The sequence below is a fragment of the uncultured Maricaulis sp. genome (assembly GCF_963976135.1).
Classification (GTDB): domain Bacteria; phylum Pseudomonadota; class Alphaproteobacteria; order Caulobacterales; family Maricaulaceae; genus Maricaulis.
Map to the genome: position 1 here is coordinate 1 of NZ_CAXBKN010000009.1, position 45723 is coordinate 45723.

Below are 45723 nucleotides of genomic sequence, written 5' to 3' on the forward strand. Positions count from 1 at the left end.
GCTACCGTCCCGGCGGCTCGGCGCCCATTTGCCGTGAGCGGCGTTCGGCGGCCGAGACGGCCTGGCGGACCAGTTCGGGCAGGCCGCCGCCTCCGCCCATCAGGATATCGATGGCGGCCTGGGTGGTTCCGCCCGGAGAGGTCACCAGGCGGCGCAATTCCTGGGGTGTCTTGTCGGATCCGGCCAGCAGGGCGCCGGCGCCGATAATCGTCTGGCGCGCCAGCTTGTCGGCGAGTTCGCGCGGCAGGCCTTCGGCGAAGCCGGCCCCGGCGAGCGCTTCAGCGAGCAGGAAGACATAGGCCGGGCCCGAACCGGAGACCGCGGTGGCGGCACCGATCAGGCGCTCATCGGTGACCCATTCGACCGCACCGCCAACCTTGAGCAATTTCGTCGTCAGTTTTTCCATCGCCGGGCCGGCATCATTGGAGACACAGACACTGATCCCGGCACCGACAGCAGCAGCGGCATTGGGCATGGCACGCACCAGCGGACGGTCGCCGAACATCGTCGCAAGCCGTGTCATGGTAATGCCGGCCATGACCGAAAGAACACCGCATTCGGCGCTGAGCAACGGCACCAGCAGAGGCGCGAGCTTGTCGAGCGCCTGCGGTTTCACCGCCAGAACGATCAGGTCGGCTACACCGGCCAAGTCCAGGCTCGGAGCCAAAACATGGCGGATCTGGTATTGGTCGATCAGGGCCTGAACGGCGTCAGACGGTGCCGGGTCGACAATGATCAAATCCTGTGGCGCGACACCACTACGCTTGGTGCGAAGCCAGCCCGCGACCAGGGCGCCGCCCATATTGCCGGCGCCGATCAGTGCAATCTTGGTCGATGTCGTCATGGTCTGTGTCAGGCCTCACCGGCAGTTTCGAACATCGCTGCCGCGGTTGCTTCCTCGACATTCTTGCCACCCCAGATCAGGAAGTGGAAAGCCGGGTAGAAACGCTCTCCAGCCTCCTGGGCCGCGGCAATCATCGTCGCAGCCTGTGCCGGTGAAACATTTTCGCCGGCCGGCAGGGAGATCGCGTGACGGTATACCACGCTGCCATCCTCGACCCAGACATCAAAATGACCCAGCCACAGCTTTTCGTTCAGTCTTGCCACCAGTTCGCAGACATCGCGGAAACGATTGCTGGTCACTTTCAGGTCGAGGCTGGAGCAGATATGCAGCGCGTCCAGCTCCGGCCGCCAGGCAAACCACATCTGATGATCGCGCCAGGCGCCCGGCACGCTGAGGTGCAGCTCGCCATTCTCTTCGCGGTCATAGGGATATTGCTCGGCGATGACGGCCTGTTCGACGGCATCGAGCGGATCGGATGCCGCCGGGGCGTATTCGTCTGACATCAGGTCCATGGCGTAGTCTCCTTCGTCTGCGCGGCGACTCACACCGCCAGGACGGTATGACCGCGCCGCTGCAGGCGCAATAAAAAGCGCGTTCGCGCGGTAATCAGTCTGTGGATTTGGGCGCCGCGCTCTTTGCGGCGGGCTTGCGCTTGCGGGCCGCAGGCTTGGCTGCCCCGGCCGCCTCGAGCGCCGCGAGCCGCGCATTCAGCGTTTCGATCTCTTCGCGCGCGGCCCCGAGTGCCGCCTTCACCACATCGAATTCCTCGCGGCTGACCAGATCCATATCGGCAATAAAACGGTCCGCCTGGGCACGCATGGCCGTACGCGCTTCGTCGCCGACCGCCTGGGCGGCACCGAAGGCATCCGTCATCAGTTCAGCGAAATCATTCAGAAGCGGGTTGCGCGTTTGCATCAAAGAAAGCCATTAGTGTGTCTCACAGCCGTCTATATGCGTCGTGGGAGGCAAAAGCGCAACGCGTGGATGCCTCCAGTCTGCATCTATTTTCCGGGAACGCCCATGCAATACTGCCCCTCCAGCTTCGATCTGATCGACCCGATCCTGTTCACGATCGGCCCGTTCGATGTGTTCGGCCTCGATCTGCGGTTCGACCTGCGCTGGTACGCGCTGGCCTATATCGCCGGCCTCCTGCTGGGTTGGCGCTATATGACACTGCTGTCGCGGCGTCCGGCGATCTGGCATGCGCCGGGCACAAAGAAGCCGAAAGCGCCCTTCTCCGAGCTCCAGGTCGACGACCTTCTGGTCTGGGCGACGCTGGGCGTCATCGCCGGCGGCCGGCTGGGCTATGTGGTATTTTATGCGTGGGATTATATGGCGACCGGCCTGCGCGGCGGCATGATCACCCCGGACAGCGTCATCGAACGCCTGCTGTGGACCGTGACCGGCATAACCGAGGGCGGCATGGCTTTCCATGGCGGGCTGATCGGTGTGGCGCTGGCGCTCTTCATCTATGCGCGCCGGAACCAGCTCGACCTGCTGCGCATCGGCGACGCAGCGGCGGTCGTAACCCCGATCGGCCTCTTCTTCGGACGCCTTGCCAATTTCATCAATGGCGAGCTGTGGGGCCGCCCGACCGATCTGCCCTGGGCAATGACCTTCGCCAGTGACCGCCTGTGTCTGCCACGCCATCCCAGCCAGCTCTATGAAGCGGCGCTTGAGGGGCTGGTCCTGTTTGCGATCATCAATCTGGCGACCTGGAAATTCCGCGCCCTCGAACGGCCCGGGCTGAATTCCGGTCTCTTCCTGATGTGTTACGGCCTGTTCCGGGCGGTACTCGAGACCGTCCGCGAACCGGATCTGCACATGCCCGAAGCCCTGCGCGGCCATGTCACCATGGGCATGCTGCTCTCCATCCCGATGATCATTGCCGGTGCCTGGCTGGTCCACAGGGCCCTGACCCGCACCGCAACGCCCACCAGCAAGGCCTGATCATGATTGCCGACCGGCTGCGCGAGCGCATCGCACAGGGCGGACCGATATCGGTCGCCGCCTTCATGACCCAGGCCCTGTTCGATCCGAGCGAGGGGTTTTACGCCACCAAGGATCCGATCGGCGCCGGTGCCGATTTCATCACCGCGCCGGAAATCAGCCAGATGTTTGGCGAGCTGATCGGCCTGTGGATCGCCCAGTCCTGGCTCGATATGGGCAAGCCCGATCCGTTGCAACTGGTCGAGCTCGGTCCGGGCCGCGGCACGATGTTGGCCGATGCCCTTCGCGCCTGCCGCGCCGTGCCGGGCCTGTTGCCGGCCATACAGGTGACGCTGATCGAGGCGAGCGCCGCCCTGAAGGCCGTGCAGGCTGCCACGCTCGGCCCCAGCGGCGCCCAGATCCGCTGGATCGACCGGCTCGAAAACGTGCCGCCTGGCCCGTCCATCATTGTCGGCAATGAATTTCTCGACTGCCTCCCCCTGCGCCAGGCCATCCGGCGCGACGGGCGCTGGCATGAACGCCTGATCGGACTCGACAATAGCGATAGCGGTGAATTCGTCTTCGTGCTCGGCCCGCCGCTCGGGCCTGATGAAGCCCTGATCCCGGAGCGGCTGCGCGAGGCGGCCGACAACAGCCTGGTCGAATTGCGCCCCGGTGACCGGCAGATCGTCGATCTCCTGTCGAGCCGTTTCGCCGATCATCCGGGCCGCGCCCTGCTGATCGATTACGGCCCAGCCCAGAGCGAGCCCGGCGACACGTTGCAGGCCATTCGGGCCCATCGCAAGGTTCCACCCTTGGAACAGCCAGGCACCGCCGACCTGACGGCGCGGGTCGATTTCGAATCATTGACCGGCTGTGCCCGTGACGGCGGGCTCACAGCCTACGGACCGGTCGAGCAGGGCCCTTTCCTGCTCGGCCTCGGCATTGAACCGCGCGCCGCCGTACTGTCCCAGTCCAAGCCCGGTCAACGCAGCGTCATCGCCCGTCAGGTCTGGCGTCTGACCGATGAGCAGCAAATGGGAAGCCTGTTCAAACTGGTCTGTTTCGACAGTCCCGGCCTCGCCACCCCGCCCGGATTCTCCGCAGACTGAGTCTTTCGGCTTCAATCCCGGCCCTGCCTCTGTTAATCAGCCTCACGATTGACAAGGGGCTATCCGCCATGAAGTTGCTGTCCGGAACATCCAACCGGCCACTCGCGCGCGCGATCGCCGATTATCTCGACGCGCCGCTGACGGCGAGCGAGATCGAGAGTTTCGCCGATGGTGAAATTTTCGTCCGCATCGACGAGAATGTCCGCGGCGAGGATGTCTTCATCATCCAGTCGACCTCCTGCCCCGCCAATGACCATTTGATGGAATTGCTGATCTGCACCGACGCGCTGGTGCGCGCCAGTGCCCGCCGGATCACCGCCGTCATTCCCTATTTCGGCTATGCCCGCCAGGACCGCAAAACCGGTGGCCGCACACCGATTTCCGCCAAGCTGGTGGCCAATCTGATCGCCAAATCGGGCGCTGACCGCGTGCTGACGATTGATCTGCATGCCGGCCAGATCCAGGGCTTTTTCGATATCCCGACCGACAATCTCTTCGCCACCAAGGTGATCGAGGACGATATCCGCCGCCGCTATGGCCTCGACAATCTTATGATTGTCTCGCCCGATGTCGGCGGCGTGGTGCGCGCCCGGGCTCTGGCGAAACTGCTCGATGCCGAAATCGCCATCGTCGACAAGCGCCGCCCCAAGGCTGGCGTGTCGGAAGTGATGAATATCATTGGCGATGTCGAAGGCCGCCGCTGCATCCTGTTCGACGATATCTGCGATTCGGGCGGCACGCTGTGCAACGCAGCCGACGCGTTGCTGAAATGCGGCGCGACAGAGGTTTCAGCCTATGTGTCCCACGGCGTCATGTCGAATGATGCCCAGGGGCGGATTGCCAAGTCTGCATTGAAGGAAGTGGTGATCACAGACTCCATCACCGAGCTGCCCGGCTCGACGCAGACGAGCAAGGTGCGCCGGCTCTCGGTCGCGCCATTGCTCGGCGAAGCCATCCGCCGGATCGCCAATGACGAATCCGTCTCAAAGCTGTTCGACTGAAGAAACTGCCCGATTGCTGACTCTTCCCGTCCCGCACTGTTGCGCGGCGCGCGGGTATCCGCTATAGCCCGCCGCTCGAAATAACACCGTGGCGCGATGCCAAGAAAAATCGCCGCCCGCTTGGTCTGGCGGCGTTTGTATTTAAGGAAACAGGTCGATGAGCTCCAACATCGTTCTCACCGTTGACGTTCGTGAAGGCACTGGCAAGGGCGCGGCTCGCGCTGCCCGCCGTGAAGACCTGGTTCCAGGCGTCGTCTATGGCGGCTCGCTGGGTCCGGTCTCGATCAATCTGCGTGGCAATGAAATCCGCAAGGCCCTGCTGAGCGGCAATTTCCTCTCGCACATCCTCGAGCTGAACCATGAAGGCAAGAACCAGAAGGTGATTGCCCGCGACATCCAGTTCCACCCGGTCTCTGACAGGGCGATGCATGTCGATCTTTATCGCGTCGAAGCCGGCACCAAGATCCGCGTCAATGTCGCGGTTCGCTTCGAGAATGAAGAAACCTGCCCGGCTCTGAAGCGCGGCGGCGTCCTCAATATCGTGCGTCACGATCTTGAGCTGCTCTGCCCGGCTTCGGACATCCCTGAATTCATCGCTGTCGACCTGACCGGCCTCGAAATCGGCGATTCGATCCACATGTCGGCCATCACCCTGCCAAAGGGCGTCAAGCCAACCATCACCCGCGACTTCACCATCGCGACGCTGCAGGGCTCGCGCGCCGTTCTCACCGAGCTGGATGAGACCGAAGGCGAAGACGCAGCTGAAGTCGAAGAAGAAGGCGGCGAGGAGTAATCCTCGCCGGCCGATCCTGAGGGCGGCCGACGATGATGATCCTGGCAGGGCTCGGCAATCCCGAGCCCAAATACCTGCGCAATCGGCACAATGTCGGCTTCATGGCGATGGATATCATTGCCGCGGCCTGGAGCGCCGGCCCCTGGCGCAAGCGCTTCAAGGGGCTGTGCGCCGAGCTGACGGTATCCACCGCCGCCGGCCCGAAAAAACTGCTCCTGCTCAAGCCGCAGACCTTTTACAATAATTCCGGAAACTGCGTCGCCGAGGCCGCGAATTTCTTCAAGGTCGCGCCGGAGAATGTCGTGGTCTTCCATGACGAGCTTGATCTCGATCCGGGCAAGTTCCGGCTCAAGACCGGCGGCGGTGCGGCCGGCAATAACGGCATCAAATCCATCACCCAGCAGCTCGGCCCCGATTTCCGCCGCGGCCGCATCGGTATCGGCCATCCCGGGGACCGTAACCGCGTCACCGATTATGTCCTGTCTGATTTCGACAAGCATGACGAGGTCTGGCTGATCGACCTGCTTGACGCCATCGCGGATTCGATCGACCTGCTCGCATCCGGCGAGTTTGACGCCTTCCAGACACGCGTGACACACAAGGCTCCGGCCCCGTAAGAGCGGCCTTCGGCCCCGGTATCAAGAGGACAAGCATCATGGGTTTCAAATGCGGTATCGTCGGCCTGCCCAATGTCGGCAAATCGACCCTGTTCAACGCCCTGACGCAAACCGCTTCGGCCCAGGCTGCGAATTATCCCTTCTGCACAATCGAGCCGAATGTCGGCGATGTCGCCGTGCCCGAGCCACGCCTGCTGAAACTGGCGGCGATCGCCGGCTCGAAGGAAATCCTGCCAGCCAAGATGAATTTCGTCGATATTGCCGGCCTGGTCGAAGGCGCCTCGAAGGGTGAAGGCCTGGGGAATAAATTCCTCGCCACCATCCGCGAGACCGATGCGATCGCCTATGTGCTGCGCTGTTTCGATGATGACGACATTACCCATGTGGCCGGCAAGGTCGATCCGCTGGCCGATCTGGAAACCGTCGAGACCGAGCTGATGCTGGCCGATCTGGAGAGCCTGGAGAAGCGCAAGGCGGGTCTCGAGAAGAAGGCCAAGTCCGGCGACAAGGAAGCCAAGGCGCTGATCCCGCTGATCGACCTGGCCCTGGCCGAATTGACCGAAGGCCGCCCGGCCCGCTTCGCCAAGGTCGCCAAGGATGACGAGAAGGCATGGCGCGGGCTGCAATTGCTGACCACCAAGCCCGTCCTCTTCATCGCCAATGTCGGCGAGGATGATGCCGCCACCGGCAATGCCTATTCGGAAGTCGTCACCAGGCGCGCCGCCGAAGAGGGCGCCGAGGCCGTCGTCATCTCCGCCCGTATCGAAGCCGAACTGGCCATGCTCGCCAATGAGGAGCGCGCCGAATATCTCGAGGAGCTCGGCCTGCACGAAGCCGGCCTCGATCGCCTGATTCATACCGGTTACAAATTGCTCGACCTGGTGACCTATTTCACCGTCGGCCCGAAAGAGGCCCGCGCCTGGACCATCCATGAAGGCTGGACCGCACCGCAGGCCGCCGGCGTCATTCATGGCGATTTCGAAAAAGGCTTCATTCGCGCCGAGACCATCGCCTATGAGGATTTCGTGGCCTGTAACGGCGAATCCGGCGCCAAGGAAGCCGGCAAAATGCGCGCCGAGGGCAAGGAATATGTCGTCCAGGACGGCGATGTGATGCATTTCCGGTTTAACGTTTAGTGGCGGATCCGGCCGGGCTCGCACCGAGCCTGGCCCCGCCATTCCAGCCTGCGGAGCCACCCATGTCCGAACTGCCCCCCTGCCCGAAATGCGCCTGCGCCTATTCCTATGAGGACGGTCCCCTGCTGGTCTGTCCGGAGTGTGCGCATGAATGGCCGGCGGCGGCTGCGGCCGAGACCGGGCCGGTCTGGCGCGATGCCAATGGGGCCGAGCTGGCCGACGGCGATACAGTGACGGTGATCAAGGATCTCAAGGTCAAGGGCTCTTCCCTGGTGGTGAAGGTTGGCACCAAGGTCAAGAATATCCGCCTGGTCGAGGGCGATCACGATATTGATTGCCGGATTGACGGCGTCGGCGCGATGCAGCTCAAATCGGAATTCGTCAAGAAGGCCTGACGGGCCGCACCCAGGCTGCCGGACTGTTCAAGTCCGGTTCAAGCCGCTCGTGTCATACAAGGCCCAGGAGGACTGTCATGCTGCGACGCCAATTTATCCTTTCCACCCTTGCCCTGGGCCTGGCCCCGGCGGCCTTCGCCCAAGGCTATGGCCGTTTGAGCCAGGGCGATGCCCGGTCGGGCATTCGCGCCGCGCTCGACACTGCCGCGCGCCTGGCCACGAACCGGCTGGGTCAGACGGACGGGTTCTTTGCCGACCCGGCCGTTCACATTCCCCTGCCCCGCAATATCGCCAGCCTGCAGACGCAGCTGCGGCGCGTCGGCATGTCGGGCCCGGTCGATGATCTGGAATTGCGCATCAACCGCTCGGCCGAAGCCGCGATGCCCGAGGCCGGCCGGATCTTCAATGATGCAATCCAGTCGATCACGGTCGGCGATGCTGTCTCCATTGTCCGCGGCGGCGATACAGCGGCTACCGATTTTCTGCGCGGCCGCAGCGAGCGCCGCCTGACCGGCCTGCTACGCCCCTCGATGGAAAGCGCGCTGACCGGATCGGGCGCCTATCGCGCTGTTGATGCGGTGGAACCGCAAATCTCGGGCGGCCAGAATTTGCTTGGCAGCCTGTTCGGCAATCGCAGCGCCACCGGATCGCTGCGCGACACGGTGACCGATCATGCTGTCAGCCGGGCGATCGATGGCGTCTTCCATTATATTGGCCAGGAAGAGCGCGCCATCCGCCAGGACCCGGTGCGTCGTGGCACCGACATCCTGCGACGGGTGTTTGGTTAGCCATGCCGGACGGAAACGCCCCCATGCCGCGAAACCGCGCCATCGATGCGGCGTTGATTTCCGATCTCGTGGATCGCTTCTACGGCCATATCCGCCTGGAGCCACTGCTGGGGCCGATCTTCGAAGCCGAGATCGGTGATGAAGCGGAATGGGATGCGCACCTGGCGAAGCTGAAAAGCTTCTGGCGCTCGGTCATGCTGCAGGAGGGCAGTTATACCGGACGCCCGATGCCCGCCCACATGAAACTGAAAGGCCTCACCCCCGAGCATTTCCAGCGCTGGCTTGGCCTGTTCCGGCAAACACTCGGCGAGATCGGGGCCGGCGACGCGGCGACCGAGGCCCTGATGGACCGCGCAATGCGGATCGCCCAGAGCTTCCAGCTCAATATTTTCTACAATCCCGCCCGCAGCTGAGCGGCCCGAGCACAGTTGGTGTCTTGCAACCGCCGCCATCCTTGCGCATGTCTGCCGCCTGGGCACGCACATGAGAGGGGCACCAATGTCATCGATAGCCACGCCTGTGCCCGATCCTGCCAGCATGAAGCTGGGCGAGCTGGTGGCCCTGCTGGTCGCGATGACCGCGGTGGTCGCGCTGGCAATCGACATGATGCTGCCGGCGCTGGGCAATATCGCCGCCGATCTGGGCACCGCCCACAGCAATGACCGCCAATATGTCATCACGACCTATCTGCTCGGCTTTGGCGGTGCGCAGCTGGTCTATGGCCCGCTCTCCGATGCCTATGGCCGCAAGCCCGTCATTCTCGGTGCGCTGGGCCTCTTCCTTGTCGCCACCCTGGTCTGCATGCTGTCGCAGAGTTTCGAGATGCTGCTGGTGGCACGCGTATTCCAGGGCGCAGCAGCGGCGGCCTGCCGTGTCATCGCCACGGCGATTGCCCGCGACCTGACCTCGGGCCGGCGCATGGCCGAAGTGATGTCGATGGTGATGACCGTCTTCATGGCCGTGCCGGTACTGGCCCCCAGCCTCGGGCAGCTCATCCTCTTTGTTCTGCCATGGCAGGGTATTTTCGGCTTCCTGCTGATCTTCGCCTTCGGCCTGATGGTCTGGCTGCATTTCCGCATGCCGGAGACCCTGCACCCGGAATTCCGCCAAAAGCTGGGCTTCGGCAATTCCTACCATGCCTTTGCCGAGGCGATGACGACGCGTCTGACCCTGGGCTATACCCTGGCCGGCGCCGCCTTCTTCAGCGGGCTCTATGCCTTTCTCGGGTCATCGGAGCAGATCTTCGCCGAGCATTTCGACCTGGGCGACAAATTTCCCCTCGCCTTTGCCGCCATCGCACTGGGCATGGGCGTGACCAGCTATGCCAATTCCCGGCTGGTGATGCGGCTGGGTCAGCGCCGCCTGTCGCACTGGGCCCTGATCGCCTTCACCGTGATCAGCGCCGCCCATGCCGGCATGTTGATGGCCGGTGTCGACAATCTTCTGGTCTTCATCATCATGCTGGCGGCGGCGATGGCCCTGCTCGGCCTGATCGGTGCCAATTTCAGCGCCCTGGCGATGGAGCCGGTGGGCCATATCGCGGGGACCGCGTCGGCGGCCTATGGCTTCATGACCGGCGTCCTCGCCGCGCTCGCCGGCGCCTATATCGGCCAGCTCTATGACGGCACACCGGTGCCGCTGGTGATGGGTCAGGCGGCGATGGGCGGGCTGACGATCATTGTCGTGCTGGTCACCGAGCGCGGACGCCTGTTCGCCAATAGCGACGAGGATGAAGCGGCGCCGGACACGCCGGCCTGACGCCGGCCCGGCGGGTGGCATCACGCCGCCGCTCTGCTAGCGTGTACCCGCTTGCCAACGGGGATTCGCCGCCATGACCTTCAACACCATCACCTATGCGGTCGAGGACCATGTCGCGACCATCACGCTGAACCGGCCGCACCGGCTCAACGCCTTCACCTATGAGATGGGCGATGAGCTGATCGCCGCCTTCGATGCCAGCGATGGGGATGATGATGTCCGCGCCGTCATCGTCACCGGCGAACCGCCCGCCTTTTGTGCCGGTGCCGACCTGTCGATGGGGGCCGAGACTTTCGATCTGATCGGGCAGTCGCAGGAGAGCGGCGCGTTCGACGCTGCCGATCCGAAATGGCGCGATGCCGGCGGCAAGCTCAACCTGCGCATCTGGGACAGTCTCAAGCCGGTGATCGGCGCCATCAATGGCGCCTCGGTCGGGATCGGGGCGACGATGATCCTGCCCATGGATATCCGCCTGGCCTCGATCGAGGCCAAATTCGCCTACCCCTTCTCCAAGCGTGGCATTGTCTGGGATGGTTGCGCCAGCTGGTTCCTGCCGCGGGTGGTGGGGATTTCGACCGCGATGGATTGGGGCCTGACCGGCCGCACTTTCAGCGCCGCCGAAGCCTTCGAATCCGGTCTGGTGACCCGCGTCGTGCCGGCCGTCGACCTGATGCCCGAAGCGCGCAAGCGGGCGAAGGAGATCGTCGATCGTTGTGCGCCGGTCTCCGTTGCCCTGATGCGGCGCATGGCCTGGCGTATGCTCGGCGCCAGCCATCCGATGGAGGCCCATCGGGTGGAGACGCGTGGCATTCTTCAGGCCGGCATCGGCCCGGATGCGAAGGAAGGCGTGATGTCCTTCCTCGAGAAACGCTCACCGGATTTCCCGCTCAGGGTCTCCACCGACCTGCCCGACTGGCATCCCTGGTGGGACAGTGCCGAGGACGAATACTAGCGCCCCGCGTCGGCAGGGCTCGCCCACACCCTGAGGCTGTGCTAGTCTGGATGCTTCGCAATCGCGTGAGGCCTTGCCATGCCCGGACATGTGTTGCTGATCCATGGCTGGAGTGCGTCCGATAAATCCATGGCCGAGATCGGGCATTTCCTGACCGGACACGGCTATCAGATCGCCGACCTGTTTCTCGGCGGCTACCCGTCCATGTCCGACGATGTCCGGGTCGCAGATTCGGCGCGGCGCATGCAGGCCGTGATTGCCGAAATGCAGGCCGATGGACGCCTGCCAGCCCGCTTTCACCTGATCGTCCACTCCACCGGCGCCCTGGTGGCCCGGCGCTGGCTGGCCGATATCTATCCGGCCGGCGGTGCACCCGTCGATAATCTGCTGATGCTGGCGCCCGCCAATTTCGGCTCGCCGCTGGCGACGCTGGGGCGCTCATTGCTGACGCGGGTGATCAAGGGCTGGAAGCGCGGTTTCCAGACCGGCACGGAATTCCTGCACGCGCTCGAGCTCGGCGCCTGCGCGCAACAGGACATCGCCCTGGTCGACCGGCTTTCGCCCGATGGCGAGACCACCAGCCCCTTCTCGGCCACCGGCACCCGCCCCTTCGTCATCGTCGGCGCCTGCCAGATCCCCGGCACCCAGATCCTCGGTGAGGAGGCCTGGGACGGCACGGTGCGGATCGCCAGCGCCAATATCGACCCGCAGGGCCTGACCGTCGACTTCACCACCGGTTCGCTGACCGAGCCGAAACTGACACAATGGACCCGGCGCGGGCCCGACAAGACGCCCTTCGCCGTCCTGCCCGACCGGCATCACCTCACAATCCTGCGCCCCGCGGCCAAATGGAGCGAATCCGGGGACACGGCGACGGCTGGCCAATTGTCGCAATTGATCCTGGGCGCGCTGTCGGTGAAGACCGCAGCGGCCTATCTCCAGGCTGCGGAGCGGTGGGCCGCCATATGCGACGAGACGCGTAAGCTGGCCCAGGATGGCGCGGAGGCCGACGCCCTGCGTGAGCGCATCCTTGGACGCGCCAGCGCCAATAAGAGCCGCTTCAATGAATTCTACCAGATCGTCGTCGATGCCGTCGACGAAACCGGCCTGCCGGTCACCGATTACCAGCTCTGGCTGACAGCGCCCAAAGTCTCGGGCCGGAACAGCGTCACGAGCGGCAAGCCGATCACCCGGGTTGAGATCGATGCCCACAACAATCTGATCAAGGCCGCCCACCGCAATCGCCGCAATAGCGAACGGCGGGTCCTGCACATTGACCGCCGCGCCCTGCTGCAAAGCGAGGGCTTCCTGCGCAAGACACTGACCCGCGCCTATGAACCGGTCCTGGCCGCCGCGATTACTGCCGCCTCGCCGGGCGACAAGATCGCCTATTTCTCCAAGGATGCGCGCGAGGGCAGCGGACTGATACGCCTGCGCACGCATTCGCCCAGCTCGGCTGCGGGCGGAGACCGCTTCCTTCGCCGCTATGCGACGCATTTCCTGCGGGTGATCATCCCGCGCGTACTCGATAATGATGTGTTTACGGTTCGGCCCCTGGGTTAGCCCGGGCAGATCAGAGCAGCACGCCTTCAGCCACCTTCACGGCCTCGCCGCCGATCATCAGCTCGGTCAGCTTGCCGCCCTCGATGCGCAGCAGCATCCGGATATGGCTCGGCCGGCCCATCTCCAGGCCCTGATAGATACTGACCGAATGATCGCCATCGCCCAGCCCGCCCTGCTCGGCAAGCAGGCCGGCAAAAGCCGCCGCCGCGCTACCGGTCGCCGGATCTTCCATCAGGCCGAGATTGGGCGCGAACATGCGGGCGCGCCAATCGGTGGTGTGCTCGGTCGACGAGGCCTTGGCGACCACGAAGGCCGCCACCGGCTCCGCGCCGCCGCCGAATGCCTCGTCGAAAGCCACCGTGTTGAGACGGATATCGGCCATGCTCTCGGCGAAGCGCACCGGCACGATGGCGTAGGGCACGCCGGCCGACCAGATGCCGCCCTGCACCGGGGTCTGCAGATAATCACCGGCCTTGAGACCAAGCGCCTCGACGATCGCTTCCAGCTCCGGCAATTCGCCGAGATGTTCGGGAAGCCTGGGCGCGAAGAAGCGCGCTGAGCCCTGGACCGGACTGGCATAGCGGGCATCGGTGGTGACATCGCCAACCGTCTCTTCGAGCACATAGCGACGGCGCTTGCCCGGCTCGCCGCCGGCTTGCAGCGCCAGCGCAACAGCGGCGCCGACGGTGGGGTGTCCGGCGAAGGGCAATTCGGTTTTCGGCGTGAAGATGCGCAGGCCGTAATCCGCCTCCTGGCCTTTCGGCTCGGTGATGAAGACGGTTTCCGACAGATTGAACTCGGCGGCAATGACCTGCATCGCGACCTCGTCGAGATCATCCGCCTCGAACACCACGGCGAGCGGATTGCCCGAGAAGGCCTGGTCGGTGAAGACATCGAGAATGAGATAGGGGTGCGGCATGATTGATCTTTCCGAGCTGGCCAGGTCGGGAATTCATAAATGGAATACCGCCTTGTAGCGACCCTTGGTCAGTGAATACATTCTTCCGGCAGGATACCCGGGGGAAAGCCAATGAATTTGCAGTTCGAACAAGTCAATCTGGGACGCCATCGGGAGATACTCACACGCTTCAATGTCGCCTATCTCGACTGGGCTGCTGCGGAGGTGGAAAAACGGTTCGCGCTGTCGCTGGCAGGGCTGCTGGGCACGACCATCCCGGCCTATGTCGATGGCGCGTTGGACAAGCTGTGCGAAGGTACGCCGCCGACCGGCGTCTTCTACCTTGCTCTGGACGGCGATACCGCTATCGGCATGGGAGGGCTGCGCCAGGTGAGCGAAGGCGTGGCTGAGATCAAACGCATCTATGTCTCCGAAACTGTCCGGGGCGGCGGCGTGGGGGCGAAGGTCCTGGACCGGCTCGTGCAGGACGCACGCGCCTTCGGCTACCGGGAGCTGGTGCTGGACACGGGCCCATTCATGACCTCGGCTCATCGCCTGTATGAAGCGGCGGGCTTCGTCGATATCCCGCCCTATCCCGGGGCCGAGGTGCCCGAAGCGCTGCATCATGATTGGCGATTCATGCGCTGCCTGCTGCGCTAGCTGAATAGCGCCAATCGACGAAGCTCGGCCGATTGGCGGGGCGTCCGCGCGAGATCAGTCTGAAACCCAGTCGGGGCGCCGGGAAACTAGTCCTCGTCCGCCTCTTCGACATCTTCTTCGGTCAGGGCGCCATCAAGCCGCCAGCCATAGCCATCGCCCTGGGCGAGGGTTTCGGCGAGCCAGGGCAGCAGAGCGAGGAGTTTCTCCTCCAGCTGCCAGGGCGGATTGATGATGATCACCCCGGCGCCGGCGAGCTTGCCTTCGCTGGCCAGGTCGCGGATCCACAGATCGGCGCGCAAGATTTTTTCCGGCTCGAAACCCTGTTCCGTGATCAGCCATTCGGCGAGGCCATTGTCGAACCGGTCGGCGGCCCAGAGATTCTTCAGCGAGCGCCAGAAAACATAGGTCCCGGTCGGCCATTTCTTCAGGGCCGGCATCACGGCTTCGGCCATATGGGCCAGTTCGTCGCGATCCTCGAAGGGCGGATCGATCAGCACCAGACCGCGCTTCTCCTTCGGCGGCACCAGACCGGTCAGCGCCTTGTAGCCATCGCGATGCTCGACCTTGACGCGGCCATCGCGGGCATAGCGCCGCTCAAGCGTGCGCGCATCGGTCTCGTGCAATTCGCACAGCTGGATCCGGTCGACCGGGCGTGCGATGCGGGCCGAGATCTCCGGCGAGCCGGGATATTCGGTCAGGGCGCCGGGATTCATCGCGGCCAGAAGGTCGAGATAGGGCTTGAGCGCTGCGGCGACATCATCGGGCATGTCGGCACCGAGAATGCGGCCAATCCCCTCGACCCATTCGGGGCTGCGGGCCGCCTCGTCGGACGTCAGGTCATAGGCCCCGATCCCGGCATGGGTGTCGATCACCCGATAGGGCTTGTCCTTGGACCCGAGATGCTCGAGGCAAAGCGCGAGGATGGCGTGCTTGACGACATCGGCGAAATTTCCGGCGTGGAAGGCGTGACGATAATTCATGGTCGGGCTATAGCGCGGACGCAGCGGCAATTCCATCACGCGACGCGGCCCGCATGAGCTGAATCGGCGGTCGATTCGACGGCAGGCTTGCCCTAGGCTGACCGCCTGTTTCAGAAGGGGTGAAGCTGGATGTTCGTGAAACTCTACCGGCAAATGCAGCGTGATGCCGAGTTCAACACCCGGCGCCGCTACAAGATCGGCTGGCTGTTCAAGGAAGAGAAAGCGAGCCTGATCTGGGACGCGCCGCAGCCCGTCAGCTTCGATGTCCCCAAGCCGACCACATCGAAATCGGCGACGGTCTGCCCGGCAGCGATTGAATTCGACCGGCGCCATTTCGCAATCAATTGCCCCATCGATCTGCATCTGCGCATGCAGCAAAACGCCCAGGGCCAGCTTCAAATGACCAATGTCGACGGCCCGATGGCCTCGACCCGTCCGGCCGGGCTGCAATCCATAATGGCCCTGTCGCCGCAAAATGAATGGCGCCATCCGAGCCGGCCCATGCTGCAGATCGCGACGCCCTTCGTCTTCGTCTCGGACGATCCGGTCTATGTGAACCAGTTCCCGCCCTTCCTGCACTACATGCCGGCCCAGCGCCCGGGCGTGATGCTGTGCGGCCGTTTCCCGATCGATGTCTGGCCGCGCCAGCACATGTGGGCGTTTGAATGGCATGACCTGTCGAAGGACCTGATCCTGAAGCGCGGCGACCCGCTCTTCTACGTCCGCTTCGAGACACCCGATCCGTCGGCACCGGTGCGGCTGGTCGAGGCGGAACGCACGCCGGAATTGCTCAGCTTTATTGCCTCGCTCACGGATGTGACCAATTTCGTCAATCAGAGCTTCCAGCTGTTCAAGACGGCCCGCGAACGCCGGCCCAAGACCCTGCTGGTCGAGAAGCCGCGCTAGCTCACAGCCAACCAAACCGTAACTTTGTCTCCATTCTGGTGCGCGCTAAGCTCGCCACAAACCATGAGGGGAAATGACATGATCAAAGTCCTGGCCGCCGCCTTGAGTCTGGCCTGCCTGTCCGTTCCGGCCTACGGGCAGGATACGGCAAACACACCGGAGGCTCGCAGCTATGAAACGCGCGGCCAGGTGACGGTTAACGGTCAACGTGTGCGATATACCGCGACGGCCGGCGAAACCTACCTGCTCGACGAGGACGGCAATCCGACCGCCTCGATCTTCTCCACCGCCTATATCGCTGACGGCACCACCGATCCACGCACCCGGCCGGTCGCTTTCGTCTTCAATGGCGGGCCGGGCTCGGCCAGTCTCTGGCTGCATATGGGCGTGTTCGGACCGCAACGCCTGGTCCTCCCCGACGTCCAGGATGACGGCGCGGCACCCTATGATGTTGTCGAAAATATCTATTCAATTCTGGACGTTGCCGATCTGGTCTTCGTCGATCCGGTGGGTACCGGCTGGAGCCGTCCGCTCGGCGATCATGAGGGCAGCGAGTTCTGGGGCGTCGACGAGGATGCCGAAAGCCTCGCCGCCTTCATGCGCATGTGGCTGAGCGAGCACCAGCGCTGGAATTCACCGAAATTCCTGCTCGGCGAAAGCTATGGCACGCTGCGAATTGGCGCCCTGCTCAACCAGCTCGAAGGCGGTTTCACCGATGTCTCGATCAATGGTGTCGCACTGATTTCCACCGTGCTCGATTTCCGCTTCGACGACACTTCGGACGGCAATGATGTCGGCTATGTCGGCCTGATGCCCGGCTTTGCCGCCACAGCCTGGTATCATGGCCGCGTAGACCGTTCCGCCTGGGACAATGATATCAATACTTTCCTCGATGCCGCCCGCACCTTCGCCATCGAGGAATACATGCCGGCCCTGATGCATGGCGTGACCCTGCCGGCCGAACGCAAGGCCCGCATTGTGAGCGAGCTGTCGCAATTCACCGGCCTGTCGGAGAGTTTCCTCGAACGGGCCAATCTGCGCGTCTCCCTGCGCCGCTTCCAACGCGAATTGCTGCGCGACCAGGGCCTCTCGGTCGGACGTCTCGACAGCCGCTATACCGGCCACGAAGTCGACGGTGTCGGCGACAGCCCGGAACAGGATCCGAGCTTCTACGGCATTGATGGCAGCTATACCGCGTCCATGCTGGACTATTTCTCCCGCACCCTCGGCGTCGATATCACCGAATATTATTCCACCATTGGCGGGGTCCGCGGCTGGAACTGGGATACCGGCCAGTCGGGCGGCAATAGCTATATCAATGTTGCGCCCTGGATTGCCCGGGCGATGCGGCAAAACTCCGATCTCCAGGTACTGGTCGCCCAAGGTCACTACGACCTGGCGACCCCCTTCTTCGCCGCCGAACTGATGTTCAACCAGCCGGGTTTCGATCAGGATCGGGTCCATTTCAAATATTATGAAGCCGGCCACATGATGTATATCCACCAGCCCTCGCTGGTCGATTTCACCACCGATATCCGCGAACTGATCACAAATCGCTAGGCGTCGCGCCGGGCAAGCAGGGCCGCTCCGACCATGGCGTCGGAGCGGCCCTTTGCTATTTTGCGGTCCGCGTCAGATCGAAGCCGGCGGCGATGGCACAGATGACGGCGTACATCCCAACGGCGGAGTATCCCGCGACAGCGATGTCGTCCGGCGGCGGGGTGGTCATGCCGAGATAGAACAGGCCGAGCAGCAGGAATGAGGCGATGAAAGGCCAGATGCGGCCGAAGACGCCCCTGGCGCGCGTGCCCGTCAGATAGATCGCCATGCTGCCGAGGAAGATCGTCAGCTCCAGACCCATGGCGAGCGGGAAATTATTCCACAGGCCGAAACCGAATTTGATGTCGGAGCCGGGATAGAGCAGCAGATCAGGCACGTGCACGATCAGATCGGTCAGCCAGTGCGAGAACACCGCCGCACCGACGACGATACCGCCGAGCCGTTTCTGCTTGCGGGCGATCAGACTCCAGAGCCAGCCGGCACCGAGAGACCAGACCAGCGCCATCACCAGGCTGTGCGTCCACGGCATGTCATAGAGGTCGAGACTGTTGGAGGCCGTGAACCCTTCGATGATCCGGACATGCTCGATGCCGGTCGCGATGAATATGCCCCAGGCAATATCCACCAGCTGAACGGCGGCGAACAGCACCCAGAGCGGAACGGTTTTGGCGATGCGTTTGCCAAGAAAGGCTGGCGCGTAGTGACCGATAAACATTGTATTGCTCCCTGACAATTTGCGACAGGCTAACAGGCGAGGTGGCCCGGGTTGAAGCAGATTCTCACGGGCCGGCCCGCGTCTTCCGCCGCCGTCCCGCAACCGTCACCAGCCTTTGGAATGTCGGGCATTCCATATGCGAAGGTGCCGGGCAATCGGCGACATGGCGCAGCCCGTCCCTCAGGGCGGTGAGATTGCGGATCTGGCGGTCCAGCGCGTCGGCACGCGCACGAAGTTCGGCGCGCGGCAGATCCGGTCCACCATCCTTGCCGAACATGCCGGCGATGTCGCGCAGCGAAAACCCCGCCGACTGTCCCAGTGAAATGAGCGAGAGCTGCAGCAGCGTCTCCGGCCCGAACTGACGCCTCAGACCGTGACGGCCAACCGAGGCGATCAGGCCGATCTCCTCATAATACCTCAGCGTCGAAGCCGGTGTACCGCTCAGCTGCGCGACCTCGCCAATGTCCAGAATTTTCATGCTTGACCTCAAGTGAACTTGAAGACGTATCGTCGCGCTTCCGGACTATTCCGGCAAGAGGACACACGGAAATGACGACGGATACGCGACTGCGCCACACCCGATCAACGCCCTGGGCAATCACCGGCCTGGCCCTGTGCATGCTGCTCTCATCGATGGGGGTGAGCATTGCCAATATCGCCCTGCCCGCTTTGGCGCAGGCATTTGCAGCGCCCTTTCCCGAAGTCCAGTGGGTGGTCCTCGCCTATCTGCTGGCCGTTACCACCATGGTGGTCAGCGCCGGCCGTCTCGGCGACATGCTTGGGCACAGGCGGATATTGCTGGCCGGGCTGGCGATCTTCATGGCGGCCTCGCTTCTGTGCAGCCTTGCGCCGGCACTCTGGGTGCTGATCGCCGCACGCGCGCTGCAGGGGATCGCGGCGGCAATCTTGATGGCGCTCACGGTCGCGCTCGTCCGCGGCACGGTTCCCGAAGAACGCACCGGTAGCGCGATGGGCCTGCTCGGCACCATGTCGGCGGTCGGAACAGCGATCGGCCCGTCGCTCGGCGGCATCCTGATTGCCGGCTTTGGCTGGCGAGCCATTTTTCTCGTCATGCTGCCAATGGCCGTCCTCGCCCTCATCCTCGCCTGGCGTCACCTTCCCGCCGGAACAGGCGGACACCCGGTCAAGGCCGGCTGGACCCGGTTTGACGGTCTGGGCACCGCCTTGCTTGGAATGACACTCGCCGCCTATGCCCTCGGCATGACGACGGGAAGCGGAGCCTTCGATCGGTTTCACCTGGCCATGCTGCTGACAGCCGCGCTCGGGCTCGCCCTGTTTCTTCGACATGAGTCCAATGCTCACGCACCGCTGATCCGGCTCGCCGCCTTCCGGACCCGGGTCCTGAGCGCCGGTCTTCTCATGAACGCGCTGGTGGCAACAGTGATGATGGCGACACTGCTGGTCGGCCCATTCTATCTTGCCCGTGCCTTGGGACTCGGGGACGCTGTCACAGGCCTCGTGATGTCGATCGGGCCGGTCATCTCGATTTTCAGCGGCGTCCCCGCCGGCCGGATCGTCGACCGTCTCGGTGCACCACGTGTCGCCACCCTTGGCCTCGTCGCGATGGCGGCCGGCGCGGCCGGCCTGTCCCTGCTGCCGCAGCTGTTCGGAGTGGCCGGCTTCATTGCAGCCATCGCCGTCCTGACGCCCGGCTATCAATTATTCCAGGCGGCCAATAATACCGCCGTCATGATGACAGCCAGCGCGGATCAACGCGGCGTGGTGTCCGGCCTGCTCAGCCTGTCACGCAATCTCGGCCTGGTGACGGGCGCGTCGGTCATGGGATCGGTCTTCGCCATGGCCGCAGGGAGTGGTGATCTGACGGCGGCCGGTGCGCAGGCGATCACGGGTGGGGTGCAGACCACTTTCGCCCTTGCCGCCGGTTTAGTGGTGGCCGCGATCGCGATCGGTCTGGCCTCCGGCACGCTGGCCTTCATTGCGGTCCGGCAACCGCGACCGTCAAACTGAATGCGCATCATCCGGGTCCGCCAGGCAATCCGGCTTGCCCGTCCCGGTGCCCCTCAATGCCCCTCGTAGGACACCAGGCTGGAAACCGGCACGCCCATCGCCTCAATTCGCCTGGCCCCGCCCAGATCGGGAAGGTCGATGATGAAGGTGGCCCCGACCACCGTCGCCCCGGCCCGCTGCAGCAGTCTGACCGAGGCTTCGGCCGTGCCGCCGGTGGCGATCAGATCGTCGACCAGCAGGACCCGGTCGCCCTCGCGGACGGCATCATTATGGATCTCGATGGTGTCAGTGCCGTATTCCAGCTCATATTCCTCCGACAGCGTCCGCCAGGGCAGCTTGCCCTTCTTGCGCACCGGCACGAAGCCGACCGATAGCTGATGCGCCACCGCGCCGCCCAGGATGAAACCGCGGGCCTCCGTGCCGGCGACCTGGTCAATCTTGGCGCCGGCCCAGGGCTGGACCATTTGATCGATCGCGATGCGAAAGGCCCGCGGATCGCCAATCAATGTCGTGACGTCGCGAAACATGACACCCGGCTTGGGAAAGTCCGGGATGGTGCGAATGGCGGCTTTGAGATCCATCAAATCATTTCCGTTCAGAGATCAGGCGTCTGAGGAACCAGGCAGCAGCAGGACTTCACGCTGCGCCGCGTCGAACCAGTCGCGATAGTCTTCATCGGCCAGAAGCACATCGCAATAGGCTTGCGACGCTGCGTCGAGCGTGATGGCGAAGTGGTGGAAGCGGGCCGCAACCGGTGTGTAGAAGGCGTCGGCAATGCTCCAGCGCCCGAACAGGAAGGGCCCGTCAGCGCTGCGACGCACGGCGGCCCAGATCGCCTGGATCGCGGCGACATCCTTGCGGACCGCTTCATCGAGCGTAATCGGCGCCGCTGGCCGGCCCAAATCCATCGGGCAGGCATTGCGCAAGGCTGAGAACCCGCTATGCATCGCCGCCGTGACCGAGCGGGCCTGGCCGCGCACGCCCGGATCTGACGGCCAGAGGGCCGCATTGTGTTCCGCTGCCCACTCGCAAATCGCCAGCGAATCCCAGATCGCCACGCCGCCGGTCTGCAGCACCGGCACGGTGCCGCCGGGCGAAGCCGCCTCGAGCGCGGCGCGCGATTCCGGCCGATCAAGCGGAATCATATGTTCGTCAAAGGCAATCCCGGCCTTGCGCAGAGCCAGCCAGGGCCGCAGCGACCAGCTTGAAAGCTGCTTGTTGCCAATGTGCAGGACGGGGCGATTCATTTCAGTGTTCCCGCAATTCGGAGGCGCGCGACCGATCAAGGCTGATCTGGCAATCGAGGACAATTTCCTCACGCGATTGCTCACTGACGAACATCAGGGAACCGCGCCGGGTACACTCCGCATCGCGATACCGGACCCAGCTCGCCTGGGCCTGGTCGAGACCGGCCTCAGCATTGAACAGGCCTCCGGAATCGAGGTCGGATTCGCGTGCCTCCTGACGAGCCGCTTCATGGGCGGCCTGCAGATCGCTCGACGCTGTGCCTGCCAGCGCATCGAGGCAGGATCGGCGCGCCCGCGCGTCGGTGACATGTTCGGCGCATTCAAACGCCGGACGCGGATTGGGGGCCCCGAGGGCCGGCACATCACCCTGGACCAGCAAGGCCATCACAAGAACCAACATCAAAAACTCCCGAACACAACAGGGGTCTTTATGGACGAGGGCTGGATCGGGGAAAAGGCTTGTTGACTTCAGCCGCCCGATTCTTCGGCAATGAAATCGATCAGGGCCTGCAGGAATTCATCGTCGAGGCGGCGGCCCACGCTGTATTGCCGACCGCCTTCATTGAACATCACATATTCACCCAGCTGGACCCCGATCACGTAGGCCTCGCCCTCGATCTGCGCCAGCAGGGGCGAGCCCGAGAGACCCGGACGGGCATAGCAATCGTGGAAGATCAGGGTCGGCTCGACGATCTGGTCCGGGGCCGGGGTGATCTGGCACGGTTCGCCATGCATCGCCGCGCGCAACATGGAAAGCTGACCCTGCTCGCGCCCGGCATAGGCCGCCGCGCGCAGACGCGATATCGAATCGTCCAGACGGCCTCTCGTACGGACAATCGCCCAGTCCTGGCTGAATTCCCCGAAATCGTTCACGGCAGGGCTCGAGGTCTCGATCCCCGCAATCTGTCCGCGCCGCAGCGGTTCGCCGCGGACATGGCAATTGCGCTCCACGGTCCGGTCCATCACCGCATGGCGCGCGGCGAGGAGGATGTCGAAATCCCCGGCAAAACCGGGAATGTCGAGCACAACGGCGCGGCTCAGATAGACTTGCCCCGTCGCCTCATTCTCGCAGATGAGCTGGATCACACCATTGCGCGAATTGAGATAGGCCTCATCGTCCAGCGCACGAATGCCGGCCTGATCGGCCGCGAAGGCGGTGGCCGGAAGCAGGCAGAAAGTGAGCAGCGAAAGGGCGCGCAGCATCGGCATGTCCGCAGGTTAGGGGCTCACCCCCTCGCTGTCCACGCAGATGGAAGCACCGGCGAGCTCAGCCGAGCACGCGTCCCGCAATCATCGCCAGCCGCTGCACCATCTGCGGATCTCGCGCGCCGGGCGCCGTGATGATGGCGGAATCGAGCACGGTTTCGATCCCGTCCGGGCCTGGCGTGCGTGGCTGGGCGGACATCGCGGCGGTCAACCGGTCGAGCAAATGCTTCGCCTTGACGGTATTGGCGCGCATCACCTCCAGCACGAGAGCGACATCGACACTGTGCGTATTCTCGCGCCAGCAATCATAATCGGTCACCATGGCGATCGAGGCATAGGGCAGCTCGGCTTCGCGGGCCAGGCGCGCCTCGGGCATATTGGTCATGCCGATCACATCCATGCCCCACAGCCGGTAGAGCTCGCTCTCGGCGCGGGTCGAAAATTGTGGCCCCTCCATCGCCAGATATGTGCCGCGCGGTGTCAGCGCGATGCCGGCGGCCGTGCCGGCCTCGGCCACGAAGCGTGAGAGGCGGCTACAGACCGGATCGGCCATTGGCACGTGCGCCACACAGCCTGGACCGAAAAAGCTCCTCTGGCGCCCCTCAGTGCGGTCGACATACTGGTCGACGATCACGAAATGGCCCGGCGGCAATTCCTCGCGCAGCGAGCCACAGGCAGAGATCGAGAGAATATCGGTGCAACCCGCCTGTTTCAGCGCTGCGATATTGGCGCGATAGGGAATCTCCGCGGGTGGCAGGCGGTGGCCCTGGCCATGGCGAGGCAGGAAGACCAGCGGCACGCCGTGCAGCTCGCCGAAGGTCAGCGCGTCGGAGGGGTCGCCCCAAGGCGTCTCGATGCGCTCTCGGCGGACATTGGCCAGACCATCGAGCTCATACAGGCCGGAGCCGCCGATAATGCCGAGCGTCCATTGGGTCATCGACTGATCTCCCCTGCCAGAAAACGAAAAAGGGCTGCGAACTCACGTCCGCAGCCCCGATTCATACCGCGTAATGCGCGATCAATGCTTCACATTCGCCCAGATCTGGCGGTAGGCGATATAGACCAGGATCGCGAAGATGAAGAGGTAGAGCAACACCATCACGCCCATCTGCTTGCGCGCTTCCATGTGAGGATCGGCGGCCCAGGTGAGAAAGGTGACGATGTCTTCCGACATCTGTTCCATCGTCGCTTCAGTGCCGTCAGAATAGGTGACAATGCCTTCCGAGAGCGGCGACGCCATCGCCAGCAATCCACCCGGGAAATAGGGGTTGTAGTGCTGACCAGCGGCGAGATGCACATCCTCGGGCACTTCCTCGTCATAGCCGAGCAGCAGGGAACGCACATAATCGGCGCCATGGCTGCGGGCCTTGACGATCAGCGACAGGTCCGGCGGCAGGGCGCCGCCATTGGAACCGCGCGCCTGCTGCGGATTGGCGAAGGGTGACGGGAAGGCATCGCTCGGCAAGCCAGGACGCTCGAACATGTCACCGGCATCGTCCGGACCGTCTTCGATCATATAGCCGGCCGCGATCTGCATCACGATCGGGTTGTCATTCGCGTTCGGGAATTCTGCGCTCTCGAACGGGCCGCCGGCCTCGCCGAGATTGCGGAACTTGATCAGGTCGAGCGAGTGACAGCTGGCACAGACTTCCTGGTAGATCTGCAGGCCGCGCTGGACCGCTTCGCGGTCAAACGTGCCGAACGGACCGGCATTGTGCCAGTGATGATGCTCGGGCGCACGCTGGCCGGCGGTCGCCGCCCAGGCGAGACCGGAGAGGCCAAGAGCTGCCAGGGCAGCGACGAAAATGCGGGTCATCTTCATGGTCATCGCTCCCCTATGCCTTGGCCGTGCCGAGAACAGCCGCTTCGATTGAAGCAGGACGGTCCAGCGGCTTCTCGATAAGTCCCATCACCGGCAGAATGATGAGGAAGTAGGCGAAATAGTAGAATGTCAGCAGCTGCGCGAACCAGACGAATTTGAAACCCGTCGCCACGCCTTCTGCATCATGGCCGATCGCGAAGACAAGGTCGTCAGGGTTTTTCGCGCCACACCAGCCCAGACCGAGACAGGCCAGGACGAAGAGGATGAAGAAGACCCGCGTCACCGGACGGAAGCGCATGGACCGGACCTTCGACGTGTCGAGCCAGGGCAGGACAAAAAGGATCAGGATCGCACCGAACATGGCGATCACGCCGCCAAGCTTGGCGTCGATCGGACCGATATCGAAGGTGATCGCCCGCAGGATCGCGTAGAAGGGCAGATAATACCATTCCGGAACGATGTGCGCCGGGGTCGAGAGCGGGTCAGCCGGGATGAAATTGTCGGCATGGCCCAGAACGTTCGGCAGGAAGAAGACGAAAGCCGCGAAGACAATCAGATAGACGATGATCGCGAAGCCATCCTTCACCGTGTAGAACGGGTGGAAGGGCAGCGTATCTTTCTTGCTCTTCGGCTCGATGCCGACCGGATTGCCATTGCCCGGAACGTGCAGCGCCCAGATGTGCAGGGCAACGACGGCGGCAATCACGAAGGGCAGCAGATAGTGCAGCGAGAAGAAGCGGCTCAGCGTGGCCTGGCCGACGGAGAAACCACCCCACAGCCATTCACGGATCGCATCACCGATAAAGGGCAGTGCGCCGATCAGATTGGTGATCACCATCGCGCCCCAATAGGACATCTGGCCCCAGGGCAGCACATAACCCATGAAGCCGGTTGCCATCATCAGGAGATAGATGACGACGCCGAGAATCCAGAGGATTTCGCGCGGTGCCTTGTAGGAGCCGTAATAGAGACCCCGGAACATGTGGATATAGACGGCGACGAAGAAGAAGCTGGCGCCATTGGCGTGCATGGACTGGATCAGCCAGCCGAATTTCACGTCGCGGCGGATCCGTTCGAGGCTTTCAAAAGCCATGCTCTCATGCGGCACATAATGCATGGCCAGCACGATGCCGGAAATGATCTGGATGACGAGGAAGATCGCGAGGATCCCGCCAAACGTCCACCAATAGTTCAGGTTCCGCGGCGTCGGGAAATCGACGAAACTGTCATAGCCGAGGCGGATGATCGGAAGGCGCTGGTCCATCCAGCGCGTGAAACCGGTTTTCGGCTCATAGGTCGAAGGACCGCTCATGATGCAACCCACCCAGATTGTGAAGCTTCGTCAGGCGACAGACCGATTTTCACGGTCGTTTCCGATTCAAAGTAATAGTCCGGAACCGGGAGGTTCTCCGGAGCCGGTCCGCGGCGAATACGTGCCGAGGCGTCATAGTGCGAGCCGTGGCAAGGGCAGTACCAGCCATCATAATCACCGGTATCAGCGCCAATCCCGAGCGGGACGCAGCCGAGATGGGTGCAATTGCCTTTGACGATCAGATATTCCGGCCGCAGAACGCGGTTCTCGTCGGCCGCCGAGGCATTTTCCATGCCGGCATTGAGATTGCGCGAAGCCTCATCAGGCAGATCGCCGAGTGGCACAGCGCGAGCTTCGTCAATCATCGCCTGGGTGCGGTGGCGGATAAAGACCGGGCCGCCACGCCACATCACCGTAATCTCTGTGCCATCGGTCACGGTCGACACATCAACCCGGATCGAACCGAGTGCCAGCGTGTCCGCGGCCGGGTTCATCTGATCGATGAAAGGCCAGATCGCCAGACCGGCGCCGATCGCGGCAGCGCCTGTGGCCGCGATATAGATGAAGTCGCGGCGAGATGGTTCCTGACCATGTTCACCGAGCGCGCCGTTCTGTTCCGTCACGAGCCGACCTCTTCTCTTTTCTTAAACGGGGGTCACGCGAGTGCGGCCCCCTGCCCCAGATAACTTGACGTCTTCGCCCAAGCGGGCTTTGACGCCGTATAACCTAATGCCGGATTGGCTGACCAGTGCGCGGCGCAATGCCACATGCTGAAATCGACCCCCGGCCAATGCGCGGCTTAAAATGCGGATCGTTTTTTTTCAACCTGATATTCCGCAAAATCTTGGGGCGGCCATGCGCGTGGCCGCCTGTTTCGGTGCGGGTATGGACATTGTCGAACCCTGTGCATTCCCCTTAACAGACAAGAAAATACGCACCGCGGCGATGGATTATGGTGCGGCAATTTCACCCACCCGGCACGCCTCATGGACTGCATATCAAAACAGCGCAGAAGCCGCGCGAGGCCGCCTTGTCCTGTTCACAACCGCCGGGGCCGGCGAAATCTGGGACTTTGAATTTTCTGCAGATGACCGCCTGCTTTTCGGCCGCGAGAGCGCCGGTGTGCCCGAAAACGTCCACGAATCAGCTGATTCGCGGGTGCGCATTCCGATTCGCGAGGGGATGAGATCGCTCAATGTGACGGTTTCAGCCGGCATCGCACTTGCGGAGGCCAGCCGGCAATTGCGCTGAGGCGGCACGCCGACGTCCATCCGCCGAGGGCCCGCCCCTGCCCTGCCGCATCAATTATGCCTTGCGCTGCACTGCAACATGTGACCATCTCCTCCTTGCCTGCGCACCGCGCGTAGACGCCAAGGTGAGTCATGGCGCGCAGGGAGTACCGGCAGACGGCTGCTTTTTCGCTTCCGACCGCCATCAGCGCCCCCGGGTATTGTCCACTTGCTGGCCGGTATCGCAGAGGCATCGCCGAGCGGCTGACCTACGCAAGCTTCTTTTTAAAAATTATTCGGTGCAGCGTGCGGACGAATCCGTGCGCGCGCCTCAATATGAGTGTCCATTTGACCCAATTTGCAGATCTCGGCCTCGCCGAACCCGTCCTGCGCGCCATTACGGCCGCCGGTTATGAAACCCCTACCCCCATCCAGGCGAAAGCCATCCCGACCCTGCTCGAAGGGCGCGACCTGATCGGTATCGCCCAGACCGGCACCGGCAAGACGGCTGCCTTCGTGCTGCCTTTGCTGACGCGCCTGGCGCAGGCCAATGAGCGCGCCAACCCACGCAATTGCCGCGCCCTCATCCTGGCGCCGACGCGTGAGCTGGCTGCCCAGATCGACGATTCCATTCGCGACTACGCCAAATTCATGAAGCTCAGCCATTGTGTGGTTGTCGGCGGCGTGAAGCCGCGCCCGCAGATCAAGCGTCTTGAAGGCGGCGTCGACATTCTCGTCGCCACCCCGGGCCGCCTGCTTGACCATGTCTCGACCGGCGCCCTGCGCCTCGATGGCGTCAAGACGGTGATCCTCGACGAAGCCGACCAGATGATGGATCTCGGCTTCATGCCGGCGATCCGCCAGATCATGTCCAAACTGCGCAAGACGCGCCAGACCATGCTGTTCTCGGCCACCATGCCGGCCCAGATCCGCAAGCTGGCGAGCGATTTCCTCGATAATCCGGCTGAAGTCAGCGTTGCACCGCAATCCAAGCCGATCGAGCGTATCCAGCAGGAAGTGATGCTGATGGATGCGAGCGCCAAGCGGAACGCCTTGCGTGACATCCTCAAGGCCGAGGACGTCAAACTCGCCATCGTCTTCACCCGCACCAAGCGCGGTGCCGACCGTGTCGTCCAAAACCTGGAGAAGGACGGCCTGCGCGCCGCCGCCATCCACGGAAACAAGAGCCAGAACCAGCGGGAAAAGACCCTCGCCAATTTCAAGAATGGCTCGGTCAATATCCTGGTTGCGACCGATATTGCCGCCCGCGGCATTGATGTCGACGGCATCACCCATGTCGTGAATTATGAAATGCCGACCGTAGCGGAAGTCTATGTCCACCGCATCGGCCGCACCGCGCGCGCCGGCACTGACGGTATCGCGATTGCCCTGGTGGAACCGGACGAGCGCACCATGCTGCGCGAGATCGAGAACCTGATCGGCAAATACCTGACGGCCGAAGGCGCCGCCCTGCACATTCCAAAACCGGTCAAGAAGCCCGGTGGCGGCAATCGTGGCGGTGGTGGTGGCGGCCAGCGCCGCGGCAGCCGTCCGCAGGGCCAGACCGTGACGGCAACCGGTTCCCGCAAGCCGGGCGGTCGCCGTCCGGGCCAGGGCGGCCAGCGCAAAGCGGGTTAAACCGCTACGAGTTGTCGCGGGCCGCGAATGGCCCGCGACCTTGCCCTTCGCGGCAAGCGCCGTATTGATGGCGCCATGATGACGACAAACACCCCCACCGCTGAAGCGCTCGATGCCCGCCGCACCAAGGCGCGTGCCTGGTTCGAGCAATTGCGCGATTTGATCTGCGCCGAATTCGAACGCCTTGAAGACGAAGCCCCCGGCGACCTCTATCCCGGCGAGCCCGGCCGCTTCGTGCGTGAGGCCTGGTCGCGCGGCGACGGCTCAAGCGATCAAGGCGGCGGCGTCACCTCGATCATGAAGGGGCGTCTGTTCGAGAAGGTCGGCGTGCATGTCTCGGCCGTGCATGGCGAGTTCTCCGAACAATTCCGCGCCCAGATCCCCGGTGCCAGCGAAGATCCGCGTTTCTGGGCCTCGGGCATCTCGCTGATCGCGCATATGTGGAATCCGCATGTGCCGGCCGTGCACATGAATACGCGCTTCATCACCACAACGAAGGGCTGGTTCGGCGGCGGCATGGACCTGACCCCGGTGCTCGATCGCTATCGCAACCAGGAGCATCAGGACGCCGTCGATTTCCACGCCGCCTGCCAGAGTGCCTGCGACAGGCATGGCGCCGATTTCCATGCCCGTTTCAAGCAATGGTGCGAGGAGTATTTCTTCCTGCCGCACCGCAATGAACCGCGCGGCATTGGCGGGATTTTCTACGACCGTCACGACAGCGGCGACTGGGAGGCCGATTTCGCCTTCACCCGCGATGTCGGCCTGGCCTTTCTCGACATCTACCCGCAGCTGGTACGCCGCCGCATGACGACGCCCTGGACGCCGGACGAGCGCGAGGAACAACTGGTCCGCCGCGGCCGCTATGCCGAATTCAACCTGCTCTATGACCGCGGCACCAAATTCGGCCTCGAGACCGGCGGCAATGTGAAGTCGATCCTGTCCTCGATGCCGCCCGAGGCGAAATGGCCGTAGACGCCGGCTGATCACAGCCCGCCTGCATCCAATCCGTTCGCCCGTGCATCCTATCAACAGGGCATGACGGAGACAGACGGATGATGATGGCCGGGCAGGCGGATAGCGGGATCAGGCGTTTTGGTGCCCGCCTCGACAAGACCGCGTTTTCGCCGCATCGCCACGATGTCTACACGCTCGGCCTGACCCTGCGCGGCGTGCAGTGTTTCAATTATCGCGGCGCCGCGCGCCAATCCCTGCCGGGCGAGCTGGTTGTGCTGCATCCCGATGAATTGCATGACGGTCATGCCGGCACAGCGGAAGGCTTCGCCTACCGCGCGATCACGATTCAGCCCAGCGCCATCACCTCCATTCTCCCCGGCCAGGCGCTGCCCTTCATCGAGGGCGGTCAGTCGACCGACCGCAGCCTGAAACGGGCCGTCAGCGCCGCGCTGGCCGACCTCGACGAGCCACTCGATCCGCTGCGCGCTGCCGATGCGTTGTTCGATATCGCCACCGCCTTGCAGGCCGCAGCCGGGCAGGCTGCGCCTGGCGGCCCGCTCGATGCCGGCGCCGCAGAACGCGCCCGCAGCTATATTCACCAGCATCTCGATGAGCCGGTTTCGATGGATGATCTCGAACAGGTGGCCGGTCAGGATCGCTGGCAATTGTCGCGCGATTTTCGGCACCTGCACGGCACCAGCCCCTATCGCTATCTGACCATGCGCCGCCTCGATGCGGTGCGAGATCGCAGCCAGCGCGGCGAAAGTTTCGTCCAGGCGGCGCTTGCTTGCGGCTTCAACGATCAGAGCCACATGACACGCCATTTCCGGGCCACCTATGGCCTGAGCCCGGCACGCTGGAAGCGCAGCGTCATGCAGGGCGCCCACGCGGCTCGCACAATCGTTCAAGATTGAACCCAGGCTCCGCGCGAGAATGAGCCTGTTCGCAATCCGGCGAACCGGTTCATTCCTCAAGCCCAACGGTCTCAAAATGCCTGTCTACGCGCCTCATAAACCCCGCTTTCTGCTGCTCGAGCTCGGCGCAGCCATCGCCTGCCTGATCCTGACGAAAATGGCCTTCGACCCGATCGCCTGGCGTTTCGCCGGACCGATGTCGATGACCTGCACCATCGCCTTCATCGCCCTGATGGCCCGCCTGCGCTCCGAAACCTGGTCCGATTTCGGCCTGCGGGCATTGCCCGGCCTGAAATCCAAGCTCCTCTTCCTGCCCCAGGTCCTGCTGGGCATGGTCGCGATCATGGGTTCCGGTGCCATCGTCGGCCTGGGCGGCGAGGCCCTGGGGCTCTGGGACATGAGCGCCACACCCTCCGGCGTCGAGGATCGCTTTGCCGGGATCACCGGCAATCTGCCGCGCTATCTGATGTGGCTGGCGCTGGGCATTGTCAGCGGCGGCTTTGGCGAGGAAGTCTTCTTCCGCGGCTATCTGATGCGCCGCATCGAGGGCATCCTGCCCGCCACTGCCCTGCGGCCGGTGCTGATGGTGGTCCTGCCGGCGCTGATGTTTGGCGGCGTGCACTTCTATTACCAGGGCCTGCAGGGCCTGCTCTCGATTGCCGCCATCGGCTTTGCGATCGGCACGCTCTATCTGCTCTACAAGCGCAATCTCTGGCCCCTGATCATCGCCCACGCCCTGGTCGATTCGATTGGCTTCACCGCGCTCTATCTCGGGGTTGAGGTGTAGCGCTCCAGCAAAAAGCCCCGGTCGACGACCGGGGCTTTTTCATTCGAGGATCAGCGCATAAACACTAGTGCTTCAGACGCGCGATCAGTTCTTCCCTGGTCGGCTCGAAGCGTTCAGCGATCCAGTGTGCCTTGAGGGCATCCATGGCATCGCCGAGCATCGGGCCGGGTTCATAGCCGAGCAGGATGAGATCGCCGCCGGAAACCGGGAAGTCGGGCTGTTGCCATTCGCGGGCGAATTTGGCCAGCAGGGTCCAGTCGCGCGGCGGCGGGGCGACATCGCCAGCGGCGCTGAGCCGGACCTGGTCTTCAAAGGCGCGCGCGCCGAGCGACATGATCGCCCGTTCCGCTGCGGCCATATCGGTGAAGGCCGCTTCGACTTCGCCGCACAGCGACGGATCGACCGCGCCCTGCAGGCGCCGGCTTTCGGCATTCGACATTTTCAGTTTGGCTGCCATGATTCTGATCCTTTCGGGCCCACCGCCAATGAGAGCCACAAACCGCAAAAGCGGGTCGGGTTCCAGACCGGCAGAGATATCTTGGTTTATAATACCTACAAGGATTCTTAAGGATCCGTTCACTCCCAGAATTTCCGACAGGATCCCGTGCTCCGCCATCACGGCGACCGCGGGGCCCGGATCGGGTGCGGCGAGCAGTTTCTTCAGCTCCGACCAGACCCGTTCCGCCGACAGGGTGTGCAGACCGTCCTTCAGCCGCGCTGCCGCCGCGACGCCTGCGCTGTCAGGCACGCCCGAGCCATACCAGGCCTCGAAACGGAACAGGCGCAGGGTGCGCAGATAGTCCTCGCGGATACGATTTTCGGCCGACCCTACGAAGACAAAGCGGCAGGGATCGAGATCGGCGAGACCGCCGGTCGGATCATGAATTATGCCCTCGCTGTCGGCATAAAGCGCATTGAGCCGGAAGTCGCGGCGCCGGGCGTCCTCATCCCAGTCTTCGGTAAAGGCGACAACGGCGCGGCGGCCATCGGTCTCGACATCGCGGCGCAAAGTGGTGACCTCGAACGGGCGGCCGCCGGAAATGACCGAAATTGTGCCGTGGCGAATGCCGGTCGGCACCGGTTTCAGCCCCGCTGCCCGGGCCGCTTCGATCACCTGTTCGGGCAGAAGCTGGGTGGCGATGTCGATATCGGCGACCGGCTTGCCCAACAGGGCATTGCGAATACAGCCGCCAACGAAGCGCGAGCCGCCTGGCCGCACGGCCTCGAGCGCTGCCATCACCGCCCGCGTCGCCGGATCGCGCATCCAGGCGTGGTCGGCCGGAGCGAGGCGAAGCGGTACGGGCCGGGCTGCTGTCATTGCGGTTCGGGGCTGTCGCTCGTCTCGGGATCGGCGGCTTCCGTCTCCTCGACCGGCACGAAATAGCCCGGCACAACACGGCCATCAACCACACGCGAGGGCACATAGAGCTCGCCCTCATGTCCGCCGCGGCCAGATTCCAGAAGGACGAGCGCAATCATCACCAGGATCGACAGCCCGGCCCCGATCGCCGCGAGCCGCAGCGTCGGCGTCGCCTCGATCGGGTGTTCCGAACTGGACTGCCAGCGCCAGATGAAAAAGATCAGGAAAGGCAGGAGAAACGAGGCAATTTCGATAATTGTGATGCGTATCATGACTTACCCATACAGCTTGTCGTGCAGCGACTTCAACAAGCCTGCCGTGACACCCCATATATAGCGATCTTCCCAGGGCATGGCATAGTAATGTCGTTCCTGCCCCTGCCAGACGCCCGAGCGCTGCTGGTGATTGAGCGGATTCATCAGAAAATCGAACGGGGCCTCGAACACGCTGGCGACTTCGCCAGGATCCGGCCTGAGGTCATATCCCGGTCTGAGAACACCGACAAAGGGCGTGATCTGAAAGCCGGTGCCGGTCTCATAGGATTCGAAACGGCCCACCAGTTCAACATGCTCGGCGCCGATCCCGATCTCCTCCTCGACCTCGCGCAGGGCTGCCTGGGCCGGGCCGGCATCGCCCGGATCGAGACTGCCGCCGGGAAAGCTGATCTGGCCGGGATGCTTGAGCAGATGGCTGGCGCGTTCGGTGAAGAGCAGGCGTGGTGGTCCATCATGCAGGATAAGCGGCGCCAGCACCGCCGCCGGACGCAGCTTGCGGCCACTTGGCGAGGGCAGTCCGTTGAGATCGCCATCGCCGCGAAACCCTGCGCCGCTCTCGCCTTCAACCGGATCGAGCCGCTGGCGCATCAGGTCGAGCAGGCCCTTAATCGCTGGCATTGGCCTCCTCCAGAGCGAAGAAGGCACCGCCGCTCCACACGCCCGTCACCCCCTCATGCTCGACGGCGAGTTCCACCAGTTCGTAAAAGACCGGCCGGGTCATCAAAGCGTCAAGACGGCCGCGGATACGCACCAGCGGTGTCGGCTCGCCGGTAACGGGGTCGATACGGACCTTGATCGGGTGATCCGGCCCGGCTTCGGCCAGATCATCGAAATTCGTCGTGAATATCAGCGACTGGGCCTCGCCCTCGCCGGTCGCATCGACTCGCACGGCCACAAAGGGCGCGAGCTCGACCTGGATGGCGATTTTTTCGACCGGCGTCACGAGATAATGAACGCCGTCGTCATCTTTTCGCAAGATTGTGGAAAACAGCCGTGACAGAGGCTGGCGGGTAATGCGCTTTCCCTCATGCCACCACGAGCCATCCCGTTTGATGACCATGTCCATTTCGCCGCAATTTTCCGGGTGCCAGCGCTCGACCGGCGGCAAGCCGTCGCCGGCGCTGCGCGCCGCCTGCAGCAGGGACTGCATTGCATCTGGCATTTCAGGCGTTGAGGCCATGGACAGCTTTCATGCGTGACGCCATGCTCTCGTCGAGCAAATTGGCATATGAACCATCTGTATCGCGAAGGATTTTAGGACGATGACCGAGATGAATGAAGCCGGTACAGACTTAATTGCCCAGGCAGACGCAGCTACGGCCCGTTTGCAACAGGTCCGCGACTCGATTGGCCGGGTGATTTTCGGTCTCGAAGACGAAGTCGAACTTTGCCTTGCGGCCATCCTGTCAGGCGGTCACGCCCTGCTGGTCGGCGCCCCAGGCCTTGCCAAGACGCGCCTGGTCCAGGCCATCGCGGTGGCGACCGGTTTGGAGACCAAACGCATCCAGTTTACGCCCGATCTGATGCCGGCCGATATTCTCGGCTCGGAAATCCTCGAGGAATCCGATGATGGCAAACGCCATTTCCGCTTCCTGCCCGGTCCGATCTTCTGTCGCCTGTTGATGGCCGACGAAATCAATCGCGCCAGCCCGCGCACCCAGGCCGCCCTGCTGCAGGCGATGCAGGAAGGCCATGTCACCATTGCCGGTGAACGCCATGACCTGCCCCAGCCCTTCCATGTTCTGGCAACCCAGAACCCGATCGAGCAGGAAGGCACCTATCCGCTGCCCGAAGCCCAGCTCGATCGCTTCCTGCTGCGCGTCGACATCCCCTATCCGACCCGCGAGGCCGAACGTCAGGTCCTGCTCGCCACCACCGGCGCAGCCAGCACCGATGCGGTCAAGGTGCTCGATGCCGACGAGATCCTCAAACTCCAGGCGCTCGTCCGCGCCCTGCCGGTCGGCGAGAAAGTGCTCGATGCCATTCTCGACCTGCTGCGTCTGGCGCGCCCGGAAGAGACCGATGTCGAAGCCGTGCGCACCGGCGTGTCCTGGGGCCCCGGCCCGCGTGCCGGTCAGGCGCTGATGCTGGCCTGCCGCGCCCGCGCCCTGCTGCAGGGCCGCCTGGCGCCCTCAACCGAGGATGTAGCGGCGCTGGCCGAGCCGGTGCTGAAACACCGCATGGCGCTGTCCTTTGCGGCCCGTGCCGACGGACACACGCTGGAAGGCCTGATCAAATCGCTCGCCGAGCGGGCGGCCTGATCCCATGAGCGACGGCGTCGATCGCCATTCGGAAATGCGCGTTGTGCAGCTGCGCCACCAGGGCGAAGCGGCCGCCGCAAGCCTGCCGGCCCTGATGGCCGAAGCGACGCGTATTGCCGCGACGGTCGCCCAGGGTGTGCATGGCCGGCGCCGCGCCGGCGTCGGCGAGAGTTTCTGGCAATACCGGCATCATCGCCCCGAAGACGGCCGCGCCGCCGTCGACTGGCGCCAGTCGGCCCGCAGCGACCAGCTCTTCGTGCGTCAGAATGAGTGGGAGGCGGCCAATACCGTCTGGCTCTGGCGCGACGGCTCGGCCTCGATGCGTTTCTCCTCGTCCAGGGACCATGCCAGCAAGATCGATCGCGCCGCGGTCTGCCAGATCGCCATGGCGGCCCTGCTCACCCAGGGCGGCGAGCGCGTCGCGGTGCTCGGCGAGTCCGCGATTGCCCGCACCGGCGCGCTTGGCCTTGAACGCACCTCGCGCCGTCTGGCGCTCGGCCCCGGCGAGATGAGCGCTGTGGAAGCCCCCAATATCGGCCGTTTCGGACGCGTCGTGCTGGCGAGCGACTTCCTTGATCCGCCGGAGACCTGGGCTGCGCGCCTGTCACGTTTCTCGGCGATGGAGGCGGAAGGCGTGCTGCTGCGCATTGTCGATCCGGCCGAGGAAGACTTTCCCTATTCCGGCCGCACCCGCTTCGAGAATCCCGAAGGCGGTGAAGGCCTGTTGTTCGGCCGCGCCGAGGAAGCGCGTTCCACCTATCGCCAGCGCTGGGCCGAGCATGGCGAGGCGCTGGCTGCGCTCGCGCGCCGCTTCGGCTGGTCGCTCGTCACCCACCGCACCGACCGCACCGCCACCAGCGCCGTGCTGGCGCTGTATCGCGCCCTGGCGAGGGATGCCTGATGTTTGCACTCGGCCCCCTCTCCTTCGGCGCACCGCTGGCCCTGATCGGCCTGCTGAGCCTGCCCATATTGTGGCTGCTGCTGCGCGCGACGCCGCCGGCACCGCGCCGCGCCATCTTCCCGCCGCTGCGCCTGTTGTTCGGCGCGCCCGACGATGCCGAGACACCGCAGCACGCCCCTTGGTGGCTGATCCTGTTCCGCCTGCTCATCGCTGCCCTGGTGATCCTCGGCCTGTCGCGTCCCGTCTGGACACCGCCAGCCGTGATCGACGAGACCCGCCCCGAATTGATCGTGATCGACAATGGCTGGGCCGGCGCCGCGAACTGGGCGGCCACAAGCCGCGAGGCGGTCCGGCTGCTCGACGAGGCCGAACGCGACGGACGGCTCGCCGCCATACTCCTTACCGCCAATAGCGGCGAAGCACCCGCACCGCTCCGCCTTGACCGGCCCGACGCCGCTCGCCGTTTGCTCGCCACGGCCAGCCCGATGGCCTGGGGCACGGACCGTGACGCTGCCGCCGACCGGGTGGCTCTTGCCCGCAATGATGGCGCTCTGTCCGATGCGATGGCCGTGACCTGGCTCAGCGACGGCATGGATAGTGAGGGCAGCCGTGCGCTCGCCCGTACTCTCACGGCCCTCGGCACTGTACGGATCATCGAACCCGATAATGGCCGCGCTGCCCTGGCGATGGCACCGCCGGAACCGACCGCGGCCGGCTTGTCGATTGAATTGCGCCGCGTCGCGACCGGACTGCCGCGCACCGCCGCGATCACGGCTCTGGGAAGTGACGGACGCGCCATCGCCCGCACGGATCTGAGCTTCGATGCCGATAGCGGCATTGCCCGCTCTGAACTGAGCTTGCCGCTCGATCTGCGCAACCGGATCGCCAGCCTGCGCGTCGAAGGTCCGGGCACCGCCGGCTCGGTCCGCCTGATGGGCGATCAATGGCGACGCCCGCGCATCGGCCTGATCGACGCGATACGGGAAGACGGACAGCCCCTGCTCTCGGACCTGCATTATATCGAGAGCGCCATCGCGCCCTTCTCGCAACCGGTCCGCGGCACGCTCGACGAATTGCTCGAAACTGAATCAGCCGCCCTCGTCATGGTCGATGATGCCCGCACTGACGATGCCCGGATCGGCGAATTTGTCGCCAATGGCGGTCTGTTGATCCGTTTCGCCGGCCCGCGTCTGGCCGCGCGCAGCGACAGTCTCCTGCCGGTGGATCTGCGGATTGGGGGGCGCCTGCTCGGTGGCGCGCTCAACTGGGAAGAACCCCAGCGCATCGCCCGTTTCGGTGATGACTCTCCCTTTGCCGGCCTGCCACCAGATGCGACGGCCACGGTCGACCGCCAGGTTCTCGCCCAGCCAGGCAGCGCAACGCCGGACCGGGTCTGGGCCCGACTCGAGGATGGCACACCATTGGTCACCGCCGTGCGCCGAGGCCGTGGCTGGATCGTGCTCTTCCACGTCACCGCCGGACCGGACTGGTCGGACCTGCCGCTGTCGGGCCTCTACCCACGCATGCTGCAGCGCATTCTCGGCCTCGCCCAGGGCGGATCGGCGACGGGCCCGGCCAATGGCGCCTGGCAGCTCGATCGCGCCCTCGATTCGAGCGGGCAGTTGACGACAGCCCCCAATAGCGCCCGCCCGATCGTCGCAGCCAGCTGGGACGGCGCCAGCGCCAGCCCGATCTCGCCCCCGGGCCTCTACCGCCTGGGGTCGGCAACCGCCGCCCTGAATGTGATAAAGGCCAGTACGACGATCACGGCCCTGCCGCGCGACCTGCCCGGCGTCCTGTTCGCCGGGCTCGACGGGCCGCGCCCGCTCCGTTTCATCGCCGCCCTGCTCTCGCTCGCCCTGATCATGCTGGCAGTGGATGTCGTGCTCGCGCTGGCCCTGGCGGGCCGCTTGCCGCTGCGCCTGTTCGGGACGGCAGCGACGGCCTGGCTGATTGCCCTCGCCCTGCCGCTCGCGCCATCGGCCGAAGCCCAGCCGACAACCACACCGCCACCGCCGGTCAGCGATGACAGTTTCGCACTCGAGGCGGCGCTCGATCTGCACTTCGCCTATGTCGTCACCGGCAATGCGGCGATCGATGCGCGCAGCCAGGCCGGACTGACCGGACTGAGCCAGGAAGTCACCCGCCGCAGCGCCATCGAACCGGCGCCGCCCATGGCAATCAATGTCGAGACCGATCCGCTGATCTTCTTCCCGATGATCTACTGGCCGGTGGCGCGCGATGCCGGCGCCCTGTCGCCCGCAGCTGCGGCGCGTGTCAGCTCCTATCTGCAATCGGGCGGGCTGATCGTGTTCGACACCCAGGATGCCGATGTCGCCATGTTGCGCGCCGGCGCGCCGCATCCCGGATTGCTGACCATCCTCGACAGTATCGACCTGCCGCCTCTTGGTCCGGTTCCCAGTGATCATGTGCTGACCCGCTCCTTCTACCTGCTGCAGGATTTCCCCGGCCGCTTCTCGGGCAGCCCGGTCTGGGTCGAGGCCAATCCCGACGGCGCGTCGCGCGATGGCACGTCCGGCGTGATCATTGGCGCCAATGACTGGGCCTCGGCCTGGGCGGTCGACGCCGCCGGCCGGCCCTCCGCTCCGGTTGAGGGCGGCGACCGTCAACGCGAAATGGCGATCCGCTTCGGCGTCAATATCGCGATGTATGCGCTGACCGGAAACTATAAGGCCGACCAGGTCCATGTCCCCGACATTCTCGAGAGGCTGGGCCAATGAATGCCACCGCACTCGATTTCGCACCGCTCATACCCTGGCCGTTTCTGGCCGGGCTGACGGGCTTTGCCCTGCTGGCGATCATTCTGGGTGCCTGGCAGCGGCTGGCTGGCTGGCTGTGGCGCAGCCTCGCCGTTCTGGCGCTGGCGCTGGCGCTGGCCAATCCCTCACTGGTCGAGGAAGAGCGCGATCCGCTGGCCGATATCGCGGTGCTGGTCACTGACCGAAGCGCCAGCATGGAAGTCGGCGAACGCACCGAGGCAGCCAATGCCATGGCCGCTGCGCTGCGACAGCAGGCCGAGACCGACCCCATGCTTGAGCTGGTCGAGGTCGAAGCCGGTACCAGCGCCGATGGCACAATGCTGTTCGAAGCGCTCAATGGCGCGCTGGCCAGCGTGCCGCCCGACCGGTTGGCCGGGGTCATACTGACCACGGACGGCCAGATCCACGACGCGCCGGCCGATCCAGCCAGCCTCAATCTCAACGCTCCCGTGCACCAGGCCATGGCCGGCGACCGCAATGCCGGCGACCGCCGCCTGGTGATCGAGGAAGCGCCGCGCTACGGCATTGTCGGTCAGACCGTCGCCTTCCTGCTGCGCGTCGAGGACGATGCGATGCAGGGCACGGCGATGGTTTCCTTCCGCTTTGAGGGCGGCGAACCGCAGACCCACCGCATCCCGATCGGCCGCTCCACCCGCGTTGAAGTGCCCGTCGAGCGCCGCGGCCAGAATGTCATCGAAGCCGAGGTCGAACCGGGCCCGCAAGAATTGTCCCTGATCAATAACCGCGCCGCCGTATCGGTGAACGGGGTGCGCGACCGCCTGCGCGTGCTGCTCGTCACCGGCGAGCCGCATAATGGCGCCCGCGCCTGGCGCAATCTGCTGAAATCCGATCCTTCGGTCGATTTGGTCCACTTCACCATTCTGCGTCCGCCGGACCGGCGCGACAGCACGCCGGTCGAGGAACTCGCCCTGATCGGCTTTCCGGTGCAAGAGTTGTTCGTCGAGCGCCTGAGCGAATTCGATCTGGTGATTTTCGACCGCTATCGCCGACGCAATATCATGCCCCCGATCTATTTCGATTATATCGCGCGCTATGTCGAAGATGGTGGTGCCTTGCTGGTGACCGCCGGGCCACCTTTCGCCGGCGGCCCAAGCCTCTACCGGACGCCGCTGGCCGCCGTATTGCCGGTACGGCCAACCGGTTACATCACCGATGGTGGTTTCACACCGCAGACGACCGCCGCCGGGATGCGCCACCCGGTCACGGCCGGGCTTGAAGGCGGCGGCGAGGCTCCGAGCTGGGGCCGCTGGCTGCGCCAGATCCATGGTGTGTCCCTGGGCGGGGAAACCCTGTTGCAGGCGCCCGATGGCAACCCGCTGCTCGTGGTCCAGAGATCGGGCGAAGGCCGTGCCGCCATCGTGATGAGCGATCAGACCTGGCTATGGGCACGCGGTTTTGAGGGCGGCGGGCCCTATGCGGAAATGTTCCGCCGCGTTGCCCACTGGCTAATGAGAGAGCCCGAGCTCGACGAGGAAAGACTCACCGCCTACGCCAATGATGGCGAACTGCACGCCAATCGCGTCACCCTGGCCGATGCTGCGCCGCCGCTGCAAATCACCTGGCCCGATGGCGAGCAAGAGATCACCGGCATGAGCCAGGACGCTGATGGCCGATATTCCGTTGCGGTCCCGGCCAATGGGTCCGGCCTCGTGCGTCTGCGTTCCGGTGATCTGACGACCGTCGCCGCGCTTGGCCCGCTCAACCCTTTGGAATATGCCGACCTGCGCCCGACCGGCGAGAATCTCACTGCCGTGCTCGACGCTATGGGCGGCGGATTGTTCGCGATCGGTGAAGGTGCCGATGCCCGCCTGCCCGACCTGCGCCGCACCCGGCTGGGTGCCGACCAGGCCGGTCGCGGCTGGCTAGGCCTGCAGCGCAATGAGCGCTACATCGTGCGCGCCTCGCATGCTCGTCCGGTTCTGCCGGCATTGATCATCGCCCTGCTGATCGCAGCCTTCATGGGTCTTGGCTGGTGGCGCGAGGGCAAGTAGCTCAACCGGCTCCCCCTGAACAGGTCCCCGAAACGGGCGGGCGGATTAGTGCCGGGCGGGAATGACTTCGCGTCCGCAATCGCCATTTTTCCGGCCGGTCCACGCCCCTATCTCTGTCGTCAACACAGACAGATGGAGATCGCTCATGATCGAGAAACGCGCATTCGACAGCCTCGGCCGGTTCAGGAATGACTGGCTCAATGCCCGGCATCATTTCAGCTTTGGCGGTTATCACGACCCGGACCGGATGGGCTGGGGTGCCCTGCAGGTCTGGAATGATGACGAGATCGCCGCCGATGGCGGCTTCGCGCCGCATCCTCACGAAAATATGGAAATCATCACCTATGTCCGCGAGGGCGCAATCAGTCATCGTGACAATCTGGGCAATGCCGGCCGCACCATGGCCGGTGATGTCCAGGTGATGTCTGCGGGCAGCGGTATACGGCATTCCGAATTCAATCAGGAAGCCGAAACCACCACCCTGTTTCAGATCTGGATCCTGCCGCGCGAGACCGGCGGCGAGCCACGCTGGGAGACGGCAAGCTTTCCGGCCGGCGATCGCACCGGGCAGCTGATCGTGCTCGCTTCGGGCGATCCGGAGCGGGACGGTGGCTTGTTGATCCGGCAGGATGCCAAGGTATTCGGGGCCACGATGGAGGCTGGCCAATCAGTCAATCACCGCCTGAAACCGGGGCATCGGGCCTATTTGACGCTCGCCATCGGTAGCGGTTCCGTCAACGGTATGGAGCTCGATGCCCGCGATGCTGCGGCCATCCGCGATGAGGATGAAATCCGCATCGAGGCCGGCAGTGCGCTCGAGCTGGTGATGGTGGAGGTGCCGGAATAACCCGGAGCATTCACCCTAATGCAAGGCTTGTGGGCGAAGGGTGGCAGGCTGATAGCTGGAGACTGCCATGAAATACCTTCGCCCCATCCTGCTCCTCGCCCTGATCGCACCATCGCTGTCGGGCTGCCTGGTGGTCGGTGCGACAGCACTGGTCGCCGATGTCGCAATCGGGACAGCAGGCACCGCCGTCAAGGCTGTCGGTGCCGTTGGCGGTGCTGCCGTCGATCTGGTCCTGCCCGACTCCGATGATTCGGAAGACGATAATCGCTAGGATTGCGAGAATTTAACCCGGACCCGCGGCGCCGCATCTAACAATCCGGCCCGTCAGCTGTTATGCTGACGATGAGGGACATTCACCTGTTTTCATGGAGGCGTACATGTTGCGGCTAATTACGAAGACATTCTCCCTGGCGGCTGCGGCGGCTCTGTCGCTATCGGCCGGAGCGGCGCTCGCAGCGGAACCGGTGTCGATTGCACCGATCCAGATCGGCGAAGCGCTGGCGGCCAAGGCCGACGAGATTGGCGAACGGGAATTCGATCGTCTCAGGGAAATCTTGCGCGGTGATCTCGAACGCGAGCTCGCCGGCCATCTCGGCGAGAACGGTTCGGTTCTCCACGTCACCATTCTCGATGCCGACCCAAATCGGCCGACCATGGACGAAATGGCGGCAACGCCGGGACTGAGCATGGAGAGTTTCAGCATTGGCGGAGCGAGCCTTGAGGCCGAACTGATCGCATCCTCCGGCGATACGCTGCAAACCTACAGCTATGCCTGGCGGTCGCACTCGATCCATAATGCGGCCTATGCCGGCACCTGGAGTGATGCACGGCGGACGTTCAATCGCTTCGCGGCCGAAATTGGCGACAGCCTCGAGAGCGCGGCTGCCGACGGTTCCTGACCACGAAGACAGGTCCGGAACTTGCAGGATGAGGGGCGCGCCAGCAATGGCGCGCCTATTCTTTGGTGGACTCATGCTCGCGGGGGCGCAATGATCCAGCCAAAGCCGGTCTGGGGGAAACGGCATGCTACTGACGAGTTTGATTCCATTATTCGCATTGACACTAGCGGCGGACACGGCCGATGCGCCGTCCCGCCAGACGATGACGCGTGAGATCGTGCGATCCTGCGTTGCCCAGGTCGGCACGCAATTGCAAGACCCGGTCCCGTCCTGTGCCTGCACGGCCGGCTGGTTGTCGGCACAACTCGATTACCGTGATTTCTACGTTGTCGGCCGCATCTATCGCTATGCCAGCGACCCGGCCGGCATGGAGACCGAAATTGCCCGCCTGGTCCGCGATGGCGGCTATGCGGCCGCGGACATTTTGCGGGTCGCGCGCTTCCTGCAGGACTCCGAGGCGGAGATGAGCGCGGCCTGTGGTTTTCTGGAACGCTGATCGAAGTCTCAGGGCGCGCCGATCCATTTATGGGTCTGCAGACTGAGCGTCCATTGCGGATGGGCGATGCAATATTCGAACGCCGCCTGGGCGTTTTCCATCATGCCGGGACCGTCCATCGGCTGTAGCGAAAAGCGCTTGAAATCCCAGCCGAGATAGTCGACCGGGTCGAGGCCGGGTTGAGGGTAGACCAGTTTCAGCTCATCCCCGCTACGCTGCACCACCGGCGCCTTGCCTTTCGGGCTGACGGTGATCCAGTCAATACCCGCCGGCGCAGCCAGCGTCCCATTCGTCTCCACAGCGATGTCAAAGCCCGCCGTGTGCAGGGCATCAATCAGACGCGCGTCGAGCTGCAGCAGCGGCTCACCGCCCGTACAGACCACAAGTGGCCTGCCACCGCCGGGCCACATCGCGGCCACCGCTGCCGCCAGAGCCTCCGGCGTCTCGAACCGGCCGCCGCCGGGTCCGTCCATACCAATGAAATCCGTATCGCAGAAATTGCACACCGCAGCGGCGCGGTCCTGCTCGCGGCCGCTCCAGAGATTGCAGCCGGCAAAGCGCAGGAAAACCGCCGGACGGCCGGTCTGGCCGCCCTCGCCCTGCACCGTCAGGAATATCTCCTTGACCGAATATTTCATCGCACGGCCCCGCTGCGCCATAAATGCCAGCCGGCAGCGCGCAGGTCACAGGCCGGACAGGCGCCGCAGCCATAACCCCAGACATGCAGCTCGCTGCGATCGCCGCGATAGCAGGTATGGGTGCGGGTGCGGATAATTTCCACCAGTCTGTCACCGCCCAGGTCATGCGCCAGGGCCCATGTCTGGGCCTTGTCGAGCGACATCAGCGGCGTCTCGATGACGATATCCATCGCCAGACCGAGCCTCAGTGTCTCCTGCATCGCGTCAATCGTGGTCCGGCGGCAGTCGGGATAACCGGAGAAGTCCGTCTCGCACATGCCGCCGACCATCACGCCATGGCCGCGCCGGTAAGCCAGCGCCGAGGCAAGCGTGAGGAAGACCAGATTGCGGCCCGGCACGAAAGTGGTCGGCAGTCCGTCGGCGGCCATCTCGATCGCCCGGTTGGCGGTCAGGGCACTCTCGGCGATGGCGCCATAACCGGCGATGTCGACGACATGATCTTCGCCGAGCCGCATGGCCCAGTCCGGGAAAGCCGCAGCCATCGCCGTGCGGACATCGAGACGCGCCTGCATCTCGACATGATGGCGCTGGCCGTAGTCAAAACCGACCGTCTCGACGCGTTCATAGCGCGACAGCGCCCAGGCGAGACAGGTTGCGGAATCCTGGCCACCGGAGAAGAGTAGCAGGGCAGAGGTCGATGTCGGTCGGGTATCCATGGCCGTTCTATAGTCGCGCGAGCAGGGGATGACCATGAGCAAGTATCGCTGGATCTACACCACCTGGCCTGATGCCGGCCTCGCCAAGGAGGCCGGGCAGACCCTCGTGGAAGAGGGATTGTGTGCCTGCGTCAATATCCTGCCGGGGATGACCAGCGTCTATCGCTGGCAAGGTGCGGTCGAGACCGCGAGCGAGGCAGTCATGATCCTCAAGACCAGCGCCGCAAAGGCGCCGCTCGCCATCAAGCGCCTCGTCGCGCTCCACCCCTATGACGAGCCTTGTGCTGTGGGGCTGGAGATTGATGGAGCTGCATCCGCTCCGGCCTTCCTCGCCTGGATGGACGCGGCGGTCAGCAATAGCGCCTGAGCGGGGTCTCAGACTTCGGGATCATGGTCGATCACGGCCTCATGGGCCGATTCGTCAAAGCCCCGGCGGCGGCCAATGATCAGTACGGTCGACAGGACGGCGCCAAGGATGATGGAGAACAAAACCCCCAGGCCCAGCGCAAACCAGCCATGGCTGCTCATATGGATGGCCGGCAAGTCACCATAGCCGAGTACGAGAAAGGCGGTCAGAGCGATAAGAACAACCGCGACGAGGCCGAGCAGAAGCTTGTTGGACAAGATAGTGGACATGACAATGACCCTCAAATTCATTGTCAGTCTACGCCAATCGCCGCCGAAGTCATCCCGATCCGGCCAACCGCGCCTAAATGTCACGGGGCCACCAGGACGCCGGTATCCGGTTCAGTGCCGGTCTAATCATACTAAAATTGCCGGTCCGGGCCGCTGTCCTCCCGGACGAAAAATATGGTAGCGGGAGGGAGACT

Annotated in this window: 52 protein-coding genes; 30 read left to right on the forward strand and 22 right to left on the reverse strand. The window is 64.1% G+C overall.

All coding sequences use genetic code 11. From position 1 onward, the window contains the following. Position 1: 1 nt before the first annotated feature. From proC to AAC023_RS02180, 3 genes are all read right to left on the reverse strand, one after another. Positions 2–844, reverse strand: coding sequence for a pyrroline-5-carboxylate reductase (gene proC, locus AAC023_RS02170; RefSeq protein ID WP_339737651.1), 843 nt, complete (start codon positions 842–844; stop codon positions 2–4). 8 nt (positions 845–852) lie between these two features. Continuing rightward, the gene (locus tag AAC023_RS02175; protein WP_339737653.1) at positions 853–1356 is read right to left on the reverse strand and encodes a YbjN domain-containing protein; all 504 of its coding nucleotides are present in this window, start codon (positions 1354–1356) and stop codon (positions 853–855) included. 94 nt (positions 1357–1450) lie between these two features. Further along, positions 1451–1759, reverse strand: coding sequence for an accessory factor UbiK family protein (locus tag AAC023_RS02180; protein ID WP_339737655.1), 309 nt, complete (start codon positions 1757–1759; stop codon positions 1451–1453). 105 nt (positions 1760–1864) lie between these two features. Here AAC023_RS02180 and lgt point away from each other — a divergent pair, with 105 nt between their 5' ends. The 12 genes from lgt (at position 1865) to AAC023_RS02240 (ending at position 12888) form a co-directional block, all read left to right on the forward strand. Beyond that, positions 1865–2794, forward strand: a complete 930-nt coding sequence (gene lgt / locus AAC023_RS02185) for a prolipoprotein diacylglyceryl transferase (RefSeq protein WP_339737657.1) — start codon at positions 1865–1867, stop codon at positions 2792–2794. Positions 2795–2796: 2 nt separating this feature from the next. After that, a complete protein-coding gene (locus AAC023_RS02190) occupies positions 2797–3885 on the forward strand; it encodes an SAM-dependent methyltransferase (protein WP_339737659.1) in 1089 nt (362 codons plus the stop codon). Positions 3886–3953: 68 nt separating this feature from the next. Continuing rightward, positions 3954–4886 (forward strand): ribose-phosphate pyrophosphokinase, encoded by a 933-nt coding sequence (locus AAC023_RS02195; RefSeq protein ID WP_339737661.1) that lies wholly within the window; start codon positions 3954–3956, stop codon positions 4884–4886. 157 nt (positions 4887–5043) lie between these two features. Then, entirely contained in the window at positions 5044–5679 is a 636-nt protein-coding gene (locus AAC023_RS02200; protein ID WP_339737663.1) for a 50S ribosomal protein L25/general stress protein Ctc, read from the forward strand. A 32-nt stretch (positions 5680–5711) separates the two neighbouring features. Continuing rightward, positions 5712–6296 (forward strand): aminoacyl-tRNA hydrolase, encoded by a 585-nt coding sequence (pth, locus tag AAC023_RS02205; RefSeq protein WP_339737665.1) that lies wholly within the window; start codon positions 5712–5714, stop codon positions 6294–6296. A gap of 38 nt (positions 6297–6334) precedes the next feature. After that, a complete protein-coding gene (gene ychF / locus AAC023_RS02210; RefSeq protein ID WP_339737667.1) occupies positions 6335–7432 on the forward strand; it encodes a redox-regulated ATPase YchF in 1098 nt (365 codons plus the stop codon). A gap of 62 nt (positions 7433–7494) precedes the next feature. Beyond that, positions 7495–7827, forward strand: a complete 333-nt coding sequence (locus AAC023_RS02215; protein WP_339737669.1) for a zinc ribbon domain-containing protein YjdM — start codon at positions 7495–7497, stop codon at positions 7825–7827. A 77-nt stretch (positions 7828–7904) separates the two neighbouring features. Further along, a complete protein-coding gene (locus AAC023_RS02220; protein WP_339737671.1) occupies positions 7905–8615 on the forward strand; it encodes a DUF4197 domain-containing protein in 711 nt (236 codons plus the stop codon). A gap of 23 nt (positions 8616–8638) precedes the next feature. After that, a complete protein-coding gene (locus AAC023_RS02225; protein ID WP_339737673.1) occupies positions 8639–9028 on the forward strand; it encodes a group III truncated hemoglobin in 390 nt (129 codons plus the stop codon). 85 nt (positions 9029–9113) lie between these two features. Then, positions 9114–10373 (forward strand): multidrug effflux MFS transporter, encoded by a 1260-nt coding sequence (locus AAC023_RS02230; protein ID WP_339737675.1) that lies wholly within the window; start codon positions 9114–9116, stop codon positions 10371–10373. A 73-nt stretch (positions 10374–10446) separates the two neighbouring features. Then, positions 10447–11325: a crotonase/enoyl-CoA hydratase family protein gene (locus AAC023_RS02235; RefSeq protein ID WP_339737677.1), complete on the forward strand. Its 879-nt coding sequence runs from the start codon at positions 10447–10449 to the stop codon at positions 11323–11325. A gap of 78 nt (positions 11326–11403) precedes the next feature. Next, positions 11404–12888, forward strand: coding sequence for a hypothetical protein (locus tag AAC023_RS02240; RefSeq protein ID WP_339737679.1), 1485 nt, complete (start codon positions 11404–11406; stop codon positions 12886–12888). A 10-nt stretch (positions 12889–12898) separates the two neighbouring features. Here the strand turns inward: AAC023_RS02240 and AAC023_RS02245 are convergent, their stop codons facing one another. Further along, positions 12899–13807 carry a PhzF family phenazine biosynthesis protein gene (locus AAC023_RS02245; RefSeq protein ID WP_339737681.1) on the reverse strand — a complete coding sequence of 303 codons (909 nt, stop codon included), beginning with the start codon at positions 13805–13807 and terminating at the stop codon, positions 12899–12901. Positions 13808–13918: 111 nt separating this feature from the next. On the opposite strand from AAC023_RS02245, the gene AAC023_RS02250 reads away from it, so the two are divergent. Further along, the gene (locus AAC023_RS02250) at positions 13919–14446 is read left to right on the forward strand and encodes a GNAT family N-acetyltransferase (RefSeq protein WP_339737683.1); all 528 of its coding nucleotides are present in this window, start codon (positions 13919–13921) and stop codon (positions 14444–14446) included. Between the two features lie 86 nt (positions 14447–14532). On the opposite strand, the gene rlmJ is transcribed toward AAC023_RS02250, so the two are convergent. Then, the gene (rlmJ, locus tag AAC023_RS02255) at positions 14533–15462 is read right to left on the reverse strand and encodes a 23S rRNA (adenine(2030)-N(6))-methyltransferase RlmJ (protein ID WP_339737750.1); all 930 of its coding nucleotides are present in this window, start codon (positions 15460–15462) and stop codon (positions 14533–14535) included. Between the two features lie 93 nt (positions 15463–15555). Here rlmJ and AAC023_RS02260 point away from each other — a divergent pair, with 93 nt between their 5' ends. Then, positions 15556–16332: a hypothetical protein gene (locus tag AAC023_RS02260; RefSeq protein WP_339737685.1), complete on the forward strand. Its 777-nt coding sequence runs from the start codon at positions 15556–15558 to the stop codon at positions 16330–16332. 78 nt (positions 16333–16410) lie between these two features. Then, positions 16411–17892, forward strand: a complete 1482-nt coding sequence (locus AAC023_RS02265; RefSeq protein ID WP_339737687.1) for a peptidase S10 — start codon at positions 16411–16413, stop codon at positions 17890–17892. 55 nt (positions 17893–17947) lie between these two features. On the opposite strand, the gene AAC023_RS02270 is transcribed toward AAC023_RS02265, so the two are convergent. After that, positions 17948–18607: a hypothetical protein gene (locus AAC023_RS02270; RefSeq protein WP_339737689.1), complete on the reverse strand. Its 660-nt coding sequence runs from the start codon at positions 18605–18607 to the stop codon at positions 17948–17950. A 64-nt stretch (positions 18608–18671) separates the two neighbouring features. Continuing rightward, positions 18672–19085 carry a helix-turn-helix domain-containing protein gene (locus AAC023_RS02275; protein ID WP_339737690.1) on the reverse strand — a complete coding sequence of 138 codons (414 nt, stop codon included), beginning with the start codon at positions 19083–19085 and terminating at the stop codon, positions 18672–18674. 71 nt (positions 19086–19156) lie between these two features. Here AAC023_RS02275 and AAC023_RS02280 point away from each other — a divergent pair, with 71 nt between their 5' ends. Then, positions 19157–20596 (forward strand): MFS transporter, encoded by a 1440-nt coding sequence (locus tag AAC023_RS02280; RefSeq protein WP_339737691.1) that lies wholly within the window; start codon positions 19157–19159, stop codon positions 20594–20596. A 53-nt stretch (positions 20597–20649) separates the two neighbouring features. Here the strand turns inward: AAC023_RS02280 and AAC023_RS02285 are convergent, their stop codons facing one another. The 8 genes from AAC023_RS02285 to petA form a co-directional block, all read right to left on the reverse strand. Beyond that, positions 20650–21177, reverse strand: coding sequence for an adenine phosphoribosyltransferase (locus AAC023_RS02285; protein ID WP_339737693.1), 528 nt, complete (start codon positions 21175–21177; stop codon positions 20650–20652). A 21-nt stretch (positions 21178–21198) separates the two neighbouring features. Then, positions 21199–21843 carry a glutathione S-transferase family protein gene (locus AAC023_RS02290; protein WP_339737695.1) on the reverse strand — a complete coding sequence of 215 codons (645 nt, stop codon included), beginning with the start codon at positions 21841–21843 and terminating at the stop codon, positions 21199–21201. 1 nt (position 21844) lies between these two features. Continuing rightward, positions 21845–22243: a lysozyme inhibitor LprI family protein gene (locus AAC023_RS02295; protein ID WP_339737698.1), complete on the reverse strand. Its 399-nt coding sequence runs from the start codon at positions 22241–22243 to the stop codon at positions 21845–21847. A gap of 68 nt (positions 22244–22311) precedes the next feature. After that, positions 22312–23046, reverse strand: a complete 735-nt coding sequence (locus AAC023_RS02300) for a hypothetical protein (protein WP_339737699.1) — start codon at positions 23044–23046, stop codon at positions 22312–22314. Between the two features lie 64 nt (positions 23047–23110). Continuing rightward, the gene (locus AAC023_RS02305; RefSeq protein WP_339737701.1) at positions 23111–23986 is read right to left on the reverse strand and encodes an S-methyl-5'-thioadenosine phosphorylase; all 876 of its coding nucleotides are present in this window, start codon (positions 23984–23986) and stop codon (positions 23111–23113) included. A gap of 81 nt (positions 23987–24067) precedes the next feature. Next, on the reverse strand, positions 24068–24871 hold the full coding sequence (locus AAC023_RS02310) for a cytochrome c1 (protein ID WP_339737703.1): 804 nt from the start codon (positions 24869–24871) through the stop codon (positions 24068–24070). Between the two features lie 13 nt (positions 24872–24884). Beyond that, positions 24885–26183, reverse strand: a complete 1299-nt coding sequence (locus AAC023_RS02315) for a cytochrome b N-terminal domain-containing protein (RefSeq protein WP_339737705.1) — start codon at positions 26181–26183, stop codon at positions 24885–24887. After that, positions 26180–26806 carry a ubiquinol-cytochrome c reductase iron-sulfur subunit gene (gene petA, locus AAC023_RS02320; RefSeq protein ID WP_339737707.1) on the reverse strand — a complete coding sequence of 209 codons (627 nt, stop codon included), beginning with the start codon at positions 26804–26806 and terminating at the stop codon, positions 26180–26182. Before petA ends, AAC023_RS02315 begins: the two co-directional genes overlap by 4 nt. A gap of 181 nt (positions 26807–26987) precedes the next feature. On the opposite strand from petA, the gene AAC023_RS02325 reads away from it, so the two are divergent. The 5 genes from AAC023_RS02325 (at position 26988) to AAC023_RS02345 (ending at position 31708) form a co-directional block, all read left to right on the forward strand. Further along, complete coding sequence (locus tag AAC023_RS02325) at positions 26988–27434, forward strand: TrmH family RNA methyltransferase (protein WP_339737709.1); 447 nt, start codon at positions 26988–26990, stop codon at positions 27432–27434. Positions 27435–27760: 326 nt separating this feature from the next. Further along, complete coding sequence (locus AAC023_RS02330; RefSeq protein ID WP_339737711.1) at positions 27761–29050, forward strand: DEAD/DEAH box helicase; 1290 nt, start codon at positions 27761–27763, stop codon at positions 29048–29050. Positions 29051–29077: 27 nt separating this feature from the next. After that, entirely contained in the window at positions 29078–30025 is a 948-nt protein-coding gene (gene hemF, locus AAC023_RS02335) for an oxygen-dependent coproporphyrinogen oxidase (protein ID WP_339737712.1), read from the forward strand. An 80-nt stretch (positions 30026–30105) separates the two neighbouring features. Beyond that, positions 30106–30921, forward strand: coding sequence for an AraC family transcriptional regulator (locus AAC023_RS02340; protein ID WP_339737714.1), 816 nt, complete (start codon positions 30106–30108; stop codon positions 30919–30921). A gap of 19 nt (positions 30922–30940) precedes the next feature. Then, positions 30941–31708 (forward strand): CPBP family intramembrane glutamic endopeptidase, encoded by a 768-nt coding sequence (locus AAC023_RS02345; protein ID WP_339737716.1) that lies wholly within the window; start codon positions 30941–30943, stop codon positions 31706–31708. A 64-nt stretch (positions 31709–31772) separates the two neighbouring features. Here AAC023_RS02345 and AAC023_RS02350 read toward each other — a convergent pair whose 3' ends face one another. Genes AAC023_RS02350 through AAC023_RS02365 form a run of 4 tightly spaced genes read right to left on the reverse strand, consistent with a single transcriptional unit; the run spans position 31773 to position 34505 of the window. Next, on the reverse strand, positions 31773–33026 hold the full coding sequence (locus AAC023_RS02350) for a CCA tRNA nucleotidyltransferase (RefSeq protein ID WP_339737718.1): 1254 nt from the start codon (positions 33024–33026) through the stop codon (positions 31773–31775). Continuing rightward, on the reverse strand, positions 33023–33340 hold the full coding sequence (locus AAC023_RS02355) for a DUF6111 family protein (protein WP_339737720.1): 318 nt from the start codon (positions 33338–33340) through the stop codon (positions 33023–33025). The genes AAC023_RS02350 and AAC023_RS02355 overlap by 4 nt, the downstream gene beginning before the upstream one ends. Before the next feature lie 3 nt (positions 33341–33343). Continuing rightward, positions 33344–33961, reverse strand: coding sequence for a CoA pyrophosphatase (locus tag AAC023_RS02360; protein ID WP_339737722.1), 618 nt, complete (start codon positions 33959–33961; stop codon positions 33344–33346). Next, positions 33948–34505, reverse strand: a complete 558-nt coding sequence (locus AAC023_RS02365) for a DUF1285 domain-containing protein (protein ID WP_339737724.1) — start codon at positions 34503–34505, stop codon at positions 33948–33950. The genes AAC023_RS02360 and AAC023_RS02365 overlap by 14 nt, the downstream gene beginning before the upstream one ends. 100 nt (positions 34506–34605) lie before the next feature. Between AAC023_RS02365 and AAC023_RS02370 the strand changes: the two genes are divergently transcribed. From AAC023_RS02370 to AAC023_RS02405, 8 genes are all read left to right on the forward strand, one after another. Next, on the forward strand, positions 34606–35604 hold the full coding sequence (locus AAC023_RS02370) for a MoxR family ATPase (RefSeq protein WP_339737726.1): 999 nt from the start codon (positions 34606–34608) through the stop codon (positions 35602–35604). Positions 35605–35608: 4 nt separating this feature from the next. Beyond that, on the forward strand, positions 35609–36505 hold the full coding sequence (locus AAC023_RS02375; RefSeq protein ID WP_339737728.1) for a DUF58 domain-containing protein: 897 nt from the start codon (positions 35609–35611) through the stop codon (positions 36503–36505). Continuing rightward, the gene (locus AAC023_RS02380; protein WP_339737730.1) at positions 36505–39246 is read left to right on the forward strand and encodes a DUF4159 domain-containing protein; all 2742 of its coding nucleotides are present in this window, start codon (positions 36505–36507) and stop codon (positions 39244–39246) included. The genes AAC023_RS02375 and AAC023_RS02380 overlap by 1 nt, the downstream gene beginning before the upstream one ends. Continuing rightward, a complete protein-coding gene (locus AAC023_RS02385) occupies positions 39243–41297 on the forward strand; it encodes a hypothetical protein (RefSeq protein WP_339737732.1) in 2055 nt (684 codons plus the stop codon). The genes AAC023_RS02380 and AAC023_RS02385 overlap by 4 nt, the downstream gene beginning before the upstream one ends. A gap of 145 nt (positions 41298–41442) precedes the next feature. Then, on the forward strand, positions 41443–42144 hold the full coding sequence (locus AAC023_RS02390) for a pirin family protein (RefSeq protein ID WP_339737734.1): 702 nt from the start codon (positions 41443–41445) through the stop codon (positions 42142–42144). A gap of 67 nt (positions 42145–42211) precedes the next feature. Then, entirely contained in the window at positions 42212–42415 is a 204-nt protein-coding gene (locus tag AAC023_RS02395; RefSeq protein ID WP_339737736.1) for a hypothetical protein, read from the forward strand. Between the two features lie 106 nt (positions 42416–42521). Next, positions 42522–43043, forward strand: a complete 522-nt coding sequence (locus tag AAC023_RS02400) for a hypothetical protein (RefSeq protein WP_339737738.1) — start codon at positions 42522–42524, stop codon at positions 43041–43043. A 157-nt stretch (positions 43044–43200) separates the two neighbouring features. Beyond that, positions 43201–43539 (forward strand): hypothetical protein, encoded by a 339-nt coding sequence (locus tag AAC023_RS02405; RefSeq protein WP_339737740.1) that lies wholly within the window; start codon positions 43201–43203, stop codon positions 43537–43539. Between the two features lie 8 nt (positions 43540–43547). Here the strand turns inward: AAC023_RS02405 and queE are convergent, their stop codons facing one another. Then, the gene (gene queE / locus AAC023_RS02410; protein ID WP_339737742.1) at positions 43548–44177 is read right to left on the reverse strand and encodes a 7-carboxy-7-deazaguanine synthase; all 630 of its coding nucleotides are present in this window, start codon (positions 44175–44177) and stop codon (positions 43548–43550) included. Then, complete coding sequence (gene queC / locus AAC023_RS02415) at positions 44174–44893, reverse strand: 7-cyano-7-deazaguanine synthase QueC (protein WP_339737744.1); 720 nt, start codon at positions 44891–44893, stop codon at positions 44174–44176. Before queC ends, queE begins: the two co-directional genes overlap by 4 nt. Before the next feature lie 34 nt (positions 44894–44927). Between queC and cutA the strand changes: the two genes are divergently transcribed. Beyond that, positions 44928–45260: a divalent-cation tolerance protein CutA gene (gene cutA, locus AAC023_RS02420; RefSeq protein ID WP_339737746.1), complete on the forward strand. Its 333-nt coding sequence runs from the start codon at positions 44928–44930 to the stop codon at positions 45258–45260. Between the two features lie 8 nt (positions 45261–45268). Here the strand turns inward: cutA and AAC023_RS02425 are convergent, their stop codons facing one another. After that, positions 45269–45529, reverse strand: a complete 261-nt coding sequence (locus AAC023_RS02425; protein WP_339737748.1) for a hypothetical protein — start codon at positions 45527–45529, stop codon at positions 45269–45271. Between the last annotated feature and the right edge of the window lie 194 nt (positions 45530–45723).

What these genes read in the sequence shown, in the direction of transcription:
- proC (WP_339737651.1), bottom strand. Translation starts at nt 844, where the DNA reads ATGACGACATCGACCAAGATTGCACTGATCGGCGCCGGCAATATGGGC.
- AAC023_RS02175 (WP_339737653.1), bottom strand. Translation starts at nt 1,356, where the DNA reads ATGGACCTGATGTCAGACGAATACGCCCCGGCGGCATCCGATCCGCTC.
- AAC023_RS02180 (WP_339737655.1), bottom strand. Translation starts at nt 1,759, where the DNA reads ATGCAAACGCGCAACCCGCTTCTGAATGATTTCGCTGAACTGATGACG.
- lgt (WP_339737657.1), top strand. Translation starts at nt 1,865, where the DNA reads ATGCAATACTGCCCCTCCAGCTTCGATCTGATCGACCCGATCCTGTTC.
- AAC023_RS02190 (WP_339737659.1), top strand. Translation starts at nt 2,797, where the DNA reads ATGATTGCCGACCGGCTGCGCGAGCGCATCGCACAGGGCGGACCGATA.
- AAC023_RS02195 (WP_339737661.1), top strand. Translation starts at nt 3,954, where the DNA reads ATGAAGTTGCTGTCCGGAACATCCAACCGGCCACTCGCGCGCGCGATC.
- AAC023_RS02200 (WP_339737663.1), top strand. Translation starts at nt 5,044, where the DNA reads ATGAGCTCCAACATCGTTCTCACCGTTGACGTTCGTGAAGGCACTGGC.
- pth (WP_339737665.1), top strand. Translation starts at nt 5,712, where the DNA reads ATGATGATCCTGGCAGGGCTCGGCAATCCCGAGCCCAAATACCTGCGC.
- ychF (WP_339737667.1), top strand. Translation starts at nt 6,335, where the DNA reads ATGGGTTTCAAATGCGGTATCGTCGGCCTGCCCAATGTCGGCAAATCG.
- AAC023_RS02215 (WP_339737669.1), top strand. Translation starts at nt 7,495, where the DNA reads ATGTCCGAACTGCCCCCCTGCCCGAAATGCGCCTGCGCCTATTCCTAT.
- AAC023_RS02220 (WP_339737671.1), top strand. Translation starts at nt 7,905, where the DNA reads ATGCTGCGACGCCAATTTATCCTTTCCACCCTTGCCCTGGGCCTGGCC.
- AAC023_RS02225 (WP_339737673.1), top strand. Translation starts at nt 8,639, where the DNA reads ATGCCGCGAAACCGCGCCATCGATGCGGCGTTGATTTCCGATCTCGTG.
- AAC023_RS02230 (WP_339737675.1), top strand. Translation starts at nt 9,114, where the DNA reads ATGTCATCGATAGCCACGCCTGTGCCCGATCCTGCCAGCATGAAGCTG.
- AAC023_RS02235 (WP_339737677.1), top strand. Translation starts at nt 10,447, where the DNA reads ATGACCTTCAACACCATCACCTATGCGGTCGAGGACCATGTCGCGACC.
- AAC023_RS02240 (WP_339737679.1), top strand. Translation starts at nt 11,404, where the DNA reads ATGCCCGGACATGTGTTGCTGATCCATGGCTGGAGTGCGTCCGATAAA.
- AAC023_RS02245 (WP_339737681.1), bottom strand. Translation starts at nt 13,807, where the DNA reads ATGCCGCACCCCTATCTCATTCTCGATGTCTTCACCGACCAGGCCTTC.
- AAC023_RS02250 (WP_339737683.1), top strand. Translation starts at nt 13,919, where the DNA reads ATGAATTTGCAGTTCGAACAAGTCAATCTGGGACGCCATCGGGAGATA.
- rlmJ (WP_339737750.1), bottom strand. Translation starts at nt 15,462, where the DNA reads ATGGAATTGCCGCTGCGTCCGCGCTATAGCCCGACCATGAATTATCGT.
- AAC023_RS02260 (WP_339737685.1), top strand. Translation starts at nt 15,556, where the DNA reads ATGTTCGTGAAACTCTACCGGCAAATGCAGCGTGATGCCGAGTTCAAC.
- AAC023_RS02265 (WP_339737687.1), top strand. Translation starts at nt 16,411, where the DNA reads ATGATCAAAGTCCTGGCCGCCGCCTTGAGTCTGGCCTGCCTGTCCGTT.
- AAC023_RS02270 (WP_339737689.1), bottom strand. Translation starts at nt 18,607, where the DNA reads ATGTTTATCGGTCACTACGCGCCAGCCTTTCTTGGCAAACGCATCGCC.
- AAC023_RS02275 (WP_339737690.1), bottom strand. Translation starts at nt 19,085, where the DNA reads ATGAAAATTCTGGACATTGGCGAGGTCGCGCAGCTGAGCGGTACACCG.
- AAC023_RS02280 (WP_339737691.1), top strand. Translation starts at nt 19,157, where the DNA reads ATGACGACGGATACGCGACTGCGCCACACCCGATCAACGCCCTGGGCA.
- AAC023_RS02285 (WP_339737693.1), bottom strand. Translation starts at nt 21,177, where the DNA reads ATGGATCTCAAAGCCGCCATTCGCACCATCCCGGACTTTCCCAAGCCG.
- AAC023_RS02290 (WP_339737695.1), bottom strand. Translation starts at nt 21,843, where the DNA reads ATGAATCGCCCCGTCCTGCACATTGGCAACAAGCAGCTTTCAAGCTGG.
- AAC023_RS02295 (WP_339737698.1), bottom strand. Translation starts at nt 22,243, where the DNA reads ATGTTGGTTCTTGTGATGGCCTTGCTGGTCCAGGGTGATGTGCCGGCC.
- AAC023_RS02300 (WP_339737699.1), bottom strand. Translation starts at nt 23,046, where the DNA reads ATGCTGCGCGCCCTTTCGCTGCTCACTTTCTGCCTGCTTCCGGCCACC.
- AAC023_RS02305 (WP_339737701.1), bottom strand. Translation starts at nt 23,986, where the DNA reads ATGACCCAATGGACGCTCGGCATTATCGGCGGCTCCGGCCTGTATGAG.
- AAC023_RS02310 (WP_339737703.1), bottom strand. Translation starts at nt 24,871, where the DNA reads ATGAAGATGACCCGCATTTTCGTCGCTGCCCTGGCAGCTCTTGGCCTC.
- AAC023_RS02315 (WP_339737705.1), bottom strand. Translation starts at nt 26,183, where the DNA reads ATGAGCGGTCCTTCGACCTATGAGCCGAAAACCGGTTTCACGCGCTGG.
- AAC023_RS02325 (WP_339737709.1), top strand. Translation starts at nt 26,988, where the DNA reads ATGCGGATCGTTTTTTTTCAACCTGATATTCCGCAAAATCTTGGGGCG.
- hemF (WP_339737712.1), top strand. Translation starts at nt 29,078, where the DNA reads ATGGCCCGCGACCTTGCCCTTCGCGGCAAGCGCCGTATTGATGGCGCC.
- AAC023_RS02340 (WP_339737714.1), top strand. Translation starts at nt 30,106, where the DNA reads ATGATGATGGCCGGGCAGGCGGATAGCGGGATCAGGCGTTTTGGTGCC.
- AAC023_RS02345 (WP_339737716.1), top strand. Translation starts at nt 30,941, where the DNA reads ATGAGCCTGTTCGCAATCCGGCGAACCGGTTCATTCCTCAAGCCCAAC.
- AAC023_RS02350 (WP_339737718.1), bottom strand. Translation starts at nt 33,026, where the DNA reads ATGACAGCAGCCCGGCCCGTACCGCTTCGCCTCGCTCCGGCCGACCAC.
- AAC023_RS02355 (WP_339737720.1), bottom strand. Translation starts at nt 33,340, where the DNA reads ATGATACGCATCACAATTATCGAAATTGCCTCGTTTCTCCTGCCTTTC.
- AAC023_RS02360 (WP_339737722.1), bottom strand. Translation starts at nt 33,961, where the DNA reads ATGCCAGCGATTAAGGGCCTGCTCGACCTGATGCGCCAGCGGCTCGAT.
- AAC023_RS02365 (WP_339737724.1), bottom strand. Translation starts at nt 34,505, where the DNA reads ATGCCAGATGCAATGCAGTCCCTGCTGCAGGCGGCGCGCAGCGCCGGC.
- AAC023_RS02370 (WP_339737726.1), top strand. Translation starts at nt 34,606, where the DNA reads ATGACCGAGATGAATGAAGCCGGTACAGACTTAATTGCCCAGGCAGAC.
- AAC023_RS02375 (WP_339737728.1), top strand. Translation starts at nt 35,609, where the DNA reads ATGAGCGACGGCGTCGATCGCCATTCGGAAATGCGCGTTGTGCAGCTG.
- AAC023_RS02380 (WP_339737730.1), top strand. Translation starts at nt 36,505, where the DNA reads ATGTTTGCACTCGGCCCCCTCTCCTTCGGCGCACCGCTGGCCCTGATC.
- AAC023_RS02385 (WP_339737732.1), top strand. Translation starts at nt 39,243, where the DNA reads ATGAATGCCACCGCACTCGATTTCGCACCGCTCATACCCTGGCCGTTT.
- AAC023_RS02390 (WP_339737734.1), top strand. Translation starts at nt 41,443, where the DNA reads ATGATCGAGAAACGCGCATTCGACAGCCTCGGCCGGTTCAGGAATGAC.
- AAC023_RS02395 (WP_339737736.1), top strand. Translation starts at nt 42,212, where the DNA reads ATGAAATACCTTCGCCCCATCCTGCTCCTCGCCCTGATCGCACCATCG.
- AAC023_RS02400 (WP_339737738.1), top strand. Translation starts at nt 42,522, where the DNA reads ATGTTGCGGCTAATTACGAAGACATTCTCCCTGGCGGCTGCGGCGGCT.
- queE (WP_339737742.1), bottom strand. Translation starts at nt 44,177, where the DNA reads ATGAAATATTCGGTCAAGGAGATATTCCTGACGGTGCAGGGCGAGGGC.
- queC (WP_339737744.1), bottom strand. Translation starts at nt 44,893, where the DNA reads ATGGATACCCGACCGACATCGACCTCTGCCCTGCTACTCTTCTCCGGT.
- cutA (WP_339737746.1), top strand. Translation starts at nt 44,928, where the DNA reads ATGAGCAAGTATCGCTGGATCTACACCACCTGGCCTGATGCCGGCCTC.
- AAC023_RS02425 (WP_339737748.1), bottom strand. Translation starts at nt 45,529, where the DNA reads ATGTCCACTATCTTGTCCAACAAGCTTCTGCTCGGCCTCGTCGCGGTT.